Annotated in this window: 53 protein-coding genes; 34 read left to right on the top strand and 19 right to left on the bottom strand. The window is 41.6% G+C overall.

Annotated features, from left to right (window positions below):
- Positions 1 to 264: 264 nt before the first annotated feature.
- Positions 265 to 2022, top strand: a complete 1758-nt coding sequence (locus FMM05_RS20105; RefSeq protein ID WP_143375221.1) for a S41 family peptidase — start codon at positions 265 to 267, stop codon at positions 2020 to 2022.
- 66 nt (positions 2023 to 2088) lie between these two features.
- On the opposite strand, the gene FMM05_RS20100 is transcribed toward FMM05_RS20105, so the two are convergent.
- The 4 genes from FMM05_RS20100 to FMM05_RS20085 form a co-directional block, all read right to left on the bottom strand.
- Complete coding sequence (locus tag FMM05_RS20100) at positions 2089 to 2922, bottom strand: hypothetical protein (protein ID WP_143375220.1); 834 nt, start codon at positions 2920 to 2922, stop codon at positions 2089 to 2091.
- Positions 2923 to 2942: 20 nt separating this feature from the next.
- Positions 2943 to 3413: a hypothetical protein gene (locus FMM05_RS20095; protein WP_143375219.1), complete on the bottom strand. Its 471-nt coding sequence runs from the start codon at positions 3411 to 3413 to the stop codon at positions 2943 to 2945.
- Between the two features lie 37 nt (positions 3414 to 3450).
- A complete protein-coding gene (locus FMM05_RS20090; RefSeq protein ID WP_143375218.1) occupies positions 3451 to 3717 on the bottom strand; it encodes a hypothetical protein in 267 nt (88 codons plus the stop codon).
- 183 nt (positions 3718 to 3900) lie between these two features.
- Positions 3901 to 5298 carry a hypothetical protein gene (locus FMM05_RS20085; protein WP_143375217.1) on the bottom strand — a complete coding sequence of 466 codons (1398 nt, stop codon included), beginning with the start codon at positions 5296 to 5298 and terminating at the stop codon, positions 3901 to 3903.
- Between the two features lie 522 nt (positions 5299 to 5820).
- Here FMM05_RS20085 and FMM05_RS20080 point away from each other — a divergent pair.
- From FMM05_RS20080 to FMM05_RS20010, 15 genes are all read left to right on the top strand, one after another.
- Positions 5821 to 6219 (top strand): single-stranded DNA-binding protein, encoded by a 399-nt coding sequence (locus FMM05_RS20080; protein ID WP_143375216.1) that lies wholly within the window; start codon positions 5821 to 5823, stop codon positions 6217 to 6219.
- Positions 6220 to 6262: 43 nt separating this feature from the next.
- Positions 6263 to 7303 (top strand): DUF932 domain-containing protein, encoded by a 1041-nt coding sequence (locus tag FMM05_RS20075; protein ID WP_143375215.1) that lies wholly within the window; start codon positions 6263 to 6265, stop codon positions 7301 to 7303.
- 51 nt (positions 7304 to 7354) lie between these two features.
- Entirely contained in the window at positions 7355 to 7825 is a 471-nt protein-coding gene (locus tag FMM05_RS20070) for a DUF1281 family ferredoxin-like fold protein (protein ID WP_143375214.1), read from the top strand.
- Between the two features lie 49 nt (positions 7826 to 7874).
- Positions 7875 to 8252: a hypothetical protein gene (locus FMM05_RS20065; protein ID WP_143375213.1), complete on the top strand. Its 378-nt coding sequence runs from the start codon at positions 7875 to 7877 to the stop codon at positions 8250 to 8252.
- Between the two features lie 11 nt (positions 8253 to 8263).
- Positions 8264 to 8503 carry a hypothetical protein gene (locus tag FMM05_RS20060; protein ID WP_143375212.1) on the top strand — a complete coding sequence of 80 codons (240 nt, stop codon included), beginning with the start codon at positions 8264 to 8266 and terminating at the stop codon, positions 8501 to 8503.
- Positions 8504 to 8513: 10 nt separating this feature from the next.
- The gene (locus tag FMM05_RS20055; RefSeq protein ID WP_143375211.1) at positions 8514 to 9044 is read left to right on the top strand and encodes a PRTRC system protein E; all 531 of its coding nucleotides are present in this window, start codon (positions 8514 to 8516) and stop codon (positions 9042 to 9044) included.
- Positions 9045 to 9046: 2 nt separating this feature from the next.
- A complete protein-coding gene (locus tag FMM05_RS20050; protein WP_143375210.1) occupies positions 9047 to 9265 on the top strand; it encodes a PRTRC system protein C in 219 nt (72 codons plus the stop codon).
- Between the two features lie 56 nt (positions 9266 to 9321).
- Entirely contained in the window at positions 9322 to 10401 is a 1080-nt protein-coding gene (locus tag FMM05_RS20045; RefSeq protein WP_143375209.1) for a hypothetical protein, read from the top strand.
- Complete coding sequence (locus FMM05_RS20040; RefSeq protein WP_143375208.1) at positions 10398 to 11120, top strand: PRTRC system protein B; 723 nt, start codon at positions 10398 to 10400, stop codon at positions 11118 to 11120. Before FMM05_RS20045 ends, FMM05_RS20040 begins: the two co-directional genes overlap by 4 nt.
- Positions 11117 to 11923 carry a PRTRC system ThiF family protein gene (locus tag FMM05_RS20035; protein ID WP_143375207.1) on the top strand — a complete coding sequence of 269 codons (807 nt, stop codon included), beginning with the start codon at positions 11117 to 11119 and terminating at the stop codon, positions 11921 to 11923. Before FMM05_RS20040 ends, FMM05_RS20035 begins: the two co-directional genes overlap by 4 nt.
- Positions 11924 to 12184: 261 nt before the next feature.
- The gene (locus FMM05_RS20030) at positions 12185 to 12469 is read left to right on the top strand and encodes a helix-turn-helix domain-containing protein (protein ID WP_143375206.1); all 285 of its coding nucleotides are present in this window, start codon (positions 12185 to 12187) and stop codon (positions 12467 to 12469) included.
- Positions 12466 to 14535, top strand: a complete 2070-nt coding sequence (locus FMM05_RS20025) for an HsdM family class I SAM-dependent methyltransferase (RefSeq protein ID WP_143375205.1) — start codon at positions 12466 to 12468, stop codon at positions 14533 to 14535. The genes FMM05_RS20030 and FMM05_RS20025 overlap by 4 nt, the downstream gene beginning before the upstream one ends.
- Positions 14532 to 15875: a restriction endonuclease subunit S gene (locus tag FMM05_RS20020; protein ID WP_143375204.1), complete on the top strand. Its 1344-nt coding sequence runs from the start codon at positions 14532 to 14534 to the stop codon at positions 15873 to 15875. Before FMM05_RS20025 ends, FMM05_RS20020 begins: the two co-directional genes overlap by 4 nt.
- A 1-nt stretch (position 15876) precedes the next feature.
- Positions 15877 to 19638 (top strand): DEAD/DEAH box helicase family protein, encoded by a 3762-nt coding sequence (locus FMM05_RS20015; RefSeq protein WP_143375203.1) that lies wholly within the window; start codon positions 15877 to 15879, stop codon positions 19636 to 19638.
- A 124-nt stretch (positions 19639 to 19762) separates the two neighbouring features.
- The gene (locus FMM05_RS20010; protein WP_143375202.1) at positions 19763 to 21265 is read left to right on the top strand and encodes an ATP-dependent nuclease; all 1503 of its coding nucleotides are present in this window, start codon (positions 19763 to 19765) and stop codon (positions 21263 to 21265) included.
- A gap of 87 nt (positions 21266 to 21352) precedes the next feature.
- Here FMM05_RS20010 and FMM05_RS20005 read toward each other — a convergent pair whose 3' ends face one another.
- The 4 genes from FMM05_RS20005 to FMM05_RS19990 form a co-directional block, all read right to left on the bottom strand.
- Positions 21353 to 22405 carry a DUF5694 domain-containing protein gene (locus FMM05_RS20005; RefSeq protein ID WP_143375201.1) on the bottom strand — a complete coding sequence of 351 codons (1053 nt, stop codon included), beginning with the start codon at positions 22403 to 22405 and terminating at the stop codon, positions 21353 to 21355.
- Between the two features lies 1 nt (position 22406).
- The gene (locus tag FMM05_RS20000) at positions 22407 to 22943 is read right to left on the bottom strand and encodes a hypothetical protein (protein ID WP_143375200.1); all 537 of its coding nucleotides are present in this window, start codon (positions 22941 to 22943) and stop codon (positions 22407 to 22409) included.
- Between the two features lie 176 nt (positions 22944 to 23119).
- On the bottom strand, positions 23120 to 24187 hold the full coding sequence (locus FMM05_RS19995; RefSeq protein ID WP_143375199.1) for a hypothetical protein: 1068 nt from the start codon (positions 24185 to 24187) through the stop codon (positions 23120 to 23122).
- A 71-nt stretch (positions 24188 to 24258) separates the two neighbouring features.
- On the bottom strand, positions 24259 to 25077 hold the full coding sequence (locus FMM05_RS19990; protein WP_143375198.1) for an abortive infection family protein: 819 nt from the start codon (positions 25075 to 25077) through the stop codon (positions 24259 to 24261).
- A gap of 352 nt (positions 25078 to 25429) precedes the next feature.
- Here FMM05_RS19990 and FMM05_RS19985 point away from each other — a divergent pair, with 352 nt between their 5' ends.
- Positions 25430 to 26266: a trypsin-like serine peptidase gene (locus FMM05_RS19985; protein WP_143375197.1), complete on the top strand. Its 837-nt coding sequence runs from the start codon at positions 25430 to 25432 to the stop codon at positions 26264 to 26266.
- Between the two features lie 22 nt (positions 26267 to 26288).
- Complete coding sequence (locus tag FMM05_RS19980; RefSeq protein ID WP_143375196.1) at positions 26289 to 27194, top strand: hypothetical protein; 906 nt, start codon at positions 26289 to 26291, stop codon at positions 27192 to 27194.
- 389 nt (positions 27195 to 27583) lie between these two features.
- Here FMM05_RS19980 and FMM05_RS19975 read toward each other — a convergent pair whose 3' ends face one another.
- The gene (locus FMM05_RS19975) at positions 27584 to 28474 is read right to left on the bottom strand and encodes a winged helix-turn-helix domain-containing protein (RefSeq protein ID WP_143375195.1); all 891 of its coding nucleotides are present in this window, start codon (positions 28472 to 28474) and stop codon (positions 27584 to 27586) included.
- A 164-nt stretch (positions 28475 to 28638) separates the two neighbouring features.
- On the opposite strand from FMM05_RS19975, the gene FMM05_RS19970 reads away from it, so the two are divergent.
- Positions 28639 to 29727, top strand: coding sequence for a WD40/YVTN/BNR-like repeat-containing protein (locus FMM05_RS19970; RefSeq protein WP_221932290.1), 1089 nt, complete (start codon positions 28639 to 28641; stop codon positions 29725 to 29727).
- 65 nt (positions 29728 to 29792) lie between these two features.
- Here the strand turns inward: FMM05_RS19970 and FMM05_RS19965 are convergent, their stop codons facing one another.
- The gene (locus tag FMM05_RS19965; protein WP_143375193.1) at positions 29793 to 30545 is read right to left on the bottom strand and encodes a glucose 1-dehydrogenase; all 753 of its coding nucleotides are present in this window, start codon (positions 30543 to 30545) and stop codon (positions 29793 to 29795) included.
- A gap of 103 nt (positions 30546 to 30648) precedes the next feature.
- On the opposite strand from FMM05_RS19965, the gene FMM05_RS19960 reads away from it, so the two are divergent.
- Together FMM05_RS19960 and FMM05_RS19955 are read left to right on the top strand one after the other, a co-directional pair.
- Positions 30649 to 31026 (top strand): winged helix-turn-helix transcriptional regulator, encoded by a 378-nt coding sequence (locus FMM05_RS19960; RefSeq protein WP_143375192.1) that lies wholly within the window; start codon positions 30649 to 30651, stop codon positions 31024 to 31026.
- Between the two features lie 98 nt (positions 31027 to 31124).
- Entirely contained in the window at positions 31125 to 31601 is a 477-nt protein-coding gene (locus FMM05_RS19955; RefSeq protein ID WP_143375191.1) for a hypothetical protein, read from the top strand.
- On the opposite strand, the gene FMM05_RS19950 is transcribed toward FMM05_RS19955, so the two are convergent.
- Positions 31582 to 32547, bottom strand: coding sequence for a lysylphosphatidylglycerol synthase domain-containing protein (locus FMM05_RS19950; RefSeq protein ID WP_143375190.1), 966 nt, complete (start codon positions 32545 to 32547; stop codon positions 31582 to 31584). The genes FMM05_RS19955 and FMM05_RS19950 overlap by 20 nt on opposite strands.
- 23 nt (positions 32548 to 32570) lie before the next feature.
- Here FMM05_RS19950 and ruvC point away from each other — a divergent pair, with 23 nt between their 5' ends.
- From ruvC to hemW, 3 genes are read left to right on the top strand one after another with little or no spacing between them, the layout of a single operon-like run.
- Entirely contained in the window at positions 32571 to 33125 is a 555-nt protein-coding gene (gene ruvC / locus FMM05_RS19945) for a crossover junction endodeoxyribonuclease RuvC (RefSeq protein WP_143375189.1), read from the top strand.
- 27 nt (positions 33126 to 33152) lie between these two features.
- Positions 33153 to 33494, top strand: a complete 342-nt coding sequence (locus FMM05_RS19940; RefSeq protein WP_143375188.1) for a cupin domain-containing protein — start codon at positions 33153 to 33155, stop codon at positions 33492 to 33494.
- Positions 33495 to 33518: 24 nt separating this feature from the next.
- Complete coding sequence (hemW, locus tag FMM05_RS19935) at positions 33519 to 34646, top strand: radical SAM family heme chaperone HemW (RefSeq protein WP_143375187.1); 1128 nt, start codon at positions 33519 to 33521, stop codon at positions 34644 to 34646.
- On the opposite strand, the gene FMM05_RS19930 is transcribed toward hemW, so the two are convergent.
- Positions 34643 to 35545, bottom strand: coding sequence for an acyltransferase family protein (locus tag FMM05_RS19930; protein WP_143375186.1), 903 nt, complete (start codon positions 35543 to 35545; stop codon positions 34643 to 34645). The genes hemW and FMM05_RS19930 overlap by 4 nt on opposite strands.
- Before the next feature lie 79 nt (positions 35546 to 35624).
- Between FMM05_RS19930 and FMM05_RS19925 the strand changes: the two genes are divergently transcribed.
- From FMM05_RS19925 to FMM05_RS19910, 4 genes are all read left to right on the top strand, one after another.
- Entirely contained in the window at positions 35625 to 36383 is a 759-nt protein-coding gene (locus tag FMM05_RS19925) for a cyclase family protein (RefSeq protein WP_143375185.1), read from the top strand.
- 110 nt (positions 36384 to 36493) lie between these two features.
- Positions 36494 to 36844 carry a DUF4260 domain-containing protein gene (locus FMM05_RS19920; protein WP_143375184.1) on the top strand — a complete coding sequence of 117 codons (351 nt, stop codon included), beginning with the start codon at positions 36494 to 36496 and terminating at the stop codon, positions 36842 to 36844.
- Positions 36845 to 36896: 52 nt separating this feature from the next.
- Positions 36897 to 37268, top strand: coding sequence for an MmcQ/YjbR family DNA-binding protein (locus FMM05_RS19915; protein WP_143375183.1), 372 nt, complete (start codon positions 36897 to 36899; stop codon positions 37266 to 37268).
- Between the two features lie 50 nt (positions 37269 to 37318).
- On the top strand, positions 37319 to 38098 hold the full coding sequence (locus tag FMM05_RS19910; protein WP_143375182.1) for a PH domain-containing protein: 780 nt from the start codon (positions 37319 to 37321) through the stop codon (positions 38096 to 38098).
- A gap of 246 nt (positions 38099 to 38344) precedes the next feature.
- Here the strand turns inward: FMM05_RS19910 and trxA are convergent, their stop codons facing one another.
- The 4 genes from trxA to FMM05_RS19890 form a co-directional block, all read right to left on the bottom strand.
- Positions 38345 to 38662 carry a thioredoxin gene (trxA, locus tag FMM05_RS19905; RefSeq protein ID WP_143375181.1) on the bottom strand — a complete coding sequence of 106 codons (318 nt, stop codon included), beginning with the start codon at positions 38660 to 38662 and terminating at the stop codon, positions 38345 to 38347.
- 116 nt (positions 38663 to 38778) lie between these two features.
- Positions 38779 to 43287: a DNA polymerase III subunit alpha gene (gene dnaE, locus FMM05_RS19900; protein ID WP_143375180.1), complete on the bottom strand. Its 4509-nt coding sequence runs from the start codon at positions 43285 to 43287 to the stop codon at positions 38779 to 38781.
- Positions 43288 to 43915: 628 nt separating this feature from the next.
- Positions 43916 to 44320, bottom strand: a complete 405-nt coding sequence (locus FMM05_RS19895; protein WP_143375179.1) for an RNA recognition motif domain-containing protein — start codon at positions 44318 to 44320, stop codon at positions 43916 to 43918.
- A gap of 180 nt (positions 44321 to 44500) precedes the next feature.
- Positions 44501 to 44974 (bottom strand): DUF6252 family protein, encoded by a 474-nt coding sequence (locus tag FMM05_RS19890; RefSeq protein WP_143375178.1) that lies wholly within the window; start codon positions 44972 to 44974, stop codon positions 44501 to 44503.
- A 230-nt stretch (positions 44975 to 45204) separates the two neighbouring features.
- Here FMM05_RS19890 and FMM05_RS19885 point away from each other — a divergent pair, with 230 nt between their 5' ends.
- The 3 genes from FMM05_RS19885 to FMM05_RS19875 all read left to right on the top strand — a co-directional run bounded on the left by FMM05_RS19885 (position 45205) and on the right by FMM05_RS19875 (position 47129).
- The gene (locus tag FMM05_RS19885; RefSeq protein WP_143375177.1) at positions 45205 to 45747 is read left to right on the top strand and encodes a 30S ribosomal protein S16; all 543 of its coding nucleotides are present in this window, start codon (positions 45205 to 45207) and stop codon (positions 45745 to 45747) included.
- A 14-nt stretch (positions 45748 to 45761) separates the two neighbouring features.
- Positions 45762 to 46292 (top strand): ribosome maturation factor RimM, encoded by a 531-nt coding sequence (gene rimM, locus FMM05_RS19880; RefSeq protein WP_143375176.1) that lies wholly within the window; start codon positions 45762 to 45764, stop codon positions 46290 to 46292.
- A 123-nt stretch (positions 46293 to 46415) separates the two neighbouring features.
- Positions 46416 to 47129, top strand: a complete 714-nt coding sequence (locus FMM05_RS19875; RefSeq protein ID WP_143375175.1) for a tRNA1(Val) (adenine(37)-N6)-methyltransferase — start codon at positions 46416 to 46418, stop codon at positions 47127 to 47129.
- On the opposite strand, the gene FMM05_RS19870 is transcribed toward FMM05_RS19875, so the two are convergent.
- Positions 47130 to 48014 carry a carboxypeptidase-like regulatory domain-containing protein gene (locus FMM05_RS19870; RefSeq protein ID WP_143375174.1) on the bottom strand — a complete coding sequence of 295 codons (885 nt, stop codon included), beginning with the start codon at positions 48012 to 48014 and terminating at the stop codon, positions 47130 to 47132.
- 154 nt (positions 48015 to 48168) lie between these two features.
- On the opposite strand from FMM05_RS19870, the gene FMM05_RS19865 reads away from it, so the two are divergent.
- From FMM05_RS19865 to FMM05_RS19855, 3 genes are all read left to right on the top strand, one after another.
- Positions 48169 to 49347 carry an acyl-CoA dehydrogenase family protein gene (locus FMM05_RS19865; RefSeq protein WP_143375173.1) on the top strand — a complete coding sequence of 393 codons (1179 nt, stop codon included), beginning with the start codon at positions 48169 to 48171 and terminating at the stop codon, positions 49345 to 49347.
- 286 nt (positions 49348 to 49633) lie between these two features.
- Entirely contained in the window at positions 49634 to 50422 is a 789-nt protein-coding gene (locus tag FMM05_RS19860; protein WP_143375172.1) for a DUF3050 domain-containing protein, read from the top strand.
- A gap of 243 nt (positions 50423 to 50665) precedes the next feature.
- Positions 50666 to 52687 (top strand): M43 family zinc metalloprotease, encoded by a 2022-nt coding sequence (locus tag FMM05_RS19855; protein WP_143375171.1) that lies wholly within the window; start codon positions 50666 to 50668, stop codon positions 52685 to 52687.
- 103 nt (positions 52688 to 52790) lie between these two features.
- Here FMM05_RS19855 and FMM05_RS19850 read toward each other — a convergent pair whose 3' ends face one another.
- Both FMM05_RS19850 and FMM05_RS19845 read right to left on the bottom strand, forming a co-directional pair.
- Complete coding sequence (locus tag FMM05_RS19850) at positions 52791 to 56153, bottom strand: T9SS type B sorting domain-containing protein (RefSeq protein WP_143375170.1); 3363 nt, start codon at positions 56151 to 56153, stop codon at positions 52791 to 52793.
- A gap of 40 nt (positions 56154 to 56193) precedes the next feature.
- A partial coding sequence (locus FMM05_RS19845) for a T9SS type B sorting domain-containing protein (protein WP_143375169.1) occupies positions 56194 to 57444 on the bottom strand: 1251 nt, incomplete at its 5' end.

Raw genomic sequence — 57444 nt, 5'->3', positions numbered from 1 at the left:
CAATGCAGGTTCGCAGCCTTTTTAATTGTCCTGAACTAAAAAAATATCTAAATAAATTTGCTTTTTAACGGTATAACTGATGCATAAGTTGACTTTTAATGCCTTTGTTTTCGAATTTGTTTAATCGCATTCTGTAATACCGATAATTTGGAAAATACGATGAGGACACTTGAAAAACAAAAGAATGAGCTATAACTTTAACTTTTCTGCCTGCTGTACATTACATTAAAATTTTAGTTTTGCTGCTCCTTACCATTGATCAATATGAAATATTTAGCTGCCCTATTACTTTTAATTACCGCCAGCTCACCAGTTACTGCACAAAACATTTCTCAGGTAGAAAGCAAGCTGCACTTTTTTAAGGTATGGAATTATGTAAAATATTATCATCCCGCTATAGCCAGCGGTATGATAAACGCGGATACATTATTCTTGCAGAACATCAGCACTCTGGATAATATTAAAACAACAGGTGATTTCAATGCTTTCGTAGGTTCTTTTTTAGATAAGCTTCCAACTATTGAAGTTGTGAAAGCATCTAAAACTACCGGTAAACTGCTGGCCATAAACAAAGATCGCAAATGGTTCTCCTCGGGCAGGCTGTTTAATGGTGATAACAAAAAAAGGCTCACTGCTATTTTTGAGAACCGTTATACCGATAGCATACATCATTACATTCCTAATATCCGCTACAGCGCTGAGATACCAAACGAGCCGGAATATTCCTTCCCGGCAACTGAAAATATTCCTTATAAATTCCGTATGCTGACCCTGGCTAAGATACAGGGAGCGGTGGATTATCTATTTCCGCATAAATACCTGATGGATAAAAATTTTGACAGCCTTTTAAGGAAAAAGCTCCCGATAGATGCTGCCAGCAAAACCCGTCAGGAGCATGAGACTGTTTTGCTGGAACTGGTTGCTGCATTTGATGATTCCCACGCTTTCAAATTCATTAAGCAGGTCAAATTCAGGGACAAAATTTTCAAGAACAGCTTTTTTCCACCCTTTAAGTATGCCGTGTTTGATGACAGGATCATTGTAACCGAAATTATCCTGCCGGACTATTGCGCTAAAGCGGATCTCAAAGTTGGTGACGCAATTGTAAAGGTCAACGATGAAACAGTCGCTGCCTTAGTGAACAGGACAGCGAAATGGCTATCGGTATCCAACAGGCCAACCTTACGCTTTCATTTATCAGACTATCTCAAGAACCTTATCTGGCACTCGGAGTCAAAAGATTTTGGACTTGCTGTTAGGCGAAACGGTTCTGGAAATTTGAAGATTGTCGATTTTATCCACAACAGGGATTCCGATAATGTAAAAAGGCTTACGGACTACATTAACAATGCAATACCCGATAGACGGACCGATAGGAACCTTGACATACTCCCTGGCGACATCGCGTACTTTAAGATCGGGGAAACCTTCCGCTTTATCGAGACCGTACCTGATGATAAAGCCCTTAGTACAATGGATAGCATCCTTGCCGTTGCAGCCCGCCAAAAAGGGATTATACTGGATATGCGTAATTATCCCGACTGGGGCGGTTTTGTATTTACCTTTTTTAAGAATTTTGGCAGTTACCCTAACCGCTTTGCCGATTATTTTGAGATCAATAAAAAAGAAGTTGGCACCTTTATCCTTAACGATAAATACGAGACGTATAACCATCCTGATATCAAAGCCGATGGTGGCTCTTATAAGGGAAAGATGGTTATCATCGTAAGCCCTGAAACATTAAGCATGAGTGAATGGAACGTAATGAACCTGCAAAGCGTTTTTCCACAAAGTATCACCATAGGGGAACAATCGGCTGGTGCGGATGGTGATGAAAAAATGTTCATGCTGCCGGGCGGCTATAAAATGAATTTTACAGGTAATGCCATATTTTATACCAATGGTACAAATGCCCAGCGTAAAGGTGTACATATAGATAAATACATCCCCTTAACACCGGAAAATCTGCTAAATACTAAAGATTACCTGCTGGATGAAGCCATTAAACTGATTAAGAAATAAGTCTTTAGTAGAATTAACCATAAGCGAAGGAAAGTTGAGGCGACTGTATCCAGGTTCCAATTTGTTCTAATCAAACTTCTCTGCCACATTTCTAAAATCAAAACCACTTAATGAGACATCTATTGCCCTGGTAGTTTTTATATCACCGTTATCGGTATGCTTGTAAAAAGTGACGCTTTTGGCAACCCACTCTTTGCCCTTCAGGAAAAAGTCGGCATCCATTGAATGTGGCCCGCTCATAAAGGTCAGCGGCAGGAAATCTCCTTTAACTTTTCGCAGCGCCATGATATTTCCTTCTTCCAGGCAGCGCTCAAATTGCATATTCCCACTTTTATCCCTTATCGAAATGCAGTTGCTTCCCTCAATGCTGGCTGTTAGGTTACCGTTGCCTATTACAAAGGAGCCATCCACCTGGTCACCTGCATCCGCAGTTGTCCCGCAGTCGGATGCCGTACCCTTCGATTTTTTGATAGTTATTAGGTGGGTTTTATCTACAAAGAACTTCTCAATTTCAAGGCCATCGCCTTCTTTGATCACCCATTTCGATATGCCGCTTTGCTTATCTGATCCGATTAACTTATAATAGGAAGTACCGGTCTTGTCAAGGTAAATAACGGCCGTGTCGACCTTAATCTCACGATGGTCTATCTTACTGCCCGCATCCTCCATAATTCCCTTATGCAAAACAGAATCAGCAGTAAGCACAATCGTTTCACTGCCATCACCGCAATCCAATAGCACGTACTTACCGCCACTCTCCCTTACCATCGTCCAGGTTCCTGTTAATACCTCTGGAGCATCATTTTGGCTTGCCTGGCTGTTCGGGTTTTGGCAATCGGTAAATAAGCCTGTGAGCAGGCTGATGAAGGTTAAGGACAGGTATCTTTTTACAGTATTCATTTGCTGAAATTTTGCTTAGGTTATTGGATTTTTAGTGTATCGCTTGTCATTACTGCTTCTTTTCCTTTAGAAAATAGCCAGGTAGTTTGGGCATAATGGGCGCTGTCGTTCTTTATAACTCCCAACCGCATCCTTGCACGTAATGCCTTATTCTGGCCGGTTAAGTTCCCGTCTGCATTTTGGGAGGCGGACGGGTAAAGCAGGTCTTTATACTCTTTCAGCTTGCCGCTTTCATAAAAGAAGATTGTCAGGTTTTTTGCCTGCTTTAACGCATTACGGCTGTAATGCTTATGGATATAAGCCAGCAGCGTAGTGCGAAGCGCATCAGCTTTTATCTGGGATGACTTACTGATCTCATAATATTGGAATACCCCATCACTTGGAAAAAGGCGCTTATCCAGCCCCCGGCGGGTAAACATTTGCCTGTTAAATGCGTCATCTATGGGCTTGATCTCCATTCCGGGATTGGAACAAGCTAAAAGGATCATCATACATACTGGTATGCTTAGGTAAAAAATGGACCGGCTTTTATTCATGCTGAAATAAGTACGGGTAAAATACTAATGCTTCTGATTCAATAGAACTCTTACTAATTACAATCTTGAAAGGCATTTTGTTCTTTCCAATACCGTGCTGCAATGGGCTGAGGCTGTTTTGATCTACCTGAGTTGATGATTGTTTTTCATAAGTAAAACGGCTAAAAAATGCAGCTAAGTTATGGCAAGGCCAGCCGAAAACCAAAAGACTAAAACCTTCCTTAGCGATACAGGTCTCTCCGAATGCAGGAAATGGCATTTCGAGGGAATTTGTTTAACATGCCTGAATGATTACCTTTTTATCCGCCCCAAGACCGTATTGCAAATGATGGTTTTGAATTCACAATACTTATATGATATAGAATGAAAAGCCGCTTCTGTGGTACAGAGCGGCTTTGTTCATTTATAATTATTTCTTATAAACTTTAAAAAGACGAGGATGTTAAAAGCGGTATAGATACCCAAGGGAGAAAAAGAAATCGGCCTTCAGTTTTGATACCGTTACATTGTCAGGCTTAACAGTAAATACTTCATCGGGACTAGATAAGGCACTTCGGCGCTCTACGTAACCTGCAATCACACCTGCATCAAGCGTAAAACAATGTTTGGTGCCAATGGCTAGCCCACCTCCGGCTAAGAGGCGTGGCTTAACCTTCTCTCCAATGGATATACCAGGACCAATGCTACCGTGGATGCCCAGCCATTCGTACTTTTTAATGCGTGTACCCACCCGAAGTAATGCAGTAATACCAATTTCCCTTTTGCTCACCGATTCCTCCCGGGCCCTGTAGTGCGTTACTGAATCATTCACTGCAAAGCCTTCCAGCGAGTAAACTTCGTCGTATAATTTTGATGTATAAAAAGAAACGCCTACCCCGGCGTAACTTAATTTCGATGCCGGGAAAGTTACAGAAGTCCTATATGTCTGTAATTTATAGGTAGCGGGATCTCTTGGTTCGATAGTAATATCTACGATTGCCTGTTCCTTTGTAAACTGAAGTGGCATTGACCTATAAATGGTATCTGCATTGTTTTCTGCATGTACAACACTTGTCATTAATTCTTTTACCTTATCAGCGCTGACGGTCGCCTGAGCTTCACTACAACTGGTTACCAATGCTGTAAATGCTGCTTTTATTTCGGCATCAGCAGTTTTGAGGTTTTCTTTAACTGTTGCTTTTTTTTCCTCAATTTCATCTTTGCGATCTTCAGAAAATTTAAGATAATCCTGTTGCCCTTTGAGTATTTTAATCTGAGCCTCAGCAATTTTATTACGAATTTTAATAATCCCAGCTAATGCAGTACCGTAATTGTAACCTTGTTTATTGGTGGGTTTTACACGGAGCTGTTCCAGCGTATACTGATAAGACTCCAACTGGAGGGAATCGATCGATTTACGGATTTGTTGCAAGATGGCTAAATGTCCAGTTAACTTAATTTTATACTCTGCCATTGTATCGCCGACAGGTTCTGATAATTTAGTCCCACTTCCATTTTTTAGAACCGTTGTAGTTCGTGGATTTATACTGGCGATCAGTGTACTAATTGTTTCTATTGGAAAAGTACTGAAACTTGGCATTTCTAACGCTTTTGTAAGGGTGGAATCTGCATGATTGATTGACACCTTGTACAAGTTCTGGTTTATCCCATTAATAACGACTTGGTAGTATTCACCTGGCTTGATTTTTTTTAATGATTCAGGTTCGATAATTGATTTACTTCCAAATGAAAATGAAATTGGGATAACCTTTTTACTGTCTGTTGTTTCTTTTTCCTGGGCTGAAACTGTTCCTGATAAAGTTAGAAACAGTAATAATGCTAAGAGTAATTTTTTTTTCATGTAAGGTGATTTAAGGTTGTGATGTAAAACTAAAGTTCACAGCAATTTAATCAGAATTATCCGTTAATAAAGCTTTGAAAAAGAGATATTTAGTGCATTTCATCGACTTTTGCAATTCTATTGCCGATTCTCTGCGTGACCGGGGCTATACGCTGTATCAACTGCGTACTGTTGGATGCCACTGCTATCCCGCTATCGGGTCAGATCATCTTGCAATAAGGATCAACTTATCGCGGTAATCTGTAGCTTACTCTTGCGATTTACAGCCAAGATATAATATCGAAGTTTTTCATTCGAAACGGCTAAAAAGGCAGCTAAGATAGGAACCGGCGGAAGCTGCGCGCGCATAATGGCTGCGCCACCCTTCGGGACTTATAGCGCTCCGCTTTTCCTTCACCCGGTTCCTGGCCTCTTGCTTTCTTTTTTTCCGTTTTTTTTTTTGAAAAACATTTGTGTTTTGAGGGAGGCAGACGGCTTTAAAAAAGGGATACGTGAAAAATGTAAAACTTAAATTTTTTAGTCATGGAAATCGCAGGACGTATTACAGCAGATGCTACCGTAAAGACGGTTGGCGGGGACAAAGAGGTGGTTAATTTCAGTATTGCCATCAACGACAGCTACAAGCCCAAAGGCAGTAGCGAGTACAAAGACGTAGTGACCTACATCAATTGTGCCTATTGGCTAAGTAGCAAAAGGGCAAAGGTGCTTAAAAAAGGTGCAGTGGTACAGGTAATCGGGCGTATCGGCATGGACGTGTACAATAACATGGACGGGCAGGCAGTCGGAAGCCTGACCTTCCATACCAACGACTTTAAGGTGTTGAGCTATGCTAAAAAGGCCGAAGCAGCAGAACGGGCAGCCATAGACCTGACCACTCAGGGGCAAACCACCGCAGCACCCGAAGACGACCTTCCTTTTTAAATCTTAAATCATTCAATTCTTTAATTATTAAATCTTAGAAATCATGGCACATAACATAAATCATAACGAGATAACAGGGATGGACAGCTTTTTTAGCGTAAAGCAAAAAGCATGGCACGGATTGGGTCAAATCGTACAGGACTACCCCACAAGCAAAGAGGCGATTGCCTTTGCGGGACTGGATTACGAGGTGGATAAACGCCCCAATATACACCACTTGCCAAGCGGGTTAAGTGTTACTTCCGACAGTAGTTTCTATACCTACCGCACCGATAACGAAGCGATTTTGGGCGATAAGGTCGGCAAGGATTACCATATCGTACAGAACAGGGACGCCTTTAATTTCTTTGACAGTATCGTGGGCGGTGGCGATGGAATCCTCTATGAAACCGCAGGGGCATTAGGCAAAGGGGAACGCATTTTTATTACCGCTAAACTGCCGGGCTATATCCGTGTGGGCAAAGATGATGTAATTGAAAAATACTTATTCTTAACAACCTCCCACGATGGGACGGGAAGTATTACCGCAGCCTTTACGCCTGTGCGTGTGGTATGCGCCAACACCCTTAACGCAGCCCTGAACAATAAGACCAATACCGTGCGCATTCGCCACACCGCAAACGCCAAGGAACGCTTGGAACAGGCACACAAAGTAATGGGTATCGCCGATACCCTGTCCCCGCAACTCGAGGCGATTTATAACGACTGGTCAACCGTGCGTATTTCCGACAAGCAAGTAAAAAGGCTCATTGAATTGGCATTAGCCCCCAACAAGGAGGTGTTGAAAAACCTGCACGAGGGTAACGAAGAAGAACTATCCACCTGCTTTACCAATATGGCAGACAGTGCATTTGAATATGCTATGGCGCATCCCACCCAACAAATGGCGACCACCGCAGGAACGGTGTTCGGGGCGTACAACAGCGTGACGGGCTACTTTCAGAACCTTCGCAAATACAAGGATGATGATGCCAAAATAACTTCCCTGCTTATGGGAGGTACGGGGCAACAGCGTGCGCAAACCGCATTTAACCTGTGCGCAGGTTTTGCAAAGCACGGTGCGGATATTTTAAACTTCAACTAACAACAAGGGGGCAACCGCCTTTGGTGGTTGCCCCCTTAAAAAATAATTACAATGGCAAATTGGTGCAGCAATACGGTTGTTTTTGAGGGGAATCCTCGGGCAATCGAACAGATACAAGGGCTATTTAGGGCAATAGCGGACAAACAGAAAATAGAAGACGCAGGGTATTTGCCTGATTTTAATACCACCCGCAATGGACACTTCTTTGATATCTATTGGAATGAAGGTGATATTGGGATATTCCAGTACCTGACAAGATGGGCGCCTAATATCGAAACGCTGATAGAGATAGCGGATCATTACCAAGCCACATTTACACTTGGTTATGAGGAAATGGGCTGCCGTGTATATGGTCTGGCAACGTATCGCAACGTCGTACTAACGGACATCTTTCTCGAACACGATGATTTTGAAACCTACTGGTTTAATGAGGAAACAGATTTGTACCATTTCGAGGGCGAAACCTATGAGAGCGATTGTGAAATACTGGAAACCTTATTAGAACGGAAAACAGCAAAATGATAACAGGGATGGGCAGCAAACCATGCCCGTCCCATAATATCTATACGCCATGAAAACATTGGAAGTTATGACAAACGTGGAAAAAGCGGGGGTACTATTTGACCTGTTCCCCCGCGAAATACCCGAATTCCTTGATGCGATACATGGCATGTGCCAGGCGGTAAAGGAGGACGAAGATGGACATAAAAGGGCATGGAACAACGGCTTTTTGAACTGGGATTTATGGTTTGCCTTGCTTACTGAAGCAGAGCGGAAGATAAGGCGTTACAAAACCAAAATGGCTAAAAATAAAAGGCTGTTCGCCGACCAGTTATTCGATGGTTATGTGGTCATGTACACCGTGCATTGCCTGACCAGTTACGCCCCGACAAGGCAGCTCGCCAACCGAAAATTTACGCTTGCCGTCGATTTACTATTTAACCCTTAACCTTTACCATCATGGAAACGATAACAGCATTTATAACAGCACACCATAAAAGCCTTAGCCTTATGGCTATCGCTGTGGTAATACGCCTGTGGGTAAACAGGCGCAGGTTTTACCGCAGGGGCTTGGGCGGTAGGCAGCATTTCAGCAGCTACGGCAAGGCAATATTTACGACCCTTATCGAAAAGGTACTGATGCTCACATCATTTCTTTTCATTGTAGCTGCTATACTTTTATTTATCACAGGACATTAATAACAAGATTATGGAAACGAACTTTTTTCAATCTATTGCAGCCCTACAGGTTCAGGGCGGGTGGAATATCAATATCACAAGTGAAAATACAGAAAGGCTGATTGTATCGGTACTTTTCTACGACGACAAGGTGGGCGACGATGCGCGAAAAAAAGTACCGCCCATCATTTTAAGGGGTACGGTTGCCGAACTGGACGAGGGATTTTTTGATGCCGTTGCCAATCCCGTGCAACAAACCGCAGCCCTGTTTACCAATATGGAAAGTTACCTGAAACAGCGGGAACAGGCAAAACAGGCCTCACAAATGGAAAAAGAAAAAACGGCTAAGGCGGATAAGGATAAGACCGACAAGCAGAAAAAATATGAGGAAGCCCTGAAAAAGGTGGACGAACTCGAAGCGGAGGGCAAGTATAAAGAGGCGTGGATGAAAGTGCCATCCCCGCAGGATTATCCCGACGAGGCTGAAACCCTGCGCAGCCGTAAGGCAGCACTTTCAGCACAATTCGCACCCGATTTATTTAACGAACCAAAATCCGAATAGCCATGTTAATAGCCACGCAATTACAAAGGGTATTTTCCTTCAAGGATAAAGGGCAGGACATTGAACTTGCCGACCCGTCAGGGGCTTTTAGTCCTGAGGCAGTACTGAATTTCTATGCCCAAACCTACCCCATACTTACTACCGCCACCATACAGGGGCCTGTAATTAATAATGACCAGGTGCAGTATAAATTCATTACCCAACTCGGCACAAAAGGATAAACCATGAAAACGGAATTAGTAACAGGGCGTATCACCCCGCCCCAAAAAGAAACCCAATGGAAACTTTATCAGCAAATAGGCGCATTCGTAAAAGACCTGAACAGGCTACCCGATGCGCAGGAGGTACAGCGCAACAAGGCGGTGGCAGCCCCGACCCACTTACTGCCGATGGTTTTTTAAGGCAGCAGTTCCTGCCCCTGTATGAAGCCTCAACGCAAACACCCGACCAAGCGGATGCCGAGCATCAGTTTTTTAGTTGCCTTTCAACGCTTGCCAAGTCGAAAGGCTTCGTCCTTCAGTTCTTTGATGATAAAGCCTATCCCTATAACATTCTACTGGCGTATGATAATGCGCAAAGGCAATTGCGCAATTCAGGGCAGGATGCCGGGCTATCCATCAAACAGGACGGTACGGGGAAATTGCAACTGGAAGTAAATAATTCGTATGCTACAGGGAGGACATTGCACTATATCCCCGTATTACCCCTGTACAGGCTCATGCAGGATTTAGCGCAGCGGCAGACCGCAGAACTGCTGCTCTCTGTATTTGCCTATCTCTATCACGTAGCCCGATTGCCTTTTTATACCGAAGAGGACAGTTACCTATTCGGCTATTACGAATGCCTGAAAGAATGGTATGAAGAGGGCGATGAACAGGAAAACAGCCTTACAGGCGAAACCACCGCAGCTTTAAAAAATGGCGAAACGGTATTGGAGCAGGTTTTTGACATGCGCCACCTTGATAGCTTTGCAGCGCGTGTTGCAAGCTTTGAAACAGGCGGTTATCTCAATTGGTCGTGCCTGAATGTCGCCAAAAAAGCATTGGCACTCTTTCAGGAGTACCCCGAACAAAACATTTTCCGCAACATGGTTTGCGATATACCTGAAGACGAGGATGAACCGATTGTTGAGGCTCACCAGTACATCTCCTTTATCTCAGATACTTCAGGCAGCCTGTTCGAGCAGATAAACCTGATGCTCAACGATGCATTCAACGAGTGCTGCGAGATGGAACAGCCCGCATTGATCGAGGTTTTTGATACGGAAAGTGTCCCTGAGGGAAAGGGGCTTGATTTTGAGTACAGGCTCTTTGCGCTGCTGAATGATTTATGTACCCTTTTAAATGAACTCCCATGAAAAATATAACCGAGAACTTTGGTACACTATACCATCCCGTAAAAGCTTTTGTGGTTTATGAGAATAAACAAAGCGATGCGGATAGCAATATCTATGTCGAAGGCTATGATATGGATAGTAATGGACACCCTATCAATGCGCACCCTTTAAGCCTTACTGAGAGCAGACAATTGGCTAATGCCTTGGATGCTTCATCGGAATTAAAGCGAAACTTTCTAAAGCCTAAAGGCCTACTGCCTAAGAACGTACTGTACATCAATCCTGACCACAAAGGTTTTGCGCTGTGGCATACGCCTAAACAATACACAAACTTATATTTCGACGAGGCGCTGACCATCCCAAGCGGAAAAGTAGCCCTACCGGCGCTATTGTGGAAAGCATCAAAAACCACCCTTAAAATATTTGCCTTAGCCGATGATACCACAATCAGCGAACTGACCCCGCTCTACAAAGCACCCTTTTTCAACATCTATGACGATGGGCGGGTTTGCATGGGTACGGTTAAGGTTGCCATTCAAACCGATTGCATGTTAGAGGAATTCATCGAGCAATGGCAGCGGTATTTTTTTGAAAGCTATTTCAGCCACGTTATTGGTGGGCAAAGCCCCGTAAAGGGCAATATCATACAATTGTGGCAAAGCTTGGCAGGGACAAAAAAACAGTTCCCCACCAAAGCCCTCATCAAAAAAGGTATAACACTTAAACAATTACTGCAATGAACACGCTACCTCCCATCCACTATACTGATAATTATTTGCTCAGCCCGACCAACCCGATACTGGTAAACCTTATCGGGGCAGGTGGAACAGGCTCTCATATGCTTACCGCACTTGCAAAAATAAACTGTAGCCTCATTGAACTGGGACACCCAGGCTTACAGGTCTACTTATATGATGATGATGATGTAGTAACCGAGGCGAATAAGGGCAGGCAGCTTTTTGCAGTTACCGAAATTGGTTTACATAAATCTGTGGCGTTGGTAAACAGGGTCAACCGATTTTTTGGCACCAACTGGAAAGCTGTTACCAAGCCTTTCCAAAGAAAGATGATGCGCAACCTGCCCATGCGTGGCAGGGCAAATATCTATATTTCCTGTGTCGATACCGTATCGGCACGCTTTGACATTGCCGAGACTTTATCAAACTTAGACGCAAATAACACGTTTGACAATATTAAGCCACTCTACTGGATGGATATGGGTAATGCCCGTAAGTCAGGTCAGGTTATACTATCGACCATTTATCGTGTTAAACAGCCAGACTCACAAAAGTATAGGGTGGTATCTTACCTACCCTTTATTACTGAAGAATTCGCAGAACAGCTTTTGGCAGAAGCGGACTACAACGAGCCGAGTTGTTCTTTGGCTGAGGCTCTTTTAAAACAGGATTTGTTCATCAACCCCGCACTGGCGGATTTGGGCGGCTCGCTGTTATGGAGTTTGTTCCGTGAAGGGATGACCGCCTACAGGGGTTTTTTCCTGAATCTTGCCAGTTTTAAATCAGAACCTATAGCGGTGGGCTAACGCCTGCCGCCCCTAAGTTGTACAGCCCCCTCTACATCAACTTTTTAGTTCATGTAGAGGGGGCTGTAATGTTATCTCGAGCTTTAGAATTTCAATCATACATTAAATCTTTTATACATATCCTATCATAATATCATAATGTTCAGCTTTTTGACTTTAAATGAGGAATTAATTTTTATACGAATGGCTGTCTTAATGATATTTTGCGCAAGATAAATACCACTTTTAGCCTAAATTTGACAAGTCAAAGAAAGAAAAGTCATGAACTTCGGTGAAAAGATAAAGGAACTAAGAGAGGGTCAAGGTTTGCTACAGCGTCACCTGGCTGCTAATTTGGAAATAGACACTCCAATGTTCAGTAAAATTGAACGTGGTGAACGTAAAGCTAAGAGAGATCAAGTTTTGCAATTGGCAACACTACTACATACTGACAAATCTACTTTGCTTTCTCTATGGCTGGCAGATCAAGTAATTGACTTATTAAAGAGTGAACCTCAAGCAAATGAGGCAATTGAAATAGTAAAAAAAGAACTAGCAAAAGCATGAGCATAAATATTCTGAAATACGAATCAGACGTTTGGCGTACAGCCGATTTACTGATTGGAGCAGGAATCAAACAAAGCGATTTTCCTAAATATATGATGCCTTATTTCGCCTTATTGATGGTAGAAAGCAGGTTGATAAGAGAAGCAAAAAGATTAGAGGAAGAAATAGGCAAAGAAAGCATTGAGGATTTTGTGGAAGAGTTCCAGTTAGCAGGACTAGGATATAATGACTACATCATTAGAAAAGGCAAGTCCTTAAAAGATATTTGCAAAAATGACAAAGCCTTTGACTCAGATTTCCACCTTTATTTAAAGTCGTTTGACCCCGAAACCAAATATTTATTGGGAGTTGATAAGGGAACAGAAGACGAAAAGTTTCTGGACATTTCAGGCATAAGCGGTCAGCTCAAAAAGAAAAGAATATTGTTTGAAACTGTACAGGCTTGGAGTGAGATAGATCTTACCCCTTTTAATAACTCTGAAATCACCACTCTTGAAGAACACATAAAAAGAAAGTGGGCAGATATATCAGCAGAAACCGCCGGAGAGCAATATACTCCCGACGATATTATTTCACTTATCTCTGAACTTATTGCTTCAAAAATTGAGGATAATGGCAAGTTCCTTACGATATATGACCCTACTTGCGGAGGTGGCAACTTACTCTTTGGTGTAGAGGATAAAATCAAAGAGAAGTTCAAAAGACCCACCAAAACATTCGGTGAAGACTGGAGCGATAGCCTTTATGCATTGGCTAAGATTGAAAGTCGTTTTAGGGCAGATTCAGAAATCAAATACGGCAATACGCTTACTAACATATCTTTCATTGAAAAACGCTTTGATATAGTAGTTGCCAACCCACCTTACGGTGTAGATTGGAAAGGCTACCAAAAAGATATTCAAAACGATACTACTGAACGTTTTGTGGCACTTCCCTCTATCTCAGATGGTCAGCTCCTATTTACGCAACATATCTTATATCAATTAGCTAATGACGGATTTTCGGTAGTCGTTCACAACGGCTCTACTCTGTTTAGCGGTGATGCCGGAAGTGGTGAAAGCAATATCAGAAAACACTTTTTTGACAATGACTGGGTAGAAAGTATCATCCAAATGCCTACGGATGAATTTTTTAATACTGGTATCTATACGTACCTCTGGATATTTAACAAGAATAAACCAGCGGACAGAAAAGATAAGGTAGTCCTTATTAATGCAAGTGAGCTTTACGAAGGTCTGAAAAAGAGCAAGGGTAAGAAGCGTAAACAAATGAACCTTGACAACAGGAATGAGATTGTAAAAGCGTTTACCGAGTTCAAAGACAATGAATTTTGTAAAGTATTCGATAAATGGCATTTCTACTACAACAGACAGAGCATTATGCTTACTAATGTGGATATAAATGGCAAATTCATTGAAATGCCCGTTAAGGAAAATAAAGGAGGAGAAAAAGTAGAAACAAAGTCTATCAAACTCGACCCGGTAAAAATTACCACGACGAACGAGGGCGGCGCTGTTACTTTTAGAGAGTTTGAAATCACCGCATTTGATAAGTCCAAGTATTCCTCATTAGAAGCAAGGTTCAATGAGGAAATAAAACCAAATATTGCTGCACTGGATTATAAAGAGCATAACATTAAAGTATTCACAAAAAAGGCGGCCTATTGGTATGATTCGGATAAAGACACAATTGTTGAGGAGATTGGAGGCAAACAAACCGAATTAGGTTGTGGAAAAATCGTCATCAAATCATCTTTTAAAAAGGCATCTACATCAAAGAGTCCCTCAATAATTATTACGGTTGAACTAAGCAAAGACCTGCAAAAGGACTATGAAATTATCCCCTATTCACCGGGCGATATGGAAAACAAGAAATGGATAGCCAATTTCATGGCTAAATATGTGACAAAGCCATTTGCGTACGTAGACAATGTAATTGGGGTGGAAATTAATTTCAATAAAGTATTCTACACTCCTGAAAAACTTAGGGACGTTGCCCAAATCAATCGTGATTTAGAAGATCTGGAAGAAAAATTAACGAAACTTGAAAAGGCATTCGCTATATGATGAGGTATAACAAATATAAGGATTCTGGGTTTGATTGGCTGGATCAAGTTCCCTCCGCTTGGAAGGTGTTGCGAGTTAAAGATATCACAAATAAAATCGGAAGTGGTGTTACACCTAAAGGCGGCAGCGAAGTTTACGTTGATTCTGGTATTCCCCTTTTAAGAAGCCAAAACGTCTATGATGATGGTTTAAGAATTGATGATGTGTCATACATTGAGGAGGAAATACACCAAAAGATGAAAAGCTCTCAATTAAAGCCCTATGACATTCTTATAAATATTACCGGTGCTTCAATTGGTAGGACCTGCATTGTTCCTGAAAGTCTTCCCAAGGCAAATATAAATCAGCATATCATTTTCATAAGAACGAAGAAATCTTTAGTGCCCTTTGTTTCTTATTATTTTAAAACGAATACGTTCAAAGAATACATTAATTTGATTCAGGCAGGTTCATCAAAAGAAGCTCTGAACATGGGGCAGACTTTGAGTACTCCTATTCTCATGCCAAACAGTAATGAACAAATCTCCATTGCCAACTACCTCGACACACAAACCCAAGCTATTGACGAAAGAGTAGGATTGTTAGAAAAGAAAACATGTTATTATCAGAATTTACGAAAAAGCCTTATTAATGAAACTGTAACGAAAGGGCTGGATAAAAATGTTGATTTAAAAAAAAACGAACTTGGCTTTGATACTCCTAAAAAGTGGATTAGATACAGGTTAAAAGATTTGGGCTTTTTGTTTAGTGGACTTTCCGGAAAAAGCGGTGATGATTTCAATCAGGATGACAATCCTGATAATAAAGGCTTTATTCCATTCACCAACATTGCCAACAATACCTATTTGAAGCGAGATCATTTGGGTACAGTAGTGGTCTCTCAGGGTGAAAAACAGAACAAGGTAAAAAAGGGTGATATTTTCTTCCTAATGAGTTCAGAGGGCTATGAAGATATTGGCAAGTCAGCAGCTTTAGCAGAAGATATTGAGGAAATCTATCTCAACAGTTTTTGCAAGGGCTATAGGGTAAACCCACGCAAAACTAATCCCTACTTCCTGAACTACCTGATGCTTTCAGATTATTATAGGCAATTGCTTATTGTGGAGGGTAAAGGCTTTACCCGCATAAATTTAAAAATGGAGAAAGTTAATGACTTTTTGGTTTACATTCCCGAGGTACTTTCTGTTCAAGAAGAGATTGTAAAATTCTTGGATAATAAACTGGAAACTATTGCTAAAATCATTACTAACATTCAAAACCAAATAATCACCCTTAAAGAACTGCGAAAAACGCTCATTAATGATGTGGTAACTGGTAAAATCAAAGTAATCAACGATTAAGATGAAAGAATTAGATCTACAAGATAAATACCTTATCAATTTCCTTTGTGAAAGGCCTGACGGTCTGCTATACAATGAAGCCAAAGCCAACACGGTATCTTCCAATTTCTTCATCCTCGAGGATTTAAAACACTTCATTTCAGAAACGGAACTGAATAAGGCGAATTATCGAAAACTGCTTAAGAAATTCAGTAGTGAAAAAGACCTACTGAATGCTTTTACGCTTTTTCTGGACGAGAAAGTGAAATCGTCCATGAACATGGCCATCTTTATTAACACCAATAAATCGGTCACATTTGAGGGCGTAAAGCTACATTTGTTCTATCCGAGTGGCAGCGAGTTTGAGGAAGACAAACTGTTTGACCAGAACGTCTTCTCTGTTGTTCAGGAAATGCCCTACACCTTCAAGTATGAAGGCAAGCAACATTTTTCGTTCCGGCCTGATTTATCCTTTTTCATCAACGGCATTTACTTAGGATATAGTGAACTTAAAAGCAACTGGACAAATCAGACTGCTACCAAAAACGGACGAAGAAAAGTAAGCAACGATTACCTGAATGCGGTTCAGGAGTATTTAACCATTGCCGACAAGAATGACCTGTCCCTATCTATTCGTAAAGACTTTTTAAAGATATTTGAAAAGGCTATTCACATTACTTCTACCGATATTTCGGAAACCTATGTAATACGAAACATTTCTAATCAATTTGATGAAATTAAAACCACGGTGATCAACGGTAGTTATGATTTTGAACTGTACGAAAAGAAGATACTAAAAGATTTTAAGCCATATCCACTCCGTAACAAGGAAGCATTCAAGACGCAGCGTTTTGAAGAGGTTTTCAAAGCCCTTTACGACAAGAAAATGATAGAGAAGGAAATTCTCTATTACAATTTTATTGAACGTGAACTGATTAAAAAGGAAGGCAGCAAAACCAAAGAGTACAAGCACAATGATGGTCGGCTAATAAGCCCCAGGCCAAAACAAAAGTTCGGAACTGATAAAGTCCTTTCTAAAATCAGTGAGTTTCTAGAACATGAAAATGAGCCGGAGTATTTCATAAAGAAGCTGGATGCAGAACTGAGAGCTAAAGGAATTGGCGAAAACCAAATCAAAGACTTAATCGCTAAACGCCAAAAATATCAGAATAATAAGACTGTTTATTCACTCTTATTACAGTATGCAGCAGGATTCGGGAAAAGTAATATTATTGGTTGGACAGCCCTGCAATTAAAAGACTTACGCAAAGATGGCGTTTATGTTTACGATAAGGTGATGTTGGTTGTAGACAGGTTACAGCTCCGAGACCAACTTGATTCAAAGCTACATAACATGAATATTCAAAAAGGAATGTTCATCGAAGCCTCCGACAAGAAGAGTTTTTTGACTGCACTTAGTAGTGATAAAAGGATTGTTGTTGTCAACCTGCAAAAGTTTACCGCCGTAAATAGCATCATGGATGAAGCGGTAGTCAAAAAGCTATCCAAGCTAAGAATAGCCTTCCTGATTGATGAAATCCATAGAAGTAACAGCGGTGTTCAACATGAAGAAATGATAAGCGTGTTTGACGAACTACAAAGCAGTTTTGATCAAAGTAAAGAGTACCAGGTACAGCACACCAAGAAAAATTTAATTGTTGGCTTTACTGCGACCCCCAGCGATCATACCTTAGCCCGATTTGGAGAATTTAATAAATATGCCGAATCTGAAAAAATTTGGATTCCATTCGATAGCTATACCATGCGGGAGGCGATTGAAGATGGTTACATTTTAAATCCAATTAGGGGTATAGTTCCAGTTTCTGCAAAGATGTTTTTTGAAATTCCTGACAATGACCTTGAAGGTTTTGAAGGTGATTTAGGTTACGGATTTGAGGAAATTCCCGATAATACAGATACAGGCGTTGATGAAGAAGGAAAGAAATATGCAATACGTAAAAAGAAAATATACGGAAACACACAGCGTATCAAGGCAATATCCAAATTCATTGTTGAACGCTTACTTTCATCAGTGTACCCCAATATAAGAGGTACAGCAAAAGCAATGCTTGCGGCTTCCTCTATTCCTGCTGCAATAAAGTATAAAGGTTATATTGATAAATACTTTGAAGAATTAATAAAGGACAAGAAATATGAGCGTTTTGCGGACGCTCCCATATATATCGTTTATTCTGATAGCCAAGAGCATAGAAGTGCTAATGGTTTAAATGGAGGTATCAATGAAGAAAAGGTACTACAGAACTTTGCAATTAAGAAAAACGGATTAATCATAGTAGTTGACAAGCTTCAAACAGGATTTGATGAGCCTAAGCTGCATACACTTTTCCTTGACAAAGAAATCAGGGGTATCAATGCCATTCAAACGATCTCAAGAGTAAATAGAACCGCTAAGTATAAGAATGACTGTAAGATTATAGATTTTTCATATAAAAATGTCAATGTAAAAAATATAAAGGCAGCTTTTGAACACTTCAGTAATGTGGTAGTTTCTGATTTTGATCCATTGGGTGATGAGGAAAAACTGGTGGACTTGTTTAAGGAGCTAAACACGCATTCAATCTTTAAAACCAACTTTCCATCCTTTACAACCTATCACACCTCAAATCCTGAGGTTGCGTTAATTATCGCCATTGAGGATGCAATGGACGATTATATCCGCAACTCTAAGGAAGAAGCAAAGAAGTTAAAGGAAAAGATATTAGCTTACTTTAAAATCCTTAATCTTATTGAGTTTGTAATAGAACTACACCCGAAATACACCGAAATACTTCTGTTGAATTTTTGGCGTAAATACAACATACTCTACAATCAAATCAATAAAAATTCAGAGATTATTGATGATGTAGAGATATACTTCGATAATCGTATCGGAATAATTGCTCCTAAAGAAATTAGCACGAAACCCGTTGTGGCTAAATCGGCTGGTGAATATGAAGACAAGAAGTACAGGTACAACATTCTAAAAGTAATTGAGAAACGAAATCAGGAAGAAGAGGCTATTGCTGAACTAATAGCAGAATTTGAAAGTAAAATTACATCATTATTTGAGTTCATTAAGCAAGATGAAACAGGTCAAAGGCTTGTTGCAAAGATAAATGATGATGGCACCGCATTTTCTCAGGATGAAATATATGCTGACTTCTCAAGAATATACCGAAAATTCTCTATAAGAAATAAAGAGTTGGGCGACTTCTTCATTCGGGAAACTAAAGATATTCTAAGTCAATTGTGTGACGACTTCGAGAGAACCTTGAAGGAAAGCATTTCCAAAAACACAATTATTGAGATTGCTGAAGGCTACATTTATCTCGCTACAGATGACTTACTAGCAGCTCAAAACATCTTCGTAAAGTATAGCCATTTTGCTGAGGCATTGGGTTTTGAAATTACTGATGAAGGCACATTCGAGCAGGGTTCCTGGATAAAGAAGGGGATTAAAATGGTTCAGAATTTTTTCAAGCATGAGGAGGCGCAGGAAATATATCAAAAAGGCAAAAGGAGTTTAGAACTAGCATATATAGAAAAGGTGCAGGCTGAAATTGACGGCTTAAAAGTTGGTGCAGCAGCCCAGCTTTTAGAGAGCGTGAAAGGCACTTCCAACGTGGCACTTAAGCTTGGATCCATTGTACTAATAAAAGCAGAAGCAGAAGGTAAGGAGCAAACCTTAATATTTGACCTAACCGATAAACAACGTCAGAATCTCGAAAAAAATGGCTTTTTGCTTAATCGACCGCAAGAGCTTTTGCAATATCTAAATAACTAATGCCTAATGTGCTATTGAATTTAATGTGAGAGTCTTAAAAAGATCAAAATGTTTGCATAAATAAGATCACGCTTTGACACGCTACTCCGAAAAAATTAATACCTAATTCGTTATATTATTAAGTATGCCTAAATCAGAACAAGTTTTAAAAAAGATTGAGATACAAAAGCTGAAAAACTTAATTGACTTAACGATTGATTTTACAGAACATCCTCTTACTGCAATTTTAGGTCCAAATGGAAGTGGTAAATCAACCATTTTACACGCGCTTTCTTGCGTGAATAATCCGGTTAACATCCCTTTCCCGACAATTAATCATAGACTAAGTGAATTTTTCACACCTACTACGCACTCAGTTTGGACAGGGAGCAGCTTTGATATTACTCAAGATTATAGAGATGGCCAAAATGTAACTTCGAACCATTTAACACGTTTTCGCAAGCAGAATGAGAGATGGTCACCCAGATATGTGACTAGAATTGAAAGATATGTTTCTTTTATAGGTATCAGAACATGTGTTCCTAGAATTGAAAGCGAAACTCAACGAGCAAGAATACAATTCAATACAACTCCACTTAATGATAATATATCAACCAGGGTAAGACTATTAGCCGGTGAAATCATGGATAGAAATTATACTTCATACAATGAGCATAGAGCTGGTGCTGGAAAACGGTATATAGGTGTGTCAATTGCTGGTATTGATTACTCTTCGTTAAGTATGGGAGCGGGGGAACAGCGAATTTTTTATATACTTTCAGAAGCAATAAAAGCTCCGAACTATGGACTTATAATAATAGATGAAATCGATTTGCTATTGCACCAAGATGCTCTTTTTAGATTAATCGAAAAATTAAATATAATAGCTGTTCAAAAACATCTTCAGATTATTTTCACTACACATGCCCAATCCCTTTTGACACTAAATAATGTTGCTTTCCGTCATCTTTTCCAAACGCCCTTAAAAACACTATGTTTTAATAAAACAAAACCGGACGCCTTGCAGCGGTTAACTGGGCACCAAATAAGACCTTTAGAAGTTTTTGTAGAAGATGATCTGGCATATACTCTTGTAAAAAAAATATGCTCAGAAGAAGGTCTGTCTAAATATGTTTCTATAAAAGAGTTTGGAGCTGCGATAAATTGTTTTACCTCTGCCAGCGGCGCAATATTAAATAATTTAGATAATCAAAATAATATGTTGTTCGTGCTCGATGGAGATGAGTATAGCACCGATGATGAGAAAAATGATAAAATAGGCAGGGTGCTAACGGGAACCACCCATGTAAACAATGTACAGAGGCAGACGGCTTTTAATAGGATAACACAATTTGTACTTCCAAATAATACAAAACCCGAGCGGTTTTACCATCACTTAATTTGTAACCTTGGCGATCAAAACCTTAGTGTCGAACAACTAGAAATTGTGCAAGTGGCAAGACAAATCGGTAATCCTGGAGATGCACATAAGTACTTTGATGATATTATTATTCGGATGGATTTCACTCGAGATGTTGGATTAAGCAAACTTGTAGATTTAGTTTCCCTAACATCAGAGTGGCCAGCTATTAAAAGTAATATTAAACTTTGGCTAGATAGTAAAAGAGAAGAGGTTATTGAACAATAATCAGTTACTTTTGGTTTTGTTATAATGTAAAGTGAAACGCCGTATGTACCTTGCAGGCATCTATTTATTATTCGATTCAACTATTACCTAATCAACTTCATTAATGTTCCTCACTCGTACATTGGGCATATTCTTGAAAATGTCCTGCATATATTTTCGATGATTGGCACCCGCAATAACGACTACTTTCTTCGCCCCTGCCTTTCTTGCACTGTTTACAACATTATCACACATACCCTTATTTCTCATCATCCACCAATGTATTTTTGAAAGCATTTCTTCTTTAGGGAAGTTCTTCATGTCATACATCTCTGGCAAATAAAAATCGCCTGAGGCAGATATTGCAGAGGCTTCATCTGTGTTTAACCATTCCGTCACATTTTTTGAAGATTTCTCAACACTTTCATACTTTTCAAAGCCTTTGTTGATCTTAGACAATTGTGGTTTTATTCTCTTGCGAAAGGTCGATATCGTGTCTTTTCTGGATAAATTGAATTTTGCATCGAATGCCGCCCAGGAAGCTCCCCAGTTTAAATCATAATCCTGGCAATCCATTGAAAGCAGTTCGCGCATTCCCATTTCACGCATTATTGGAAATGCGATGAAAGCATATTCCGAGGTTTTTAGCCTTTTCATACTTCGCCCTGTTGTATCTAGTCGAGGGCTAACTACATTGTTGACATAATTTTCAAGTTCGGCGTTGGGTTTATGCTGGAGATGATCGAAAACCTGCCAGAACTGGTAATGGCCATTTGCCACATCCTGATCAAGGTAATAGGCATGGGCCAAGTCAACCTTTGCACGATAGTCATCGGGTTTCAACAGGGTTAGTTTTTTCAAACTGTCAATTGTCTTTAGCAGCAACTCATCTGTTATGTTTCGATTGATCCTTAACATTTTTAGCCGCTTGATATTGTCCTGTTTACACCAATAATCCATCACCAACCGCTCGTCTTCTTTACTCACAAACTCACCAAAAAAAACATCAGGCCTGAACTTTCTAATTTTATTGTGTATGCTGGCAAAATCCTGCTTTTGGTATTTGCTGTAGTCATGGGAGACACCTATCAATATAATATCAAGGTCTTGCGCCCTGGCATTTATTGCAATGAAGAAAATTATACAAAGGATATACTTCATGTTAACCTACGTCTACAATACTGTCAATAGGAACATTGGTCTCAATGATAAGCGGTTCTTCAACTGCAATTTCGATCACGCCATTATTACAGTAGTGGTCTCGCACTTTATTCCCAATCCAATAAGGTGCAGTCTGTTGGTTGTATTTAGGCTCCTGCGAATCATGGCTGAAATTATATTCTTTTGAATGGTAGCTTAAGGCATGTACGCACTCGTGAACCAGCATAGATGCGAGATTACAGGAACTCCTATGGAGTGCATTTACATTACCCCATAATGTGGTAGGATAATCTGGATCAAACGCACCACCCACAGTTTGTGGCCTTTTGTATTCTTTCAGGGTTAAATCTAAGTCAATGCTGCCGAATAGTTCTGCAATTACTATAGGAGAAATGTCTGATGGTACACTCTCATCAAACGGTGTCTGCCTGGAAACAATAATATCGTAAAAAGCAACATCAACTACAATCTTATTAGCGAGTGATACAGCATCTTTGAACTTTTGGATCTCCCCTGTGTAGGTAATTATTATAGACATAGCACAAAAATTAGTGGTTTATATATGGCAAGAGAATTTACGGAAATAATACAACATTAAATACCTATTACTGGTTATTTAACTAACAGCAAATTAATACCCGAAATACACCGCCGATTTTAAATAAAAATCGGCGCTTTTGTGCAGTTTTTTATTTGTTACGCTGTCCTTCACTTTTAAGGTTTAATCTGTACATACTTTACTGGTAATTTAATTTGATTGCGGATATATTTAAGAAAATCCGCTTCCTCCGCATTCAGAGCATTTGGCCCTGCAACAACGAGTTCAATTTTACCGCTTTTGGTTTTCAGTGCCTCATAAGAATACGCAAATAACTGTCCCAATCCCTTTACCATACATTGCGCTGGCCACCGATCACTCTTAATCTCATAGAGTATGCTCTTGTCTGGAAGGCGTACAAGAATATCAACCCAATTCAGCTCCATATGCACGTTTTCTTCGCCATGTTTTTCACATAGGTTTTCATATAGAGAGTTTTGTATATGGTTATGGAATTGATTTGCAACATATCCTTCAGCTCCTTTGCGAGGCTGCGGCGATGTTGCTTTTAAGTCTGTAGCTTTATGGCTCTTACTTCTTTTACGCTCCTTTGGCAACTTGTCGATTTTGATACGATGCTCATGATAGAGACGCCTCATGTATTCCACGACCGTCTCAAAGATTGGCTTGTGCTCCATTAAAAACTCCTGCATTTGGAAATAGGTGGTTTTGCGATCAATATCCATCCCCTTTTCTCTAACTATTAGCTTCAAATTCGTTTGGCTGAAGATAGGAATCAGTCGATTATCAGAGTATAAATAAGCCACCTTCCAGCGAAATAGCGAAGGAAGACCAAAACTCTCAATGGCGGTAAAATCGCCATCTATAGCTAATTTGGCTATCTCACATACCTCCTTTCGTACTTCGGCGAATGCCCTTTCCGCACTATCAGTGCTATTATTGTAGCGGGGCAGCCAAGTATAAACTGAGTTTGATTTATTGGTCTTTGGCTTTTTCGCTTTATTCTTTCTCTTATAGATCCCGAATTTTATCGAATTTAATCCTTTAATGCTACCGAGGGGGCGCGTCTTAGTCTCCACATATTGGCAGAATGTTTCCTTATTGCCCACATCATTATATTCTTCCAAAGTCATAGCCATGAGTTCATCGATTGGCCAGTGGCGCAAAAAATCAGTGAGCATTTCTATGTCGGCTGCCCGTTGTTCAATTAAATTTGTGTTCATAAGGATAGTTTTTTTAAGTCTCTAGTAACCAGAGTCATATTTTGAGGTACCGGGAGTAGCGGATTTAATAACTAAAACGAATCCCAATCCGGCTTTGCTTCTGCAATAGCCACATTGCTATGCTTAGCTTCTATAGTTTGGATGAATTTAACTGTTGAAGTTACATTGCTAAATATTAAGATGCTTTCATCATAGTTAAGGACAGCATTATCATGCGCAAAGCTTTTATTATTTCTGATGTCATTAAAAGCATCCATTACCTGGAAACTATATTGCACAATCTTGACAGCCATATCTGATTCTATGAAGCCTTTGCCGCGGACAGCCTTAATATATTTACCATAGAGTGCATTAACGGTTTCATCTTTTGAAACCTCAACTCCATGGCTTTTGCAAAGTTCCTTAAGAAACTTTATCAAAAAGGTATGCAATCTATCCAAAGCAGCTTCCGGCTGATTTTTTTCAATGCTTTCCTTAATGAGTTTAGCCAACTGGTGAAAATCTTTATCGGAATTATTGGCCTGAATAGCATCTATATGCTCAATAACTTGCCCCGAGGATAACCGCTCGGCTATCCTGTGAAATTCGTCAAACCCTCGTACATCTATGTTTTTTCCAGACGCAGTATATGAGCTTAGCTTATAATCATGTAACGATGCCAATAATTTTCCGACAGTATAATCATTCTCAACCCTACAGAAAGTTCTTAAACGATTTGCTTTAGAATTACCAGCTTCTTTATATTTTTCGTCGCTTATATCCAATCCTACAACATCCCCAACAAATTCTTGAAAGGTTCTATCACTAAAGTCTAATACATACCCCGCACCATTATTTCCAGCTACAAACTTTTCAATTGTTTGCCTTTCTGAATACGATAGTTCTGCCATGATAACTTTTTAGCAATAAAGATATTTAAACTAATTAAGCTATGGGCATCAGAAATACATTATTTGAAGCACTGAGGATGTCTTAGAAACTGTTTGAGGCCAGGGCACCAATATCAAGTATTAATAAAACATTCTTAAGTGAATAATATATTGTTTATTCGAGTAAATAGGGGAAACCACCTATCGCAATAGGTGGTTTCCCCTATTTATAATTAGTTAAAAAACAGGTATTTACACCTGTATTTTATAGTGCATTTAGTTATATATTTATTATCAGTAAACTATTGATAGCTTACATAGTGACTGAGGTTCATCGGTCTCCGAATAATATTCATCACTCATTAATAACTTTATGGGCAAGCAACACAAAATAAAAAATTTATTCGGCTACAAATCTGTATCGAATCTTGACACCTCCACCGAAGAAGCTGAATCATTTAACAAGGTGGTGTTGGAAGACGACATCATTCCTACCCCAATTGATTTTGAACCAGATTTCGCCAAAAGCCTCAGCCCTAAAAAAAATAAATGGCATAAAAAAATGTTCAACACGCACGGGGATATACCTTTTGCCAATGATTATCCAGCAAAGTGCATTTGCCTACTTGTCATTCTGGGAGCTGATAATAAAACTTATTATGGGACAGGATTTATGATCTCACCACGATGTGTAATCACTGCTGGACATTGCCTGCACTTTGGCGGAGCATGGGCATTACAAATTAAAGTTTTTCCTGGTGCAGATGGAGAAGCCATACCCTATGGTGGCGATATCTCGACGAAATACGTTAGCACCAATAACTGGACAGTATTCAAAAAACCAGAACATGATTATGGAGCCATAATATTGCCATCAGACAAGCTATTTAATGAAGTAAAAGGTTACTTAGGCTTTCATGAAGTATTACAGAAAGGCCCAATATTGCTAGGTGGATATCCCATTAGCGAAAATTTCAAGCAAATTACTTTACAAGGGGTATCTAAAGAAATTTCTGAAAATTATATAACCTATGACCTCCCGACTGTTAGAGGTAACAGCGGAAGTCCTGTTTACATTATGCACAGCAACCAGATATTTGCTGTAGGTGTGCATACTTATGGTGGCGACCCAAATCATGCTGTTAGGGTAACTGCCAAAGTAATCGGGAATTGGAAAAATTGGATCAATGATCAACAAGCTATAGTTTAAAAACCCTTAAAATGCACCCATCATGAAAAAAAGCCTTATCCTACTTCTTTTAAGCATTGCAACTTTCCAGACTGCATTAAGTCAAAACAAAGTTTTCAATAGCAAACACGCAAAACTTGACTTTACAACAGAAGAAATTGACCTAGTCTTAACTCAAAGCTCTGTTAAGCCAGGAGGCAATGAACTCGCGCCAGTATTACTTGCAGCCATCCCAACTGTAATTGATATGGGATTTAAGATTACTACTAAAATTTTGGAAAGTAAGGTCAAAGCATTTTCTGCTGAATACAGTAAAAGCAATAGTTACCTGGATGCTGGTTCAGGATATGTCCCAAACATATTATTATCGCGTACCGTCGGATTTGATAATGGTTCTTTGAAACCTGCACTGTCGATAAAGTTTCAACCAAAGAAAGCCAAGGGGACTTTTATGGAACGGTATATCTATTACTATATAAGTGATTTAGAACTCGAATATTCATCTGCCAAGTCTACCGATTCATACCCAACTTTTGATTATACTATAGAATTAAAATTAAACTACATCGTGGGTGATGAAAAGAAAGTGTTGGAACTGGCTCCAATCGTTCTCTCCTCAGTAAAATATGGTAGTAATTCTTTTCCTGTAGACAAATACAGATCAGATCTCATCCCATTACCTGAAAATAGTGTAATTGTTGGTGCCTCAGTTAAAGTAGTGGAAACTAATCCGGGAAAAGTTAGAGCGGAAAAGATCTTGTCTGCCTGGAATGATAATAAAGACGATGTAAAGACAATTATTAACAATTTCCTTCCAAAAGAAGACAAAGAGGAGGCTGCCGCAGCACCAGGGGCAGCTCCAGCAGCAGCAATACCTGCGGTTAATGGCGACGACCAAAGTTCAAGCAATCCTAAACCTGCTAAGAAAAGCACTAAGAAGACACCTTAATCATATGCCTTACCATAGGATGTATCATGCTTTCGGGGTTGAAAATACTTTTTTCTAAATTAGCGTAGGGATAATCATTTTTTATAACGACCCAAAGAAAATTACAACTAAAAAATTAGTTGTAATTAAATAATATCCTATATTTGCAGCCGCAAGTTCTTTATTAATAATAGTCGATGCCATTCCTAATTAAGGTTGGCTTACAATATAGATTCTGACTTTTAAAGTTTTTAACTTCCTACGTGAGTTTTAAGCTTTCTAAAAATGTTAGAAATGGGATTAAGGGTTCGATTGTGACCCCGCCCAGTCCGCCAGTAAAAAAGGAAAGCCTTTCGTTAATCGAAAGGCTTTTTTTATTTTCAGGGCGTACCCAATTATTTTGCTGCTGCTTAAGAGCCAATTTCAAGCTTATATCCTTTAGCGCGTACAACAGCAATTTTAATATTTGGGTCAGGCTCCAGTTTTTTTCTAAGTTTAGATATAAACATATCAAGGCTGCGCCCCACAATAACACCATCATCTTCCCAAATCTCTTTTTGCAGACGGCTTCGTTCTATAGTTTCGTTAGGGGATAACGCAAAAATGAGCAGCACACGTGTTTCGGTCGTGGTAAGGTCGGTTGCCTTTTCATTTATTACCAGTTTCCGGTTCTTCGCATCAAACAATATAGAACCTAAAGTAAACGTATCAGCAGGCTTATCGTCAGGTAACTTTCTTCTTGGCTTAGCCGATCTCAAAAAAATAAACCCCGCAAAGGCTAAAAGTGGCAGGCCACCCAAAATATATCCGGCGTTTGCTGTAATTATACCCTCCGGTTTAAATTTAATGCTGATAATATAACATGCCCTCGGTTGATTTCTTCCTCCGCAGGCTACAATATCATCTTTTACATTTTTAGATATCGCATACCCATACGCTACACTGGCGTTGCCACAGTTTAAAACATTTACAACATAATCACGGGCAAGCGGGTCTTTAGCCAATAAACGCCGGGTAGTATTTACCAGAGAGTCTGGCAGGAAAGTAAGATCGTTCTCAAACAGGATTTGGTATTCATTTTCTGCGATCTTTTGTACCGGGAGCACCCGCGATGTACTGTCACCCGATTGTAAAAGCAGTTCATGCCCTATCCTGCGGAGCAAAACTTCCCTTCTGGCGGTATCATAATCGTTGTTACCTGCCCTACTAAAAGCCGCGCAGACTACAGCGGTAAACGAGAGCAGTAGCGCCCCTAAAAGATATTTGCCTGTTCCTGAGAGGTGGTTATGGCTATTAAACATGCTATTTACGATTTATTTACAAAGTTTACATTTTTATTTACAATCCACATCTATCAAGCTGAAAAATATCAAAGTAGCTTCGCTGAATCATTGTTGGCAGGACATGCCCGGCCCGCAACCTCCGCTAATTAACAATCTATATGTTCAACTTAAATTTAAAAAAAATGAAAAAATTGTATGTGTTTGTACCGGCCTTCATCCCGGTATTCGTATTACTCTTGCTAAATTCTTTTGTAACAAAAGAAGAAGAAACAGGGAAGAAAACACCCCGGGTTACTAAATATTCTGCAAGTGCACCGCTATGCGATTCTATGCGCACAGCTCCATTTGGCCCGGTTGAGAAAGTAGATCAAGATAAATCAGGAGCTGTAAACATTGTTTATAAATCGGCCGATGGTGGAAAAACATGGCAGGACATTAGCACAGGGCTGCCTGAAACCGACCAGCCGGTTATTTTTTTTGCAGGAGAAACCGACCTGTATTTACATGCAAAAAATGTAATGTACCGCAGTGATAGCAAACTTAAAACTCCTGTTTGGGAAAAAGAGAATATTCCCGGCCTGCAAGGTGAATCCTTTTGGCCATCAACTACAATTGCTTTTAACCGTTCCGGTATCACGGCCTTTAATTATGATGGCGGTATATATCAAAAAACACCCGCTACAGCAAACTGGTTACCTATCCATCAAAATTTTAAAAAACATGCGCTGCGCACTACTTTTGAAGCTGCTGACGGAGCATTGTTTTTAGGGTACGACCACGACCTATACAAATCTGCCGACAAGGGCAAAAGCTGGAAACAGGTACAAAATGGCCAGATAATGAATATTGTGGAATCTGAAGGAATACTGATTGCAACAGGTAATAGCGGCATTATGCGTTCTGCAGATAATGGCGAACACTGGCAGGAGGTAATTAATGAGGGTGGTGTAGGTATTGCTATAGAGCGTATTAAAGGTGGATTTGCCGCCATATCCTATAACACAAAAACAGAAACCAGGAGGGTACGCATTTCAGTAGATTCGGGAAAAACCTGGCAGGCTATTGATGAAGGGCTTCCACCATCTTCGTTTATTACGTCCATCAAACAAATGGGCAACTATTTAGTATGCGGCCATCCTGATGGTATATTCCTGTCATCTGATATGGGTAAAACCTGGACTAAAGTTCATCCCGGTATCAATGCAAAAGTATTTAGTATATATGCCTCAGGTAATGCATTGTATGCTGTGGCAGGTAGTGCCGGATGCTAAAAATAACCAAGAGAAAGAATATAAATGGCGCGGTTTTTTTATAACCCGCGCCATTGCAGTATAAATTATTTTGCTAAATAGGTCATGCCGCCATCAACAAGCAGTTCGGTACCAAGCATAAATGCAGAATCATCAGAAGCCAGGAAAACCGCTGTTTTACCAATGTCAGACGGTTGCCCAATCCTCCCAATAGGCATTTCGCCTGCAAAGTGTGTTTTTAAGGCTTCAATTTGTTCTGCGGGAACAAACTTGTCAAATGCCGGTGTGTCAGTAGTGCCCGGTGTTATTACATTTGCCCTTATCTTCCGGTCTAAAAGGTCGCTTGAAAATGCTTTTGCAAAAAAGATCACAGCCGCTTTTGCCGCACCATAAAGTGTAAAATTAGGATATGCCCTATGCGCCGCGTTAGACCCTATAAGAATAACAGAGCCTCCATCATTCATATAAGGCAGTGCTTTATTAACGGTAAAGTAAACACTTTTAAGGTTTAGGTCCATTGTCTTATCATAGTCGGCTTCGCCAAGAGTTGCCACTGTACCTACAGCCCCGCCACCGGCGTTGGCTACAACCACGTCTATTTTACCAAACTTTTCAGATGTTGCAGCAAACACCCTTTCCAGGTCGGCAAGGTTGGTTACATCGGCATTTATGGCTATAAAGTCATCTCCAAGCTGCGCCACAGCACTATCTAACGTTTGCTGGTTCCTGCCAACAATAACGCCTTTGGCTCCTTCATTTTTAAATTCAAGGGCAATACCCAGCCCAATGCCGCTATTGCCGCCTGTAATAACTGCTATTTTATTTTTTAATCTGCTCATTATTTCTTTTTTAAGATTGAGCAGCAAAGGTATAGCGGCTAAGTTATTTTTAGTAACTTTGTGCTGTAAAATAACAGTAACACAGGTGTAACCAAGTAACATTATGGGGTGTAAAATAGAAGAATTTCAGCAGGAACAAAAGAAAAGGATGCGGGCCGTACAGGATGCAATGGACGTGCTTAACGGCAAATGGAAAATTGCAATTATCTCATCTATTTGCTGTTATGGCAAAAGGCGGTTTTCTGATATTCTGAATGATGTAAACGGAATTTCTAACCGGATGCTGAGCAAAGAATTAAAGGAATTGGAGATAAACCAGCTGGTAAAACGAACTGTTTTAGATACGCAGCCCATAACCGTTCAGTACGAACTTACAAAGCATGGCGATACGCTGCAAACCATAATTACTAACCTTACCGATTGGGGAATTGTACACCGCAAGGAAATTGTAGGGGAGAAAAGTCCAATTATTGTTGAGTGAGGTCTTGCCAGGATTTTAAGCCTGTAACCCCTATTTTCCCTGCTAAATAAATTTTCCTTATTTTTGGGTGTCCGTAGTAACGGTATTTCCAAGATTTAATGAAAAAAATAACCCTTTTAGCGATTCCGTTCCTTTTTGGCTCCTGCCAGTATTTTGACAAGCAGGTACCCAATGAGAACGAACTGTTGAAACAACGCCTAAAAGAAATTAACTGGAAAGAGGTAAGCAGCTACCCATCATTAGCGGAGTGCGATGTGATAACCGATAAGGCCCTTAAAAAAGAATGCTTTTTTAGCGCCATGACACGCCTGGTACAGGAAAAGCTGGATACCGATACTATTGCTCTCCTGTATCCGGAAATTGATACCATACAGGTTAAGGTTACCGTTTATCCCGATGCAACCCTAAAATTTGAACCGCAACTGCCTGTAGACAGCGTGGGCTATGACACTGCTAAAATTGACAGTATTATTAAAGCCCGCCTGGTAGATTTCCCAAAGATTGAACCTGCCCAAAAAGAAGGCGTACCTGTAGCCACCCAGTTTATACTGCCCGTTATTCTTGATGTAAAGTAGTATCAGTTGCTCTTTCTGACTTAAACCTGAATACATAATAACTCCCAATGCTTACCGGCAGCACTATATTAAGCAGCCATTGTAATGTAGCGGCAAATATCACAATCCATTCCGTTACGCCCAGCCTGCCAAAGAAAAACACGGCAACACTACCACGCACGGCAAAATCTAAAAACTGAAAGTTAGGTAAAGACGACCCTAAAAAGTATACCCCTGCAATAGCACTTATCATGACTGGGTACGGCAGATTAACTCCAAAGGCTAAAAAGATAAAGTAATGCTGGTGTATGATGCTTAGGTAACGCCCGGTAGCCAGCAGTATATTTTTGCGGTGTATGGTTTTGGGTATTTCGTTTATCTTTTCAAAAAGTAATTGTAGGGAGTAGCCTTTAATGGTTATTTTACGGGAAGCAAATACAGCCGCTACAAGCACCGCGATCCCTCCAATAATAATGAGCAACAACCCAGTAGGAATAACGCTGTACAGAGCATTAAAAACCAACAAGCCCGCAAGGCCGGCTACTATGGCAATAACCATTTGTATGCCGTTGCAAATAAGGTTTAAAAAAACAATTTGCTTTGCCTGGTCCTTTTTATAATACAGGGCTTTAGCAGCATATTCACCAATACCGTTAGGGGTAAATATGCCTGCGGTAACGGCGGCCAGTACCTGCTCGGCTGCCCCGGCAAAAGAGAGTTGCCTGAAAGACTGAACGAGGTTTTGCCACTTGAGTATTTCAAAAAAACGGTTCAGGATCGTGAGCAGCAATATGACAAAAATAAGCCAGCCGGAATTTTTTTGGGCAACAGCATCGGTAATGCGCTGCCATTGCAGGCTGTCGTCGTTAGCTATCCTGTCGTATATAAAATAAAATGCGCCGCCTACCACTAAAAGTTTAGCAATAAAAACGAGGAATTGTTTAGCTTTGCCCTGCAGTGCTACCATGCTGCAAAAGTAAAGAAATTAAATTGGCAAACGAGCGTATTATATTAGGCATAGACCCCGGCACTACCATTATGGGTTTCGGACTCATAAAGGTGGTAAACAAGAACATGCAGTTTTTGCAGCTTAACGAGCTTATACTTAATAAGTACGACGATCATTACATGAAGCTTAAGGTAATTTTTGAGCGCACCATTGAGCTTATAGACACCCACCACCCCGACGAAATTGCCATTGAAGCCCCATTTTTTGGCAAGAACGTGCAAAGTATGCTCAAGCTGGGCCGGGCTCAGGGCGTAGCAATGGCGGCGGGACTGTCGCGCCAGATACCCATTACCGAATACGAACCAAAAAAAATAAAAATGGCAATTACCGGCAACGGTAGCGCCAGTAAAGAGCAGGTGGCAAAAATGCTGCAACAACTGTTAGGGCTTAAAGAACTGCCTAAAAACCTGGACAGTACCGATGGGCTTGCCGCAGCAGTTTGCCATTTTTTTAATTCGGGCAAGGTTGTGGGTGCCAAGAGTTATTCCGGTTGGGATGCTTTTGTAAAACAAAACGACGACAGGGTTAAAAAGTAACAGCTACTAACTCACACTATAACAGTTATGGAAATAAGATCGGGTGCATTTTTTAGGGAACACGAAAACGAATGGGAAACCGTAGGCGAAGGCGTTAAACGCCAGATAACCGGCTACGATGTTAGCCTAATGACCGTAAAGGTTGCTTTTGAAACGGGCGCTGTAGGCGTGCTGCACCAGCATTACCATTCGCAAACCAGTTATGTGGCATCGGGTAAATTTGAGGTTACCGTAAACGGAGACGTGCAGGTATTACAAACCGGTGATGTTTTTTACGCTGCCCCAAACATCTGGCATGGCGTATTGTGTTTAGAGGCAGGTATGCTTATAGATTCATTCAGCCCCATTCGCGAAGACTTTTTAAAGTAGCCCAAAAGGTTGTAACTTTGCCGCATGGCAGGCATTTACATACACATCCCTTTTTGCAGGCAGGCATGCCATTACTGCGATTTTCACTTTTCCACATCCATGAAAAAGCAGGACGAAATGGTGGCAGCTATTGCTAAAGAAATCGCCATGCGAAAAGATGAATTTGCAGGCCAGACGGTTGAAACTATTTACTTTGGCGGCGGTACACCTTCGGTTTTAAGCAACAGCGAGATACAACTGCTTATAGAGGCCGTTTACCAAAACTATACCGTTGGCGAAAATCCTGAGGTAACTTTGGAAGCCAACCCTGATGATTTATCGCCCTCCCGTATTACCGAATTATCAAATTCACCCATTAACCGTTTAAGCATAGGCATCCAGTCCTTTTTTGAGGAAGACCTTAAGCTTATGAACCGCGCCCACAACGCCCTACAGGCCGAGGCCTGCATTGCCGAAGCGGTTAAGCACTTCAACAACATATCAATCGACCTTATTTACGGCACGCCCGGCATGAGCAACGAGCGCTGGCTGCAAAACGTAAACAAGGCACTGGCATTTGGGGTGCCGCATATTTCCAGCTATGCCCTAACCTTAGAGCCTAAAACCGCCCTGTACAAGTTTGTAAAAAGCGGTGCCATTGCACAACCCAGCGATGAAGTAGCCCAGGAACAGTTTATGCTGCTTGTAGACACGCTTGAAAAGAAGGGCTTTGTGCACTATGAGCTTTCCAATTTTGGCAAAGAAGGGTATTTCTCTAAAAACAACACCGCCTACTGGCTGGGTAAAAAATATATTGGCATAGGCCCATCGGCACACAGTTATGATGGCATACACCGCAGCTGGAACATAGCCAATAATGCGCTCTATCTTAAAGCCATCCAGGAAGACAGGCTTCCGTCAGAAAAAGAAAAGCTTACGATAGCCGACCATTACAATGAGTATGTTATGACGGGGTTACGCACCATTTGGGGGGTATCTATAAGCAGGGTTGAGGCTGAATTTGGCCAACTATACAAAATATACCTTTTGCAGGAAGCCGCAAACTACATTGCCCAGGGACTTCTAAGCATTGAAAATGATACTCTTAAAACCACCCGCGAAGGAAAGTTCCTTGCCGATGGCCTTGCAAGCGATTTGTTTTATGTGAGTTAAAGCCGGTTGCCTACAACAAAACCCAGTTTTAGTTTTTTTACAATACCAAAAAGCACAGAGCATAAAGCTATGGCAAGAGCTATCTGTAACAGGGCCTCAGCCCATGGCGGCAGATGCAAAAGGTGCAATAAAGGGTATAAAAATACAATTACCGGGGCATGGTACAAGTGCAGCATGTAGGTAAAGGCGCCGGTGTGTACAAACTTAAATTTAAGCCCCACTATATTTATAAACAGCAGCAGGGCAATTAAATAACGGTATAATTCGCGATCGGTAAAAAAGAAAAAACTGGCAATAAGCAACGGAATGCCTATTATATTTGCATAGCGTTTATTATCTTCATCTACAGAGAATTGCTTAATAAGGTATCCCGCAGCAAATAAGTAGGCTATAAAAGGCCGTAACAGTACACTGCCAAAAACAAAAAATACGGCAATAACTACCAGTCCGCGTAAATCCTTTTTAAACAACGCTATAATGCAAAAAACAACAAACAAGTCGCGTATAAAGTAAGTAGGTGGGTTTACAGGAACATTATCAATGCCTAAAATACCATCGGTTATCAGTTTATAATTGTAATCCAGCCTGCCCAGGTAATTGTACCCTAAAAGGTAAAGGCAAACAACAGGCACCACTACAAGCAAGTTAGCAATAAGGTAAGGTACTAACAAACTCTTAATTTTTTTGCTCAATAAATTATCGCTGTTGCGATAGGAATAAAACAGGTAGCCCGATATTACAGAGAGTATTAATGTGCCGTATTTAGGCAGGGTTTCCAGTATAAAATAAGGTATACCGGCAGTGTAATTATGTTTTATATGCGTAAAAGTTATAAGGATTACGCCTGCAATCCTCATAAATTCAATAGAATAATTAGTTCCTTTTGCAGTTTGGGGCATGGTAATAGTTTAAAAACAATAATACACAGATTTTATTAATTAACAGACTATTTGTTTTATTTTGTAAAAAATAAAACAAATGCTGGCAACCATAAATAACCATACCGTAAACCTTAACGAGCCTATAGATATATCATTGCCCTTAACGGGTAATGGGCTTAACCCAATTGCCTGGTACTTAGAGCAGCCGGTTATAGAACCTGTTACCATGGGTAGCTGGATAGGTAAGGTCGGCCAGGGGTCGTCTACTAATTTCAATAACATTTTCTTTAATCCGCACGCGCACGGTACGCATACCGAATGCTTAGGCCACATAACTAAAGATTTTTACAGCATTAACCAGGCATTAAAAACGTTCTTTTTTATGGCAGAGGTAATATCCATACAACCGGAAGTTCAGGGAGATGACCTTATTGTTACCAAAGCACAGATAGAGTCGGCTCTTAGTGGTAAGCAGGTTAAGGCTATCATTATCCGAACACTACCAAATGACGCCACTAAGCAGTTTAAGAACTACAGCCACAGCAATCCGGCGTATTTGCACCATGAGGCAGCTGCGTTTATCCGCGAAAGCGGTATAGATCATTTACTTATAGACCTGCCAAGTGTAGATAAAGAAAAAGACGAAGGCCTGCTGCTCGCGCACAAAGCGTTTTGGAATGTTACTGATGTTAACTCCCTCAATAGCGATGCAAGGCAAAACGCCACCATAACCGAAATGGTTTTTATACCCGATGCCGTAACTGATGGTACCTATATACTGAACCTGCAAATAGCGAGTTTTGAAAATGATGCCAGCCCAAGTAAGCCGGTTTTGTATAAATTGCTGGATAATTAGATTTTTGGATGGTTAGAATGAATTTTGCAACTTTGAAACTTTTGACCTTAAGACTTTCGACTCTGCCATTTTGCAACTTTATGACTTTACGACTTAAAAAACTTTAAACATTGAAAACCCTCATTCAACTGGAAGAAGCAGCCATGTTAGGCTTAGGCATTTACCTGTTTAGCTTGCTGCCGTTTGTGTGGTGGTGGTTTCCCGCGCTGTTATTAGCTCCTGATATTTCTATGATTGGCTACGCTTTTGGCAATAAAACCGGTGCCAGGGCATACAACTTTGCGCATCTCAAGGGTGTGGCTATTGCATTATATATTGCAGGCATTTATACTAACCAGCCAGCGTTGCAACTCGCGGGAGTTATATTGTTTTCACATTCCAGCATGGACCGCCTTTTTGGCTACGGGCTTAAATATGAACGCGGATTTAAGTTTACCCACCTGGGCGAAATAGGTAAATAATCTCTCCTGTGCTTTAACTTTAAGACTTTCGACTTTATAACTTTAAGACTGTATGACTATAACCGATTTCTACGAATACTGCCTTTCTAAAAAAGGAGTGACCGAACATTTTCCGTTTGATGAAGACACGTTGGTGTTTAAAGTAGGTGGTAAGATGTTTGCTTTATCGTCTTTAGCAAAGTGGGAAAAAGGCGAAGCGTCCGTTAACCTAAAATGCGACCCTGAACGTGCCATCGAACTTAGGGAGGAGTATGAGGGCATACAACCGGGCTTCCACATGAGCAAGGTGCACTGGAACACCGTAACCATTAACAGCGATATACCTGTTAAGCTGTTGCGCGAACTTATAGACCACTCCTACGAGCTGGTGTTTAACAGCCTGACAAAAAAGCTTCGCGACGAAATTTTGCATAAAGATAATTAGGAAATTAAAACCACTTTGGTAACTTTGAAACTTCAATTACTTTTTAATTTATGAAAGAGCATATCAAGAATTTCCTTAACGAGGAGCAGGACCCAAAGGCCATAGAAAAGATAACCTCTAAACTAAGCGACCTGCTCATGAAAAATGAGGAAGTTGGCTATATAGGCGTTCAGAAAAAGCCTGCCATTACTGTTTTTCCTGATAGTATTGTGCTAACCAACAAGCGCATTATTATGTGCAAGCCTAAAAACCTTGGGCTCTCTATGGATTTTACCGATTATCCGTGGAGCCTTATCAGCGGCGCTTTTGTAAAGGAGAATATATTGGGATCTGAATTTTCGTTTACCACCAATACAGATATTACCGTTTCTATAGATTATATACCTAAAACACAGGCACGTAAAATATACACCTTTGCCAAAGAGCAACTGGAGCTTTTAAAAGAAGGTCCGGCACCTGTTACACCTACACCTGCTACACCTGTTGTTGAAGAGCCTGCTGCACCTGCAGCACCAACCTTAATCCCGGATCCTTCTGCTCCTGTAATTGAAGAACCACAGGCTATTGAAGAAGAGATCGAGGAAATGGAAACTGAAGAGGTTAACGACTTTACCGACTTTATGCCACAGGCTTCTGCGGCTCCTGTTTATACCGAAGCCCCTGCCCCAACACCTGAACCTGCCGCACCGGCAGCTAAAGAAGGACTGGCAGCGTTAAGTAAAGAAGAACTGTTTGATAAACTACAGAACTATAAAAAACTGCTGGATAACGGCTTGATACTGCAAGGTGAGTATGATGCCTATAAAAAGGAAATACTAGCGCATTTGTAGTTGCATGAAGGAGTTGTCTCCCGAGTGAGATCGCTTCGTGCCTCGCGATGAAGTACTGCTAAGCTCATGTCATTGGCTTCGCCGAACCACTTCGTTAGGTTTCTGAACGTAGCGCAGCGTAGTGAAGAATCTCAACAATCTTTTTCCGAAGGACACAGACCCTCATAAAATAAAAAAGTCCGGACATATGTCCGGACTTTTTTATTTTGGATGATCCTAAAACCTCAGGATCATTATTTTTACTTGTTATAGTAAAGCATCAATTGCGTTAGTGTACGTTTGTTTAGGGGCAACGCCTACCTGGCGACCTACAACCTCACCGTTTTGGAAAACCAATACAGTAGGGATGTTCCTAATGCCGTATTTAGCAGCAAATTCCTGGTTAGCATCTACGTCTACTTTACCAACCACGGCTTTACCTTCATATTCATGACCTATTTCTTCAATGATCGGGCCTACCATTCTACATGGTCCGCACCATGCTGCCCAAAAATCTACTAATACGGGTTTATCTGATTTCAATACTAATTCTTCAAAAGTAGCATCGGTTATTGCTTGTGCCATAATATTTTTGTATGTTATTGTTTATAGTAATTGTGCTAACAAAATTAATAATTATAATCTAAATATAAAGTTAAACCCATTGCTTTTGGCTATACAGGCATAATTAAAAGCTATTTTTAGTTTAATTTAAAGTTAACTTGCAGCCTGTCAAGCTCATGCAAAAGTTCGGTAGAAATTTTAACCTTTAACTTACGGCTTGGCATAGAAAGCTTGGTAACCACCTGGATATCTTCCACATCGGTCATAATGTTATCGGCTATGGCTACCTCATCAAATTCGCCTTCTTCCATATCATCAGCCGACTCTGCCACAGCTACTGTTGCCGCCACCTCTACCTGCCTTTTAACTTTTTCCAGTTCCATAACCTCAAAAGTTACCTGGTTATCGCCCCTGTTGCCTGTAAATAAGGTAAACAGGTTGTTGATGAGCTGCTCCTGCAAATCGGCCACATTAAACTGGATGATGAGCTTTTTAGCAAAGGCCGCCAGCACATCCTGAAGGTATTGTATGGCAATAAACTGCAATCTCGGCTCGCCTTTTTTACCTTCCTGGTTAGTCCATCCTTCGCGCACCATAACTTTCATATACGTAAAGTTACTGCTTATCAAAAAGTGCCTGAATTTAAGGTACTCCTCGCCATATATCCTAAACTCGTGGCTTTCATCATAGCCCTCCAGCATAAACGATGCCCAGCCTTTGCCGTTCTTAGCTACCTTGTGCTGCACGTTACTTATGATGCCGCCAAAATTAAGGTTCTTATTTACATGCTGCTCAAGGTTCTTTAACGCATCGAGCCTGGCATTGCAAAAATATTTCATTTCGAATTTATAATCGTCCAGCGGATGGCCCGATATGTAAATACCCACCACCTCTTTTTCCCGGGCAAGCTTTTCCATCGTGCTCCACTCATCGCAGGGTGGTACAACGGGTTCCGGTATTTGCACCTCACTGGCCTCGCCAAAAAGGCTTACCTGGCTGGAGTTCTCATTTTCCTGAAACTTAGACCCGTAGCGTATTGCCTTCTCTAAAAAGGTAATATTTTCGCTGTTATCCATGTGGAAGTACTGCGCACGGTGCGTGGTATCAAAACAATCAAACCCACCGGCAAGCGCCAGGTTTTCAAACGCTTTTTTATTGGCTGCCCTCAGGTCCAGCCTCTTGGCAAGGTCAAATATCGATTTGTATGGGGCACTCTTACGGTTCTCTACAATAGTTGCCACCGCACCGGCACCCACGCCTTTTACAGCGCCCATACCAAAACGCACCGCATTGCTGTCGTTAACCGTAAATTTATAGAACGACTCATTAACATCAGGTCCCAGTACCTGCAAGCCCATACGCTTACATTCTTCCATAAAGAACGTTACCTGCTTAATATCGTTCATGTTGTTACTAAGTACTGCCGCCATATATTCAGCCGGGTAATGGGCTTTTAAATACGCCGTTTGATAGGCCACCCACGCATAGCAGGTAGAGTGCGATTTGTTAAAGGCGTAACTTGCAAACGCCTCCCAGTCTTTCCATATCTTCTCTAACGTAGCCGGGTTATGCCCCTTCTCTGCAGCCTGTGCCACAAATTTGGGTTTCATCTTATCCAGTACGTCTTTTTGCTTTTTACCCATTGCCTTACGCAAAACATCGGCCTCACCTTTTGTAAAGCCTGCCAGCTTTTGCGATAGTAGCATCACCTGCTCCTGGTACACGGTAATACCGTAGGTTTCCTTAAGGTATTCCTCGCAGGCATCAAGGTCGTATTTAATTTCTTCCTCGCCATTTTTACGCCTTACAAAGCTGGGAATATACTCTAACGGGCCCGGGCGGTACAGGGCGTTCATGGCAATAAGGTCGGCAAATACGGTAGGCTTAAGGTCTTTCATGTACTTTTGCATACCGGGCGACTCGTACTGGAATACCCCTACCGTTTCTCCCCTCTGGAAGAGCTCGTATGTTTTTACATCATCGATGGGGAATTCCTCCGGATCAAGATCGATGTTTCTTTTATATTTCACCAGCTTAACGGTATCCTTAATCAGGGTTAGTGTTTTTAACCCCAGGAAGTCCATTTTAAGCAGCCCTGCGCTCTCTACCACCGAGTTATCAAACTGGGTAACATACAGGTCAGAATCCTTCGCTACCGCAACCGGAACAAAGTTGGTAATATCATCGGGCGTAATGATAACCCCACAGGCGTGGATACCCGTATTACGCAACGAGCCCTCAAGCACTTTTGCCTGCTGTATGGTCTCGCCGGTAAGGTCGGCACCGCCGGCCATGGCAATAAGCTCTACCACCTTTTCATATTCTTCAGATCGCAATGCTGCCTTAAGCGCATTGGTATCTAAACTGAATATCTTGGCCAGTTTAAGGTTAGGTATAAGCTTGGCTATTTTATCGGCTTCAAACAACGGGAGGTCCAGTACACGGGCGGTATCACGGATGGATGATTTTGCCGCCATGGTACCGTAGGTAATAATTTGCGCTACCTGGCTGGCACCGTATTTATTGATAACGTAATCCATAACGCGGCCACGGCCCTCATCATCAAAGTCGATATCAATATCGGGCATGGACACCCTGTCCGGATTAAGGAAACGCTCAAAAAGCAAATCGTACTTAATAGGGTCTATGTTAGTGATGCCAAGGCAATAGGCCACTGCACTACCCGCCGCCGACCCCCTGCCCGGCCCTACCGATACCCCCATACTACGCGCTTCGGCAATAAAATCCTGAACAATAAGAAAGTAACCGGGGTAACCGGAGTTCTCAATGGTCTTTAATTCAAAATCAAGGCGTTCGCGAATGTCATCGGTAATAATTTTGTAGCGCCTTTCCGCACCCTTATAGGTTAGGTCGCGCAAATAGTTGTTCTCGCCGCGTACGCCGCCGTCTTCTTTGTCTTCTGCAACGAGGAACTCTTCCGGAATACCAAATTTAGGCAACAGTACATCGCGGTACAGTGAGTAGGCCTCTACTTTATCTACAATTTCCTGAATGTTTGCTATAGCTTCCGGCAGGTCTTTAAACAGGGATTTCATTTCGTCGCCCGGTTTAAAGTAGTATTCGTTATTGGGCAACCCAAAACGGAAACCGCGCCCACGCCCTTTTGGGGTGGCAAGCTTTTCGCCGTCTTTTACGCACAATAAAATATCGTGGGCGTGCGAGTCGGCTTTTTCTACATAGTAGGTATTGTTGGTAGCCACCAGCTTAACGCTGTGCTTACGGGCCAGTTTTACAAGGGTATCGTTTACACGGTTCTCGTCTTCCTGGCCGTGGCGCATAAGCTCTATATACAGGTCATCGCCAAACTGTTCTTTCCACCACAAAAGGGCGTCTTCAGCCTGGTTTTCACCGATGTTTAATATCTTATTGGGAATTTCGCCATACAGGTTACCCGAAAGCACCATAATGTCTTCCTTATACTGCTCTATTACCCTTTTATCGATCCTGGGTACGTAATAAAACCCGGCAGTATAGGCAATAGACGACATTTTTGCCAAATTGTGGTAACCCTTTTTATTCTTGGCCAATAGTACAATTTGGTATCCGTTATCTTTACGTGATTTGTCTTTATGGTCTTCGCACACAAAAAACTCAACACCTACTATAGGTTTCATAGTAACCTCTGTAGGTTCTTCGCCAGCCTCAACAGCTGCTTTGTTTTTCGCCTCTGCCGCTTTGTTGTGGTTAAGCACATTGCTCACAAAGTGAAAGGCCCCCATCATGTTGGCATGATCGGTCATGGCAACGGCAGGCATTTTATATTTGGCGGCCGCCTTTACCAGGTCGGGCACGCTGATGGTACTTTGCAGCACCGAGAATTGCGTATGGTTGTGCAGGTGCACAAAATCAACATCTTTAAGGTCGTACTCAACCGAAGGGCCGGTGGTATGTACCGCCTCGGCACCTTTAAGTTTTTCAAGGCGCTTGCGCACCTCTTCGCTGGCCTGCTTAAGGTTAATGTGCTTAAGCCCTATAAGCTGTATAGGTTGCGGGTTTGCAACTTTAAAATCGTTAAAATAGGCTGGTGATGCGTCCAGCTCCTCCTTAGTAAATATTTCCCTCTTAACAAGTTCCAGGAAACAGCGTGTGGTAGCTTCAACGTCGGCAGTGGCATTGTGGGCTTCGGAAAACGGCTGGTTAAAAAGGTACTGGTGCAGCTCGGTTAGCGTAGGCAGCTTAAACTTACCACCACGGCCTCCGGGAAGCCTTAAAAGCTCGGCCGTAACCTCGGTACAGGTATCCAGCACTTTCATTACAGCAAGCGGAGACTCTACACCATGGCGGTGAAATTCACTGCCCATAATGTTAACATCAAACCCTACATTTTGGCCTACTATAAATTTAGACCTGCTAAGGGCAGCATTAAATTTTTCCAGCACTTCACTAAGCGGAAGCCCCTGCTCCAGGGCAAGATCGGTAGAGATACCGTGTATACGCTCGGCATCATAGGGTATATTAAAGCCATCAGGCCGTACCATGTAGTCCTGGTGTTCTATAAGCGCGCCCATTTCGTCGTGCAGCTGCCATGCTATTTGTATACAGCGCGGCCAGTTATCGGTATCGGTAATCGGGGCATCCCAGCGTTTGGGTAATCCGGTTGTTTCAGTGTCAAAAATCAGGTACATACAACTATGGATTTTTATAGAAATTTATAAACAGAAAGGCTTTAGGAGGCCTGCATCAAAAATACGCTATTTTAAACAAACGTAAAAATGCATTTATCAACAGGGAATAAGTCCTGTTTAAAGATATATATAATAAATATGTTTATAAGTAGCGACGCAATGCTTTGCGTCTTAAAACATGGTCCTCACCCCCAATCCCCTCTCTGAAGGAGAAGGGAGCTGCATCCTATTAAACTTACCACAAAGGCACTAAGTCTTTATAATGATATAAGCACAAAGATCACAAAGTTTTAATCAAATTATGAGGACACCGTAAGACAACTTTGTTGTTACAAAGAACACAAGGCTTTGTGGATATTGCTTCCGGTCTCTGATAACTTCAGCCTTGTGTACTCCCATCTTTAGATGGTTGCCTTTGCGTACTTCGTGACTATTGAACTTATACAGCTTTGTGCCTTTGTGGTTAAAAATTAAATATTTGAGCTATAAATACCGTTACAATGATAGAAAAAGATTTGGGCAATGTTTAAAGACGCGTTTAATACGTCGCTACAAGGCATAAAAAAACCATCCCGAAGGATGGTTTTTTCTTTAACTCTTTATAATTTAGTAAAAACCTTTATTATAATTAGTAACGGCCACCACGGTTGTAGTCTCCACCACCGCCGCTGTTTCCGCCACGGTTGTAACCGCCACGGTCTCCACCGCCACCGCCACTACGGTTGTTGTCTCTGTTAAATCCGCCCGGACGGCTGTTACCACCACCAAAGCTTCTTCTTTCGCCGCCTTCTGGTCTTGGCTCAGATTTGTTTACTACAATAGCACGACCTTGTACAGTAGCACCATTAAGTTCGTCGATAGCCTTTTGGCCTTCTTCTTCATTCGGCATCTCTACGAAACCAAAACCTTTACTTCTACCGGTAAATTTATCGGTAATAATTTTTACCGAATCAACCGGTCCATAAGCCTCAAAAGACTCTCTTAAATCTGCCTCGTTCAAGCTGAACGGAAGGCTTCCCACGAAAATGTTCATATATAAAACTGATTATTTATTGTTTTTAGTGTTTGTTCTCGCGCCTGCTACACTCATTTGCAGACATCTACAAATGTAAACTTATTTAATTATAAAACTGCCTTTTATTTTTATTTAATAAAATTTTAATATTTATAAGCTCCCAAATGCTAAACTACACCCTTTAATTATAGTATTTTTTTACTCAAGCGTACCTGTTACGGGCACTCTGTAAAACACCCCATTTTGAAAGTACACCTCTTCGCCACTTTCGCTAACCGCCCTAAAATAAAAGGTGCCGGTAACATACCCTGCTGCAAAATCAGTATCTGCCGGTGTTAATTTAATCTGCCCGCTGCCCATATTGGCACCGGTCCTGTATTCTTCGGTAAGTTGGCTATCTACATCTAAGGTATAAGATGCCACACTACTATTGTTTACCCCAAGGTTATATGTACCATTTGGGTTAACACCCGCCGTTTTTAACACAACGGTCTCAAACCCAAAAGTAGCTTCTACCGTAAGGCCGTTAGGGCCTACTGTTGCTGTAAAATTATCAGCTTTCCATAACTCATTGTTTTTGAGCGCCTGGACAGCAGGGGTATTAAATTTTACATCTTCTTCACACGAAGTAAAAACAGCCAGCAACACCAAAAGCGATAAAATCTTTTTCATTATTATTTTGTTAGAAGGGGTAAATCAAAATTTTACAACGACAAAAATAGTTTTTTATGGAATATATCCTAATCAAAAAGAAATAAATCACAAGAAAATTTCATATTTTGAAATATGTACAACACAAAAAATCATAAAATGGCGTTTTTACCTTATTAGTGTTAGAAAGTTTTATATATTTGCACGCTTAATTAATCGGGGTCGGGAACCCCACAATTTAATCTTAGATTATGCCTGTAAAAATCAGACTGCAAAGACATGGTAAAAAAGGAAAACCTTTTTACTGGGTAGTAGCCGCAGACGCGCGCTCTAAAAGAGATGGTAAATTTCTTGAAAAATTAGGAACTTACAATCCAAACACTAATCCTGCAACGATAGACCTAAACCTTGACAGCGCTGTACAGTGGCTGCACAATGGTGCACAGCCTACCGATACTGCAAGAGCTATCCTTTCTTACAAAGGTGCTTTACTTAAACACCACCTTGATGGCGGTGTACGTAAAGGTGCCCTTACACAAGAGCAGGCAGATGCTAAATTTACTCAATGGGTTGATGAAAAATCAGGCAAAGTAGATGCTAAAAAAGACAATCTTTCTACAGCTAAAGCCGATGCAAAAGCAAAAGCACTTGAAGCTGAGAAAAAAGTAAACGAAGACCGTATTGCTGCTGCAAAACAGGCTGAAGCCGATCTTGCTGCCGCTAACGCTCCTGTTGCTGAAGAAGCTGCAGAGGAAACAACTACGGAAGAGAACACAGAAGAAACCCAAGCATAATTTTTAAGGGCGCCATGCGTAAAGAAGATTGTTTCTATTTAGGCAAGATCGCCAAAAAATTTAGCTACAAAGGTGAGGTTCTGGCCTGGCTGGATACCGATGAACCGGGGGAGTACGAAAATTTGGAATCGGTGTTTGTGGAAGTACACAAACACCTGGTTCCTTTTTTTATTCAGCAAAGTTCCATCCATAAAAACGAATTCCTGAGGATAAAGTTTGAGGATGTAGATACTGATGAAGCTGCCGACGGCCTTTTAGGCTGCGAAGTTTACCTGCCGTTAACCATGCTGCCCAAGCTGGAAGGCGATAAATTTTACTTTCACGAAATTATAGGCTTTACAGCCCAAGACCAGCGACTGGGCGATATAGGCACCATAGTAGGCATTAACGACACCTCATCTCAGGCACTTTTTGAAATTAAAAAAGGCGACATTGAGATACTGGTACCCATGATAGACCATTTTATTGTTAAGGTAGACCGCGACAATAAAAAAATTATACTTGATACCCCCGAAGGGTTAGTAGACCTTTACCTAAACGCTTAAATTAGTTTCAGGTTTAAAGTTTCATGTTTTTTTTAAAGTTCTGCATTATTACAGTATCTTTCTAACATCTTCCGTCTATCATCTATTATCTGATTTCTAACAATCTAAAATCCAGTAATCTTAATGTCTGAATTCCAATTCAAACGCTTTAGCATTCAACAGGATAAATGTGCCATGAAAGTGGGCACCGATGGTGTTTTGCTTGGCGCATGGACCCCGTTAGATAACCACCCCTACTCCATATTAGATATTGGTGCAGGCACCGGCCTTATAGCCCTTATGCTGGCGCAACGCAGCGGTGCCGAACAGATTGATGCTTTAGAGATTGATGACGCTGCTTACGAGCAAGCTGTAGATAATTTTGAAAATTCACCATGGGGCGACCGCCTGTTTTGCTACCACGCCGGGCTGGATGAATTTATGGAGGAGCCCGAGGATGAATACGACCTTATTATTAGTAACCCCCCTTTTTACACTGAAGATTACACCAGTGGCAACGAGCAGCGCGATAGAGCCCGCTTTACCGAATCGCTCCCTTTTGAAGACCTGACCGAAGCAGCAGGAATATTGTTATCTGAAAAAGGTGTGTTTTGCGTTATCATCCCGTTTAAGGAAGAAGAAAATTTTATTGCCTTAGCTGCACAAGAAGGCTTGTATCCGTTTAAAATTACTCATGTAAAGGGCACGCCGCAAAGTGCTGTTATACGCAGCCTGATAGCCTTTAATCGCAACAACGATAGCGAACCTGCAATTGATGAACTGGCAATTGAACTGGCGCGCCATGACTACACCCCCAAATATACCGCCCTTACTAAAGACTTTTATTTAAAGATGTAACTATCGGTACACTTTAAGCCCGAACGACGGTGCACGCAATGCATCTTTAGGTACCGGTTCTTTCATGTACTCGAAATCTCTTATAATGCGCTCGTTTTCGTTTATCCATCCATTTTTAATAAAAAATTCGGGCTGGTGGCAAAAAATAGGTTCGGCAGTCCTAAACGTTTCATAAGTAATAAAGGCATCTTTTTTGGTTTCGGTAATTGTTCCGTTCGCATCGCAGGTACCAAGCCCCTCAATACTTACATATACACCTTCTAAAGGAAATTCTACCGCATACACCGAAAGATCAAGTTCCGTTAGGCCCTTAGCATCTTTTTCTATAAAACCAATAATATTATCGTGTGTAATCTCTTCGCCGGGAGTATGCGCTATTAACGATGGTTTATAAAAATGGAGCCTGTAGGCAAAACGGTTTTTAGATTTTACAATTTTAAACAAAAACGACTTTATAGTAGTAGCGCTACCTAATGTGTTAGGAATATAAACCGCATCCTGGAAACCTGCCGCCGTGCCGCTAAAGTTTAGCTTCTTATTATCAATATAGCCCACGGTAAGTACATCAGTCTTGCCTGATATTACTACCTCATCAAGCTCAAAAGCATCGGGCTGTAATAAAACCTGGGCACCAACGTCTGACTTTTTAATTACAACCTCTTTATACCCCAGGCAGGAAAACTGAAGCATCTCGTAGTTTTTTACACTAACGGTAAGTGTACCGTCCTGGTTACAATAGTCCCGGGAAACCGGCTCTCCCCTGAGTATTGCCGTAACTAACGTAAAAGGCACGGGCTGCTTTGTTGCGGCATCTAAAACAATCAGGTTTTGTGCATTGACAGTAAGGCAGGCAAATCCAAGAACAAGGGTATATAAAAATTTCATAAGGTGGGTTTAATAGTAAAGCCAATATTAATCAAAAAGTTACCTTCTATCAAAACCATTACGGGTAATTCAATTTTTGATAAAAAATACAACAATATTTTATTGATTTGTTAGATTTCTTATTTACATTTGCTTCTGTCAAAACAAAAAAACAATGAAACCCGATCTTTTTCAAGCCCCGGATTACTATAACCTTGATGAATTACTGACCGAAGAGCACAAAATGGTGCGCGACGCTGCCCGTGAGTGGGTTAAGCGCGAAGTATCGCCTATTATAGAGGAGTATGCCCAAAAAGCTGAGTTCCCTAAGCAGATCATTAAAGGCCTTGCCGATATTGGCGCTTTTGGCCCTTATATACCTGAACAATATGGCGGCGCGGGACTTGACCAGATTTCGTACGGACTTATAATGCAGGAAATTGAGCGTGGCGATAGTGGCGTTCGCAGTACGGCATCGGTACAATCATCGTTAGTTATGTACCCTATTTGGAAATACGGCAGCGAAGAGCAGCGTGTTAAATACCTGCCTAAACTTGCCAGTGGCGAATTTATGGGCTGTTTTGGCCTTACCGAACCCGACCACGGTTCTAACCCGGGCGGTATGATTACCAACTTTAAAGATAAAGGCGACCACTACCTTTTAAATGGTGCCAAAATGTGGATAAGCAATGCCCCCTTTGCAGATATTGCTGTGGTATGGGCTAAAGATGAATCCGGAAGGATACACGGGCTTATTGTAGAGCGCGGCATGGAGGGCTTTACAACCCCCGAAACGCATAACAAATGGTCGCTTAGGGCATCGGCTACCGGCGAACTTATTTTTGATAACGTTAAGGTTCCTAAAGAAAACCTGCTGCCTAATAAATCAGGGCTTGGCGCTCCGCTTGGCTGTTTAGATTCGGCACGTTACGGCATTGCATGGGGAGCCATTGGTGCCGCTATGGATTGCTACGATACGGCACTTAGATACAGCAAAGAACGCATACAGTTTGATAAACCTATTGGGGCTACACAGCTTCAGCAAAAAAAACTGGCCGAGATGATTACCGAAATTACCAAGGCGCAGCTACTAACCTGGAGGCTTGGCGTTTTGCGTAATGAGGGCAAAGCCACTACCGCACAAATATCTATGGCAAAGCGTAATAACGTAGATATGGCCTTAACCATAGCCCGAGATGCACGCCAGATGCTGGGCGGTATGGGTATTACCGGCGAATACTCTATCATGCGCCACATGATGAACCTGGAAAGTGTTGTAACCTACGAGGGTACGCACGATATCCACCTGCTTATAACAGGTATGGATGTTACCGGTTTTGCAGCCTTTAAATAACAAACAAATACATTTATAGTTCTTAAAGAGGTTATTGGCAGCAGTGCGGTAACCTCTTTTTTATTGCATGCCTTTGTAAACTTTATGATAGTTTAAGTTTTATTTAATGAACCTTTTAGAGAGCGCATGCGTATAATAAATAAAGCAGCTTTAAATAATTGTTATTATTCTGCGTTTAAAAAATGATGATACTTTAAATAGTCAGGCATTATTTTTGTATCGATAAAAACAATTAACAAGCTTCCTTTTAAAGCAAAGCTTTCCTAATTTTGTAAAAATTATTGCTATGAACACAGCTACCATCAACAGTATTCTAACCCCCCAAAGGGAGCAACTGTTACAACACTCATTATACGGTAGGGTAAAAACTGTAGAAGACCTAAAGCACTTCCTGCAAGGGCATGTATATGCCGTGTGGGATTTTATGTCGCTGTTAAAGGCGCTTCAAACAAAACTAACCTGCACTTCTACTCCGTGGTTACCGGTAGGCAATCCGGAGATCAGGTACCTTATAAACGAGATCGTACTTGCCGAAGAAACCGATATTAACCTTGAAGGCAACAGGCAGAGCCATTTTGAAATGTATGTAGATGCTATGAAAGCCCTGGGTGCCGATGTTAACGAGGTTGGCGCATTTTTAGATGATGTGGTAGCCACCCAAAACATTTTTGTATCTATTAAGCACAGCAAGCTGCACGACGATATTAAAGCGTTCCTGAATTTTACCTTTAGGGTAATTGAAGAAGGCCGCCCGCACGAAATTGCCGCTGCATTCACTTTTGGCCGCGAAGACCTTATACCAAGCATGTTTACCGAGATATTAAGGAACTTTCAGGAAAATTTCCCGGATGCCGACCTGAGCAAGCTTATCTATTACTTTGAAAGGCACATAGAGCTGGATGCCGATGAGCACGCCCCTATGGCTATGCAAATGGTGGTAGAGCTTTGCGGCGGCGATGACCAAAAGTGGAAAGAGGTAGAAGAAATATCTAAACAGGCATTAGAAAAAAGGATAGCCCTTTGGGATGCCATAGAAGAAAATATGCTGCACCATAACCTGGAGCCTATATCATAATAAGTTAGCACACAAACTATTATTTCCTGTCCCCTGAAAAGTTTTTTTCAGGGGATTTTTATTTTGTCCCAATTTTACAATTTTTTAAAGTGGGTATAACGCAACTTTGCTATATTAAACCGTATGCCGTTTATACATTGGCTTTAAAACTCCTTTAACTAAAGGTGTTTCAACAGTATTTATTTTTCAAGTATACAATTTTGCATGTATATTAGCGGCCATAGCAATTAGTAAAATTACCTTATGAAAAAAATTACAACAAAGGCGGGCATCTTTATTGCCGCCGGCTTTTTTTGCCTTGGCGCACAGGCGCAGGACCAGCCAAAAAAATTCGGAAAAACGTTAGAACCATTACAGTGTGCTACCCCCGAGTATGAAAGCATATTGCAGCAAAACAATGCAGGCAAACACTCTAAAGCGCAGTTTGAGCAATGGATGGAGCAAAAAATTGCCGCCAAAAAACTATTAAAGTCGGGCTTGGGCACCCAGGACCAGGTTGTTACTTTACCTGTAGTAGTACACGTTATACACAACGGCGGCCCGGTAGGTGTTGAAGAAAATATCTCAGATGAGCAGATCCTGTCTCAAATCACGGTACTTAACCAGGATTACAGGAGGATGGCAGGAACAAATGGCTTTAATACCAACGATGCAGGCGCTGATGTTGAAATTGAGTTTTGCCTTGCCCAAAGAGACCCTAACGGCTTGGCTACAAACGGTATCGACCGTATTACCATGTTTAATGAAAGCCCCCTTGGTTTCGACCTTGCCCAAGCGGAAGAAATTAAAACCCAGACACAATGGGATCCTGAAAAATACATTAACATCTGGACGTTTAAGCTTATAACGCTTCAGGCTTCATTCGAGGTTTACGGCTACTCACAATTCCCAATCGACTCAGGGCTTGACGGCCTTGTAGACCCAAGCATGTTAACCACCGCAAACACCGATGGTATCTTGGCTGAAGCAAAATGTTTTGGATCGCAGGAAATTTATCCGGAAGGCTATTACATGCCGGGCAGAAATTTAGGAAGGACATTATCGCACGAAATGGGCCACTTTTTAGGGCTAAGGCACATTTGGGGTGATACCAATAACTGTAGCGGTACCGATTACTGTGCCGACACCCCTGTTGCACTTACTGCCCACCAGGGCCCATGCCCAGGCGATGACGAAGACTCCTGCACTAACAGCCCCGGCCTTGATATGTGGCAAAATTACATGGATTACACTAATGATACCTGCCTTAACATATTCACACAAGACCAAAAGACGCGTATTAGGACGGTTTTAGATAACTCACCAAGAAGGATGGGCTTGGCAACGTCAAATTCATGTACGCCGGGTACGGTTTATGATAATGATGGCTCATTATACATACAAAACCTAAATCTTGCATGTACAAGCTCTGAAGCTACTCCGGAGATCGTTCTTCATAACTCGGGTACCAACGCCATTACAACAGCTACAATAAGCTATAACGTAGATGATGAAACGCCTGCCACAATAAACTGGGAAGGCAGCCTTGCAACCGGCGAAAGTGCTATTGTTGCACTGCCTCAAATTACAGCGGCCGGTGGTAACCACACCCTTAGCTATGCTATTGTCACAATTAATGGTGAAGCCGATGCCACGCCGTTAAATGATGCAAAAACCGAAACATTCAGGATAAGTAACTTTGCTACACAGCAGGTTGTTGTAACTATACACACTGATAACAATCCTAACCAAATACTATGGGCTATCCTGGATGAAAACCAGGACGATGTATTTGTTTACAATGGTGGTGAATATGAAAGCAATACAACCTATACACAAACAGTTGATATTGATGAAACCGGCTGTTATGCTTTCCTTATTGTAGATAATGGACAAAACGGTATTTGCTGTGCCAATGGCGAAGGCTATTATGAGGTTAAAACTGCCGACGGCCAACTTATTGCAGAAGGTGGCGACTTTGATTACGTTGAAATGTCTTACTTTGGAGTCACTTCTACATTAGGCACTAACAACCCGATAGTTGCAGGTAAAGCCATTAAACTTTACCCTAACCCATCTAATAGTATTATAAATATTGCAGTACCTCAAAGCACTACCCTGCCGGAGAGCTACACTATCTATAACAACTTAGGCCAGGTAATGGATGCAGGCAAAATAAACACCAACAACCAGACATTTAACATTGCAGGGTATGCAAACGGTGTGTACTTTATAAAACTAAACGGTGGCAGCGAAAGCCAAACACTTCAGTTTATTAAATACTAATTCTATACCGTTAGTTAAGAATAGGGAACCCCGGCATTGCCGGGGTTTTTGTTTTAGCTCTGCAAAGTTTCTATTGGCTCCGCAAAGTCTCCCGACTTTGAAGCTACCGCACCATTGAAAAATGTCCCTTTACAACCCTGCCATCGGTAAGGGAAAGCACGAACCAGTAATCAGTACTTGGCAGGTTATGTCCTTTATAAGTACCATCCCATCCGGGGCCTTGTGGGTCAATATCGCTTAGAAGTTTACCATAGCGGTCGTAAATAAATAATTTACTGTTGTAGTAAGCCGCGCCGTTAAGCCCCGTAATGCTCCAGTAATCGTGCGACTCATCGCCGTTAGGGGTAAAGAATTTGGGTATGGCAAGCACAGCCACCTGCTCGTGCACAATACCACAGCCGTTATCATCATAAACATATAAGGTGTGTATACCGGGTTCTACATTCTCAAAATAAGGCGACTCCTGCCACGGCCCGTTGGGGCTATCAAGGCTATAGGAATATGTAGTAGGCACATTGCCCGTAGGCGATGCAACCACCATTACTGTATTGTTATCCCTAAGGTCTTCCACTACTATAGTATCAATTATCGCTACGTTAGATGACGCTAAAGTAATGGTGCGTAATTTACTGCACAGCGTTGTATACGTATTATCAGTAACCATAACCGTATAAATACCCGGTTGGTTTACCATGATACTGCTTGATATGGATCCGTTAGACCATAAATACGTGTATTGCGATCCCGAAATCCCGGCATCAAGCGTTATAAATTCTTTGGTGTTAAGGCATACAATACCGGTATCGGCCACTTCAATATCCGGCAATGGCCGCACAAAAAGTTGTATTTCACGCAAGGCGGTACAATCGTTGTTGGTCTCAATGCGGGCGTATACGGTTTGTTGGTTAGGTGCTGTTGTAAAATAGTTAACCGGTACCGCATTTTCTTCCATAAGGGCATCCTGAACTGAAACATAATATGCAACTGCAGTTCCAGGAACTTCCAAACCTGCATCAGCCAAGTTAAACTGTGCTATGCCGTCTTCGGTACCGTCGTCATCACAACGCTCCAAGGTTATAATATCCGTGACCGTATTTACATTTACCTGGAGTGTCAGCGGCAAAATCCTGAAACAACCCGTTTGGGTGTTGCTTACCTTGGCAGTTACTACCTGCAAAGTTGCAGTATTGGTAAATGCCCCCGTGATAAGGTTAGTATTATTTTGAGCATCCGAATCGGAAGAATAATAAGCTACTGTAAGGTTAGGGTCATTCGCCGTGAACTGGCTATCAGCCTGCGTAAGGTTAAACTGGGTAATACCATCGGGTGCTACACCCATGTCGCATTGCACAAGTGCAGCAGTCTGAACATCTGCTGGCAATGGGTTTACAGTAAGAGTTACAGGCTGTATAGTAAAGCATCCGCTAAAAGCGTTATTTACAATACGGGCATAAATGGTTTGCATATTAGGTGTTGTATTGTAATAATTAACAGGGAGCGGACTGGTTTGCGCGTTGGCATTAGCCTCAGTGGCATAATACGTGGTTGTAAAACCCGTACCCTGAAACAACTGTGCAGTTATGATATTAAGGTCAAAAGTCGCACGCCCATTAGCATCATTGCCGTCAAGATCATCATCGCATAGGGCAAAAGCTGTTGTTCCCATAACGGGAGTATTGCTCACATTAAGCAGAAACGAGGTTGTGGCATAACATGCAGGATTATCTTTATGATATATCCGCGCATATAAAGTTTGCGGATTTGAGGCATTGGTAAACGATGTGCCAGTAATAAACTGTGTATTGGTATCGGCATCAGCCTGGGTTGTAAAATAGCGTACCTCGAACGTGGCTGCATTTTGCGAACCTAACAATACTGAGGTTTGCTGTGAAAGGTTAAACTGGGCAATACCGTTATTGTCAGGATCACATTCCAGCATATCGGGTACTGCATTAGCAACCGGCATCGCATAAATGGTTATATTTCTGTTCACTACTGATGTTTCTCCCTCGCGGGTTATGGTTGCCACCACATTGTATATGCCCGTATTAGCATAGGTATGCTGTGGATTTGTTTGTGTAGATGCTGCACTGCCATCGCCAAAATTCCAGGAAACCGAATCGAAGGTATTGCTCACATTTAATGAAAACTCGGTCACATCGCCCAGGCAGGTATGCTCAACCAATATATTTGCCGAAAACAAAGACGTTATAAACGGTGGAAGCCCAAATATGGCGATCCTGCCACTTTCCAGTTGTACCCCGCCAATATCATAATCGCAAAGGATACCGGTCTCTTCGGGGCTGTTGATGACATCTAAACTTTCGCTCCCGTTTACGGCTCGGTAAATTTTTCCGTTTGGCCCCAGCTGCATGGTTGCCGCCCCGGTGGTATTGGCCACTAAAACATCTGCCGCAGGAATATTAGCAGCTTCTAAATCGTATTGGTGCACGCCTCCAAACCCTGACAGGTTATCATATGATACATACAGCTTTTTAACCATGGGTGAAAATTCCAGTCCGTAAGGCCTGCAATTACTCTTTATCATTAGAGGATTAGATACCACCCCGGTTGCGCTATCAAAATTATAAAGGTATACGGTGCCGTTAGTGTCGGTTTCTCCCGTAAGGGTTCCCATTTGCTGGTGGGCAATGGCAATATAGTTACCATCTGGCGATGCTTTAATACATCCTATAGAGTTACGGCGGTAACCCGATGTAGGCACTACAGGCAAGAGTTGCGATATAACCGGAGTGGTGGTAATACCGGTGCCATCTATAAAAAACGAATAAAACTTATCTATAAAATGAGTTACCACCCAGTAACCCGACCCACTAAAGTTTTTTACCGCGGTAATTTTTTCCGAACACTTGTATTTTGCCTCCTCTATATTGGCAGGATCGTAGGTTAAAAGCGGCTGGTTATGAATGGTAACGTTGCCAATACTGCCATTCGAGCCGATTAAAGAAAGATCTACCACCGAATAATTAAGGCCATTATTAAGTCCGTCGTCGGCTTCAGGAATGGTTTGCGGGCCGTTTGCCTCTTCATATTCGCCGGTGTACGTGTTTGGGTATACCGATGCATTGGTATGGTGCGGCTCGTCTACCGTAAATATGTAGTAAATATTAGGGTCGCCTTTTTTTGGTACGATGATACCCGACTGTGTGCTGGACGGGTCGCCCAAAAGTCCTGTTCCCGCCGCATAGTTGCCGTTAGGCATTACAATATGGTTACGATCCCATACGGTACGCCCATCGGTATAAAAAAGGAGGTTACCGTTAGTGTCTGACATGGAGCTGCACCCTTCATTAGTATCCATTTGGCTTCCGGTAAGTATTTGTACCGAGCCATCGTCTAAAAAATGAATGCCCGCCTGTCTGCCAAAATACCAGTTGTTAGCCTCTTTTTGTGCAAAAATGTGGAGGCAGGACAACAATAGTATAGCAAGGACAACTTTTTTCATGGAAATAAGGGAATAGCAGTATCAAATTTAGCACTTATTTTTATCGTAATAATGAAAAGTGCCCCTTTATTACATCGCCATTTTTAAGCTGAATGCTAAACCAATAATCGCTAGCCGGAAGGTTGCGCCCGTTGTAAGTACCGTCCCAACCCTTGCCATCAGAGCTTATTTGTTTGATGAGCTTACCATAACGATCGTATATAAACACAATATGATCTGTAAGGCCAATAACATTCCAGGTTTCATGCTCGCTGTCGCCATTAGGGCTAAAGAAATGCGGATAACCAATGGTTGTAATGCTGTTAAGTGTAAGCTCGCCACAGCTATAAGCACCGGAAAAATCGCGCACCACTACCGAATGTGCCCCAAGCGATACATTTGTAAATACGTTAGAATTTTGCCACGGCCCGCCATCCAGGCTGTACTGGTACTCCCCGTAGCCTTCTACCAGTACCGTGATGGTCTGGTTGTCGCTAAAGGCATTGCTTACTACATACCCCTGGCCTATAGGGCTTGCAGGGCCTGATTCCAGTACTACGAACGGTGCCGACATCTGCGATACGCAGAAGTTCGGTGCAGGGCCTGTTACCTGTACGGTGTAGCTGCCTGCTTCCAGCGCCTCATACGTGCTGTCGTCTGTCGTTCCGGTGCCCGGTATCGCGATACCGTCCTTGAACCACTGGTAGGTGTGGCCGTTCGGTGCCACCCCGCTGTCAAGTGTCAGTGTGCTCAGGTTGCTTCCTGTCTTAAAGTCGATACACACGGTGTCGTTGTTACCCGGTGTGGTAATTACCGGTTCTGATAACGGCTCTACTACAAGCGGGAAGCTAATGATGCTCGGGCAGCCTGTGATGGTCGTGTTGTTGATGATCCTCACCCATATCGTTTGTGCATATGGGGTGGTATTGGTATACGGCACCGTGGTGTCTATCGCATTGGTGCCTGCTATCGCATCGGCTTCGGTCTCATAGTAGGTTACCGTGTAGTCGGTTGCCGGCGTTTGGCTGCCTATTACATCGGCTGTGGCCTGGGTAAGGTCAAAGGTAATGATGCCGTCATTCGCCCCTACCGTGTCGCAAAGGTCAAAGTACGTATCCAGTGTGCCTTGCGTTACCGGGTTGGCCAGTGCCTGCGGCTCGGCATAAAGGTCCATTGTCGTTACGTTCTCACAACCTGTTACATCGTTTACTACGTGTACAACGATCTGCTGGTGGCTCTGTACGGTATTGGTGTACATGCGCGGCAGGGCTGTTCCTGCTGTGTAGGCTGCCATGTCAAGGTAGTAGGTAAT

The sequence above is a fragment of the Flavobacterium zepuense genome, assembly GCF_007097145.1.
In the GTDB taxonomy this organism is placed as follows: domain Bacteria; phylum Bacteroidota; class Bacteroidia; order Flavobacteriales; family Flavobacteriaceae; genus Flavobacterium; species Flavobacterium zepuense.
This window is presented reverse-complemented; position numbering and strand designations above follow the sequence as displayed.

Coding starts and splice junctions, on each gene's coding strand:
- FMM05_RS20025 (WP_143375205.1), top strand. CDS start 12,466: ATGAGCATAAATATTCTGAAATACGAATCAGACGTTTGGCGTACAGCC.
- FMM05_RS19970 (WP_221932290.1), top strand. CDS start 28,639: ATGAAAAAATTGTATGTGTTTGTACCGGCCTTCATCCCGGTATTCGTA.
- FMM05_RS20040 (WP_143375208.1), top strand. CDS start 10,398: ATGAAAAATATAACCGAGAACTTTGGTACACTATACCATCCCGTAAAA.
- FMM05_RS20065 (WP_143375213.1), top strand. CDS start 7,875: ATGAAAACATTGGAAGTTATGACAAACGTGGAAAAAGCGGGGGTACTA.
- FMM05_RS19890 (WP_143375178.1), bottom strand. CDS start 44,974: ATGAAAAAGATTTTATCGCTTTTGGTGTTGCTGGCTGTTTTTACTTCG.
- FMM05_RS19885 (WP_143375177.1), top strand. CDS start 45,205: ATGCCTGTAAAAATCAGACTGCAAAGACATGGTAAAAAAGGAAAACCT.
- FMM05_RS20050 (WP_143375210.1), top strand. CDS start 9,047: ATGTTAATAGCCACGCAATTACAAAGGGTATTTTCCTTCAAGGATAAA.
- FMM05_RS19915 (WP_143375183.1), top strand. CDS start 36,897: ATGACTATAACCGATTTCTACGAATACTGCCTTTCTAAAAAAGGAGTG.
- FMM05_RS20020 (WP_143375204.1), top strand. CDS start 14,532: ATGATGAGGTATAACAAATATAAGGATTCTGGGTTTGATTGGCTGGAT.
- FMM05_RS19940 (WP_143375188.1), top strand. CDS start 33,153: ATGGAAATAAGATCGGGTGCATTTTTTAGGGAACACGAAAACGAATGG.
- FMM05_RS19980 (WP_143375196.1), top strand. CDS start 26,289: ATGAAAAAAAGCCTTATCCTACTTCTTTTAAGCATTGCAACTTTCCAG.
- FMM05_RS20080 (WP_143375216.1), top strand. CDS start 5,821: ATGGAAATCGCAGGACGTATTACAGCAGATGCTACCGTAAAGACGGTT.
- FMM05_RS19950 (WP_143375190.1), bottom strand. CDS start 32,547: ATGGTAGCACTGCAGGGCAAAGCTAAACAATTCCTCGTTTTTATTGCT.
- FMM05_RS19850 (WP_143375170.1), bottom strand. CDS start 56,153: ATGAAAAAAGTTGTCCTTGCTATACTATTGTTGTCCTGCCTCCACATT.
- FMM05_RS20095 (WP_143375219.1), bottom strand. CDS start 3,413: ATGATGATCCTTTTAGCTTGTTCCAATCCCGGAATGGAGATCAAGCCC.
- rimM (WP_143375176.1), top strand. CDS start 45,762: ATGCGTAAAGAAGATTGTTTCTATTTAGGCAAGATCGCCAAAAAATTT.
- FMM05_RS20100 (WP_143375220.1), bottom strand. CDS start 2,922: ATGAATACTGTAAAAAGATACCTGTCCTTAACCTTCATCAGCCTGCTC.
- FMM05_RS20085 (WP_143375217.1), bottom strand. CDS start 5,298: ATGAAAAAAAAATTACTCTTAGCATTATTACTGTTTCTAACTTTATCA.
- FMM05_RS20055 (WP_143375211.1), top strand. CDS start 8,514: ATGGAAACGAACTTTTTTCAATCTATTGCAGCCCTACAGGTTCAGGGC.
- FMM05_RS19875 (WP_143375175.1), top strand. CDS start 46,416: ATGTCTGAATTCCAATTCAAACGCTTTAGCATTCAACAGGATAAATGT.
- FMM05_RS20075 (WP_143375215.1), top strand. CDS start 6,263: ATGGCACATAACATAAATCATAACGAGATAACAGGGATGGACAGCTTT.
- FMM05_RS19910 (WP_143375182.1), top strand. CDS start 37,319: ATGAAAGAGCATATCAAGAATTTCCTTAACGAGGAGCAGGACCCAAAG.
- FMM05_RS20030 (WP_143375206.1), top strand. CDS start 12,185: ATGAACTTCGGTGAAAAGATAAAGGAACTAAGAGAGGGTCAAGGTTTG.
- FMM05_RS19985 (WP_143375197.1), top strand. CDS start 25,430: ATGGGCAAGCAACACAAAATAAAAAATTTATTCGGCTACAAATCTGTA.
- FMM05_RS19990 (WP_143375198.1), bottom strand. CDS start 25,077: ATGGCAGAACTATCGTATTCAGAAAGGCAAACAATTGAAAAGTTTGTA.
- FMM05_RS19955 (WP_143375191.1), top strand. CDS start 31,125: ATGAAAAAAATAACCCTTTTAGCGATTCCGTTCCTTTTTGGCTCCTGC.
- FMM05_RS20045 (WP_143375209.1), top strand. CDS start 9,322: ATGGAAACTTTATCAGCAAATAGGCGCATTCGTAAAAGACCTGAACAG.
- trxA (WP_143375181.1), bottom strand. CDS start 38,662: ATGGCACAAGCAATAACCGATGCTACTTTTGAAGAATTAGTATTGAAA.
- FMM05_RS20070 (WP_143375214.1), top strand. CDS start 7,355: ATGGCAAATTGGTGCAGCAATACGGTTGTTTTTGAGGGGAATCCTCGG.
- FMM05_RS19870 (WP_143375174.1), bottom strand. CDS start 48,014: ATGAAATTTTTATATACCCTTGTTCTTGGATTTGCCTGCCTTACTGTC.
- FMM05_RS20015 (WP_143375203.1), top strand. CDS start 15,877: ATGAAAGAATTAGATCTACAAGATAAATACCTTATCAATTTCCTTTGT.
- hemW (WP_143375187.1), top strand. CDS start 33,519: ATGGCAGGCATTTACATACACATCCCTTTTTGCAGGCAGGCATGCCAT.
- FMM05_RS20060 (WP_143375212.1), top strand. CDS start 8,264: ATGGAAACGATAACAGCATTTATAACAGCACACCATAAAAGCCTTAGC.
- dnaE (WP_143375180.1), bottom strand. CDS start 43,287: ATGTACCTGATTTTTGACACTGAAACAACCGGATTACCCAAACGCTGG.
- FMM05_RS19925 (WP_143375185.1), top strand. CDS start 35,625: ATGCTGGCAACCATAAATAACCATACCGTAAACCTTAACGAGCCTATA.
- FMM05_RS19855 (WP_143375171.1), top strand. CDS start 50,666: ATGAAAAAAATTACAACAAAGGCGGGCATCTTTATTGCCGCCGGCTTT.
- FMM05_RS20035 (WP_143375207.1), top strand. CDS start 11,117: ATGAACACGCTACCTCCCATCCACTATACTGATAATTATTTGCTCAGC.
- FMM05_RS19865 (WP_143375173.1), top strand. CDS start 48,169: ATGAAACCCGATCTTTTTCAAGCCCCGGATTACTATAACCTTGATGAA.
- FMM05_RS19930 (WP_143375186.1), bottom strand. CDS start 35,545: ATGCCCCAAACTGCAAAAGGAACTAATTATTCTATTGAATTTATGAGG.
- FMM05_RS20105 (WP_143375221.1), top strand. CDS start 265: ATGAAATATTTAGCTGCCCTATTACTTTTAATTACCGCCAGCTCACCA.
- FMM05_RS19965 (WP_143375193.1), bottom strand. CDS start 30,545: ATGAGCAGATTAAAAAATAAAATAGCAGTTATTACAGGCGGCAATAGC.
- FMM05_RS19975 (WP_143375195.1), bottom strand. CDS start 28,474: ATGTTTAATAGCCATAACCACCTCTCAGGAACAGGCAAATATCTTTTA.
- FMM05_RS19860 (WP_143375172.1), top strand. CDS start 49,634: ATGAACACAGCTACCATCAACAGTATTCTAACCCCCCAAAGGGAGCAA.
- FMM05_RS20000 (WP_143375200.1), bottom strand. CDS start 22,943: ATGTCTATAATAATTACCTACACAGGGGAGATCCAAAAGTTCAAAGAT.
- FMM05_RS20005 (WP_143375201.1), bottom strand. CDS start 22,405: ATGAAGTATATCCTTTGTATAATTTTCTTCATTGCAATAAATGCCAGG.
- FMM05_RS19995 (WP_143375199.1), bottom strand. CDS start 24,187: ATGAACACAAATTTAATTGAACAACGGGCAGCCGACATAGAAATGCTC.
- FMM05_RS20010 (WP_143375202.1), top strand. CDS start 19,763: ATGCCTAAATCAGAACAAGTTTTAAAAAAGATTGAGATACAAAAGCTG.
- FMM05_RS19895 (WP_143375179.1), bottom strand. CDS start 44,320: ATGAACATTTTCGTGGGAAGCCTTCCGTTCAGCTTGAACGAGGCAGAT.
- FMM05_RS19960 (WP_143375192.1), top strand. CDS start 30,649: ATGGGGTGTAAAATAGAAGAATTTCAGCAGGAACAAAAGAAAAGGATG.
- FMM05_RS20090 (WP_143375218.1), bottom strand. CDS start 3,717: ATGCCATTTCCTGCATTCGGAGAGACCTGTATCGCTAAGGAAGGTTTT.